Annotated in this window: 55 protein-coding genes and 1 pseudogene (1 of these 56 running past the window's edge); 37 read left to right on the top strand and 19 right to left on the bottom strand. The window is 49.1% G+C overall.

What is annotated here, in order from left to right; genetic code table 11:
• From AC14M5_RS19235 to AC14M5_RS19160, 16 genes are all read right to left on the bottom strand, one after another.
• Positions 1–723, bottom strand: the 5' end (the start) of a protein-coding gene (locus AC14M5_RS19235; protein ID WP_484031329.1) for a cation:proton antiporter domain-containing protein. It extends 1,248 nt beyond the left edge of the window; 723 of the gene's 1,971 nt are visible here — the first part of the coding sequence; the start codon lies at positions 721–723; its stop codon lies beyond the left edge, outside the window.
• Between the two features lie 177 nt (positions 724–900).
• The gene (locus AC14M5_RS19230; protein WP_484031328.1) at positions 901–1,809 is read right to left on the bottom strand and encodes a homocysteine S-methyltransferase family protein; all 909 of its coding nucleotides are present in this window, start codon (positions 1,807–1,809) and stop codon (positions 901–903) included.
• Complete coding sequence (locus tag AC14M5_RS19225) at positions 1,796–2,221, bottom strand: GNAT family N-acetyltransferase (protein WP_484031327.1); 426 nt, start codon at positions 2,219–2,221, stop codon at positions 1,796–1,798. Before AC14M5_RS19225 ends, AC14M5_RS19230 begins: the two co-directional genes overlap by 14 nt.
• A complete protein-coding gene (locus AC14M5_RS19220) occupies positions 2,202–3,818 on the bottom strand; it encodes a sensor histidine kinase (RefSeq protein ID WP_484031326.1) in 1,617 nt (538 codons plus the stop codon). Before AC14M5_RS19220 ends, AC14M5_RS19225 begins: the two co-directional genes overlap by 20 nt.
• A gap of 60 nt (positions 3,819–3,878) precedes the next feature.
• Positions 3,879–4,472 carry a hypothetical protein gene (locus tag AC14M5_RS19215; RefSeq protein ID WP_484031325.1) on the bottom strand — a complete coding sequence of 198 codons (594 nt, stop codon included), beginning with the start codon at positions 4,470–4,472 and terminating at the stop codon, positions 3,879–3,881.
• A gap of 162 nt (positions 4,473–4,634) precedes the next feature.
• Positions 4,635–5,927: an ABC transporter permease gene (locus tag AC14M5_RS19210; RefSeq protein WP_484031324.1), complete on the bottom strand. Its 1,293-nt coding sequence runs from the start codon at positions 5,925–5,927 to the stop codon at positions 4,635–4,637.
• Positions 5,914–6,618 (bottom strand): ABC transporter ATP-binding protein, encoded by a 705-nt coding sequence (locus AC14M5_RS19205; RefSeq protein ID WP_484031323.1) that lies wholly within the window; start codon positions 6,616–6,618, stop codon positions 5,914–5,916. Before AC14M5_RS19205 ends, AC14M5_RS19210 begins: the two co-directional genes overlap by 14 nt.
• A 106-nt stretch (positions 6,619–6,724) precedes the next feature.
• Entirely contained in the window at positions 6,725–7,909 is a 1,185-nt protein-coding gene (locus tag AC14M5_RS19200; RefSeq protein WP_484031322.1) for an efflux RND transporter periplasmic adaptor subunit, read from the bottom strand.
• Positions 7,910–8,140: 231 nt separating this feature from the next.
• Positions 8,141–8,836: a response regulator transcription factor gene (locus tag AC14M5_RS19195; RefSeq protein ID WP_484031321.1), complete on the bottom strand. Its 696-nt coding sequence runs from the start codon at positions 8,834–8,836 to the stop codon at positions 8,141–8,143.
• The gene (locus AC14M5_RS19190; RefSeq protein ID WP_484031320.1) at positions 8,837–10,129 is read right to left on the bottom strand and encodes a molybdopterin-binding protein; all 1,293 of its coding nucleotides are present in this window, start codon (positions 10,127–10,129) and stop codon (positions 8,837–8,839) included.
• A gap of 1 nt (position 10,130) precedes the next feature.
• A complete protein-coding gene (locus AC14M5_RS19185; RefSeq protein WP_484031319.1) occupies positions 10,131–10,994 on the bottom strand; it encodes a UbiA prenyltransferase family protein in 864 nt (287 codons plus the stop codon).
• Positions 10,995–11,063: 69 nt separating this feature from the next.
• Positions 11,064–11,468, bottom strand: a complete 405-nt coding sequence (locus AC14M5_RS19180) for a hypothetical protein (protein ID WP_484031318.1) — start codon at positions 11,466–11,468, stop codon at positions 11,064–11,066.
• 72 nt (positions 11,469–11,540) lie between these two features.
• Positions 11,541–12,647 (bottom strand): aminotransferase class I/II-fold pyridoxal phosphate-dependent enzyme, encoded by a 1,107-nt coding sequence (locus AC14M5_RS19175; protein WP_484031317.1) that lies wholly within the window; start codon positions 12,645–12,647, stop codon positions 11,541–11,543.
• A gap of 108 nt (positions 12,648–12,755) precedes the next feature.
• Positions 12,756–13,229 carry a DinB family protein gene (locus AC14M5_RS19170; RefSeq protein ID WP_484031316.1) on the bottom strand — a complete coding sequence of 158 codons (474 nt, stop codon included), beginning with the start codon at positions 13,227–13,229 and terminating at the stop codon, positions 12,756–12,758.
• A 99-nt stretch (positions 13,230–13,328) separates the two neighbouring features.
• The gene (locus tag AC14M5_RS19165; RefSeq protein ID WP_484031315.1) at positions 13,329–14,960 is read right to left on the bottom strand and encodes a hypothetical protein; all 1,632 of its coding nucleotides are present in this window, start codon (positions 14,958–14,960) and stop codon (positions 13,329–13,331) included.
• Between the two features lie 194 nt (positions 14,961–15,154).
• Entirely contained in the window at positions 15,155–15,874 is a 720-nt protein-coding gene (locus AC14M5_RS19160) for an SDR family oxidoreductase (RefSeq protein WP_484031314.1), read from the bottom strand.
• Between the two features lie 134 nt (positions 15,875–16,008).
• Here AC14M5_RS19160 and AC14M5_RS19155 point away from each other — a divergent pair, with 134 nt between their 5' ends.
• Together AC14M5_RS19155 and AC14M5_RS19150 are read left to right on the top strand one after the other, a co-directional pair.
• Positions 16,009–16,794, top strand: coding sequence for a hypothetical protein (locus AC14M5_RS19155; RefSeq protein ID WP_484031313.1), 786 nt, complete (start codon positions 16,009–16,011; stop codon positions 16,792–16,794).
• A complete protein-coding gene (locus AC14M5_RS19150) occupies positions 16,794–17,105 on the top strand; it encodes a hypothetical protein (RefSeq protein WP_484031312.1) in 312 nt (103 codons plus the stop codon). Before AC14M5_RS19155 ends, AC14M5_RS19150 begins: the two co-directional genes overlap by 1 nt.
• 54 nt (positions 17,106–17,159) lie before the next feature.
• Here AC14M5_RS19150 and AC14M5_RS19145 read toward each other — a convergent pair whose 3' ends face one another.
• Entirely contained in the window at positions 17,160–18,119 is a 960-nt protein-coding gene (locus tag AC14M5_RS19145; protein WP_484031311.1) for a proline dehydrogenase family protein, read from the bottom strand.
• Positions 18,120–18,233: 114 nt separating this feature from the next.
• On the opposite strand from AC14M5_RS19145, the gene AC14M5_RS19140 reads away from it, so the two are divergent.
• The 16 genes from AC14M5_RS19140 (at position 18,234) to AC14M5_RS19065 (ending at position 33,996) form a co-directional block, all read left to right on the top strand.
• A complete protein-coding gene (locus tag AC14M5_RS19140; RefSeq protein WP_484031310.1) occupies positions 18,234–19,724 on the top strand; it encodes a serine hydrolase in 1,491 nt (496 codons plus the stop codon).
• Positions 19,725–19,794: 70 nt separating this feature from the next.
• Positions 19,795–20,496 carry a zinc ribbon domain-containing protein gene (locus tag AC14M5_RS19135; RefSeq protein WP_484031309.1) on the top strand — a complete coding sequence of 234 codons (702 nt, stop codon included), beginning with the start codon at positions 19,795–19,797 and terminating at the stop codon, positions 20,494–20,496.
• A 9-nt stretch (positions 20,497–20,505) separates the two neighbouring features.
• A complete protein-coding gene (locus AC14M5_RS19130) occupies positions 20,506–23,040 on the top strand; it encodes an NACHT domain-containing protein (protein ID WP_484031308.1) in 2,535 nt (844 codons plus the stop codon).
• Between the two features lie 2 nt (positions 23,041–23,042).
• Entirely contained in the window at positions 23,043–24,395 is a 1,353-nt protein-coding gene (ssnA, locus tag AC14M5_RS19125) for a putative aminohydrolase SsnA (protein WP_484031307.1), read from the top strand.
• Between the two features lie 23 nt (positions 24,396–24,418).
• Positions 24,419–25,099 (top strand): NADPH-dependent F420 reductase, encoded by a 681-nt coding sequence (gene npdG / locus AC14M5_RS19120; protein ID WP_484031306.1) that lies wholly within the window; start codon positions 24,419–24,421, stop codon positions 25,097–25,099.
• A gap of 50 nt (positions 25,100–25,149) precedes the next feature.
• Entirely contained in the window at positions 25,150–25,917 is a 768-nt protein-coding gene (gene cofE, locus AC14M5_RS19115; protein ID WP_484031305.1) for a coenzyme F420-0:L-glutamate ligase, read from the top strand.
• A 226-nt stretch (positions 25,918–26,143) separates the two neighbouring features.
• The gene (locus AC14M5_RS19110) at positions 26,144–26,542 is read left to right on the top strand and encodes a PPOX class F420-dependent oxidoreductase (protein WP_484031304.1); all 399 of its coding nucleotides are present in this window, start codon (positions 26,144–26,146) and stop codon (positions 26,540–26,542) included.
• 2 nt (positions 26,543–26,544) lie between these two features.
• Positions 26,545–27,147 carry a nitroreductase family protein gene (locus AC14M5_RS19105; protein WP_484031303.1) on the top strand — a complete coding sequence of 201 codons (603 nt, stop codon included), beginning with the start codon at positions 26,545–26,547 and terminating at the stop codon, positions 27,145–27,147.
• A gap of 15 nt (positions 27,148–27,162) precedes the next feature.
• Positions 27,163–27,513 carry a hypothetical protein gene (locus tag AC14M5_RS19100; protein WP_484031302.1) on the top strand — a complete coding sequence of 117 codons (351 nt, stop codon included), beginning with the start codon at positions 27,163–27,165 and terminating at the stop codon, positions 27,511–27,513.
• A 6-nt stretch (positions 27,514–27,519) separates the two neighbouring features.
• Complete coding sequence (gene cofD, locus AC14M5_RS19095) at positions 27,520–28,473, top strand: 2-phospho-L-lactate transferase (RefSeq protein ID WP_484031301.1); 954 nt, start codon at positions 27,520–27,522, stop codon at positions 28,471–28,473.
• Between the two features lie 2 nt (positions 28,474–28,475).
• The gene (gene cofC / locus AC14M5_RS19090; protein WP_484031300.1) at positions 28,476–29,084 is read left to right on the top strand and encodes a 2-phospho-L-lactate guanylyltransferase; all 609 of its coding nucleotides are present in this window, start codon (positions 28,476–28,478) and stop codon (positions 29,082–29,084) included.
• Between the two features lie 205 nt (positions 29,085–29,289).
• A complete protein-coding gene (locus AC14M5_RS19085; RefSeq protein WP_484031299.1) occupies positions 29,290–30,291 on the top strand; it encodes an LLM class flavin-dependent oxidoreductase in 1,002 nt (333 codons plus the stop codon).
• A gap of 266 nt (positions 30,292–30,557) precedes the next feature.
• Positions 30,558–31,187: a TetR/AcrR family transcriptional regulator gene (locus AC14M5_RS19080; protein ID WP_484031298.1), complete on the top strand. Its 630-nt coding sequence runs from the start codon at positions 30,558–30,560 to the stop codon at positions 31,185–31,187.
• Between the two features lie 100 nt (positions 31,188–31,287).
• Positions 31,288–32,304, top strand: coding sequence for an ABC transporter substrate-binding protein (locus AC14M5_RS19075; protein WP_484031297.1), 1,017 nt, complete (start codon positions 31,288–31,290; stop codon positions 32,302–32,304).
• A gap of 117 nt (positions 32,305–32,421) precedes the next feature.
• A complete protein-coding gene (locus tag AC14M5_RS19070) occupies positions 32,422–33,189 on the top strand; it encodes an ABC transporter ATP-binding protein (RefSeq protein WP_484031296.1) in 768 nt (255 codons plus the stop codon).
• 66 nt (positions 33,190–33,255) lie between these two features.
• Positions 33,256–33,996, top strand: coding sequence for an ABC transporter permease (locus tag AC14M5_RS19065; protein ID WP_484031295.1), 741 nt, complete (start codon positions 33,256–33,258; stop codon positions 33,994–33,996).
• 146 nt (positions 33,997–34,142) lie between these two features.
• On the opposite strand, the gene AC14M5_RS19060 is transcribed toward AC14M5_RS19065, so the two are convergent.
• Entirely contained in the window at positions 34,143–35,036 is an 894-nt protein-coding gene (locus AC14M5_RS19060; protein WP_484031294.1) for a 1,4-dihydroxy-2-naphthoate polyprenyltransferase, read from the bottom strand.
• 114 nt (positions 35,037–35,150) lie between these two features.
• Between AC14M5_RS19060 and AC14M5_RS19055 the strand changes: the two genes are divergently transcribed.
• Positions 35,151–35,843, top strand: coding sequence for a ubiquinone/menaquinone biosynthesis methyltransferase (locus AC14M5_RS19055; RefSeq protein WP_484031293.1), 693 nt, complete (start codon positions 35,151–35,153; stop codon positions 35,841–35,843).
• 90 nt (positions 35,844–35,933) lie between these two features.
• On the opposite strand, the gene AC14M5_RS19050 is transcribed toward AC14M5_RS19055, so the two are convergent.
• Positions 35,934–36,902, bottom strand: coding sequence for a 2-hydroxyacid dehydrogenase (locus AC14M5_RS19050; RefSeq protein ID WP_484031292.1), 969 nt, complete (start codon positions 36,900–36,902; stop codon positions 35,934–35,936).
• A gap of 21 nt (positions 36,903–36,923) precedes the next feature.
• Here AC14M5_RS19050 and AC14M5_RS19045 point away from each other — a divergent pair, with 21 nt between their 5' ends.
• From AC14M5_RS19045 to AC14M5_RS18960, 18 genes and pseudogenes are all read left to right on the top strand, one after another.
• The gene (locus AC14M5_RS19045) at positions 36,924–37,400 is read left to right on the top strand and encodes a PaaI family thioesterase (protein ID WP_484031291.1); all 477 of its coding nucleotides are present in this window, start codon (positions 36,924–36,926) and stop codon (positions 37,398–37,400) included.
• A gap of 7 nt (positions 37,401–37,407) precedes the next feature.
• Positions 37,408–37,878, top strand: coding sequence for a hypothetical protein (locus AC14M5_RS19040; RefSeq protein WP_484031290.1), 471 nt, complete (start codon positions 37,408–37,410; stop codon positions 37,876–37,878).
• 262 nt (positions 37,879–38,140) lie between these two features.
• Positions 38,141–38,743, top strand: coding sequence for a trimeric intracellular cation channel family protein (locus tag AC14M5_RS19035; RefSeq protein ID WP_484031289.1), 603 nt, complete (start codon positions 38,141–38,143; stop codon positions 38,741–38,743).
• Between the two features lie 28 nt (positions 38,744–38,771).
• A complete protein-coding gene (locus tag AC14M5_RS19030; protein WP_484031288.1) occupies positions 38,772–39,527 on the top strand; it encodes an FAD binding domain-containing protein in 756 nt (251 codons plus the stop codon).
• An 11-nt stretch (positions 39,528–39,538) separates the two neighbouring features.
• Entirely contained in the window at positions 39,539–39,805 is a 267-nt protein-coding gene (locus AC14M5_RS19025; RefSeq protein ID WP_484031287.1) for a hypothetical protein, read from the top strand.
• 110 nt (positions 39,806–39,915) lie between these two features.
• Positions 39,916–40,273: pseudogene (locus AC14M5_RS19020) on the top strand (DNA-methyltransferase); the annotation flags it as partial.
• A gap of 395 nt (positions 40,274–40,668) precedes the next feature.
• Positions 40,669–41,958 (top strand): DNA methyltransferase, encoded by a 1,290-nt coding sequence (locus AC14M5_RS19015; protein ID WP_484031332.1) that lies wholly within the window; start codon positions 40,669–40,671, stop codon positions 41,956–41,958.
• 56 nt (positions 41,959–42,014) lie between these two features.
• Positions 42,015–44,927, top strand: a complete 2,913-nt coding sequence (locus AC14M5_RS19010; RefSeq protein WP_484031286.1) for an insulinase family protein — start codon at positions 42,015–42,017, stop codon at positions 44,925–44,927.
• The gene (locus tag AC14M5_RS19005) at positions 44,924–45,457 is read left to right on the top strand and encodes a hypothetical protein (protein ID WP_484031285.1); all 534 of its coding nucleotides are present in this window, start codon (positions 44,924–44,926) and stop codon (positions 45,455–45,457) included. The genes AC14M5_RS19010 and AC14M5_RS19005 overlap by 4 nt, the downstream gene beginning before the upstream one ends.
• A 5-nt stretch (positions 45,458–45,462) precedes the next feature.
• The gene (locus tag AC14M5_RS19000; RefSeq protein WP_484031331.1) at positions 45,463–45,975 is read left to right on the top strand and encodes a DUF6036 family nucleotidyltransferase; all 513 of its coding nucleotides are present in this window, start codon (positions 45,463–45,465) and stop codon (positions 45,973–45,975) included.
• A 24-nt stretch (positions 45,976–45,999) separates the two neighbouring features.
• Positions 46,000–49,038, top strand: a complete 3,039-nt coding sequence (locus AC14M5_RS18995) for a molybdopterin-dependent oxidoreductase (RefSeq protein ID WP_484031284.1) — start codon at positions 46,000–46,002, stop codon at positions 49,036–49,038.
• Between the two features lie 171 nt (positions 49,039–49,209).
• Positions 49,210–51,366, top strand: a complete 2,157-nt coding sequence (locus tag AC14M5_RS18990; RefSeq protein WP_484031283.1) for a histidine kinase N-terminal 7TM domain-containing protein — start codon at positions 49,210–49,212, stop codon at positions 51,364–51,366.
• Positions 51,367–51,396: 30 nt separating this feature from the next.
• Positions 51,397–53,067 carry a histidine kinase N-terminal 7TM domain-containing protein gene (locus AC14M5_RS18985; protein WP_484031282.1) on the top strand — a complete coding sequence of 557 codons (1,671 nt, stop codon included), beginning with the start codon at positions 51,397–51,399 and terminating at the stop codon, positions 53,065–53,067.
• 49 nt (positions 53,068–53,116) lie between these two features.
• Complete coding sequence (locus AC14M5_RS18980) at positions 53,117–54,460, top strand: DHHA2 domain-containing protein (RefSeq protein ID WP_484031281.1); 1,344 nt, start codon at positions 53,117–53,119, stop codon at positions 54,458–54,460.
• Positions 54,461–54,466: 6 nt separating this feature from the next.
• Positions 54,467–54,784: a MazG nucleotide pyrophosphohydrolase domain-containing protein gene (locus AC14M5_RS18975; protein WP_484031280.1), complete on the top strand. Its 318-nt coding sequence runs from the start codon at positions 54,467–54,469 to the stop codon at positions 54,782–54,784.
• A gap of 1 nt (position 54,785) precedes the next feature.
• The gene (locus tag AC14M5_RS18970; RefSeq protein WP_484031279.1) at positions 54,786–55,598 is read left to right on the top strand and encodes an XdhC family protein; all 813 of its coding nucleotides are present in this window, start codon (positions 54,786–54,788) and stop codon (positions 55,596–55,598) included.
• Positions 55,599–55,759: 161 nt separating this feature from the next.
• The gene (locus tag AC14M5_RS18965) at positions 55,760–56,797 is read left to right on the top strand and encodes an SPFH domain-containing protein (RefSeq protein ID WP_484031278.1); all 1,038 of its coding nucleotides are present in this window, start codon (positions 55,760–55,762) and stop codon (positions 56,795–56,797) included.
• Positions 56,798–57,099: 302 nt separating this feature from the next.
• Positions 57,100–57,525, top strand: a complete 426-nt coding sequence (locus AC14M5_RS18960) for a DUF4332 domain-containing protein (RefSeq protein WP_484031277.1) — start codon at positions 57,100–57,102, stop codon at positions 57,523–57,525.
• Positions 57,526–57,671: the final 146 nt, after the last annotated feature.

The following is a 57,671-nucleotide window of genomic DNA, read 5'->3' as shown; positions in this document are numbered from 1 at the left end:
CACTTCGTGCACACCGATCAACTCAGCGACGAATGCTGCAATAAAAAGTGCGACGATGACGAATTGAAATTCAACTGCGCGGCCTGTGAGTTTTTGAAAAATTATTTTCCCAAGACGGGGCAGGCCAAAGATAATGACAGCCGTGAAAATCGTTAACATGACGAGCAACTGCACAAAATAACTTATTGTAAAACCGCCGCCTGATTTTGCTCCAAGCACAACCGCGAGCACAATGAATGCACCGATGTCAGTTAGCACAGTGGCGCCAATGGTGACCGCTATGGCTTCGTTACGTGTGACGCCAAATTTCGTAAGAATGGGGAATGCAATGAGTGTATGAGATGCAAAGGCGGAGCCAAGCAGGATCATGCCAAGTATATCGAGGCCGAGGATGTAGCCAAGCCCCATGCCCATGAGCTGCGGACAAATAAATGTAATGAGACCAAAAACAAGCGCGCGAGTGCGGACGCGCATGAATTGGTTAATATCCACCTCGAGGCCTGCGCTGAACATGAGATAGACCAGGCCGATGGTGGCGAGGAATTCAATGCGGTCACCCTCTGCCATGAGTCCGAACCCATGCGGGCCGATCAACATGCCGCCGATAATGATGCCGATAATGCCTGGCAATCGCAGCCGCTCGGATAATAGCGGTGTGATGAGGATGATCGCCATCGCGAGCAGAAAGAAGCCAACAGGTTTGTTGAAGAGTTCGAGAATCATGATACCTACTATAAATATGGAGTGTGAATGACGACGATATCTTTGCTTCTTGAGCTGCTTTTAATCAAGATTCTTAACGCAAAGTCGCCAGGGCGCAAAGATTCTATTGTTTTTTTGCGACTCTGCGTCTTTGCGTTAAAACTTACGAAAATTCCGCAAGGCAGCAACTTGGAGCAATTACTTGATGACGGATTTTAGCAGAGCAATATGATCGGGAGTAGTGCCGCAGCATCCCCCAATTATCTTAGCAGGCCAATGCGAGGCATGTTCGCAATAGGCTTTGGGGTTTTCAGAATCGGTATTGACCCAACCAACTTTCTCATCTGCATAGCCGATGTTGCCATAAGCGATCAATGGAAAGTCTTTGCCGCAGGCGGCTTGCAATTCAGCGAGCGACTTGGCAAGATTGGGCGTTGGCCCGCAGTTCACTCCGATGGCTGAAATGCCAAGCGGGAGTAATTGATTTGCGGCTTCAGTGAGTGTTTCACCCGAAAGCAATTTTCCCTCGCGGTCACAAACGAAACTAACAACCACGGGTGTGCCTGTAATTGTAGCAAGCTTCGCCATGATGAAAGCTTCACGAATTGTGTTGATGGTTTCGATGAGGATCAAATCCACGCCGCATTCGATAAGGTGGTGAACGCGTTCGGAATGCTCAGCGCGGAGTTCATCGTCAGGAGGGACGAGATCGGGGCGATAGCAATCTTCGAGTGTGGAGATTGAGCCAGCTACGAAGCGCACCTTATCGGAAGGAACCTTAGCAATTGCGGCGCGCGCAATATCCACGGCACGGCGAGTGAATTCAAGGGCACAATCTGCATTTCCGCTGGGAGCCAGCGCACGGCGATGAGTGCGGAATGTATTCGTCGTAATAATGTCTGCGCCAGCACGCAGATAATCTTCATGGATTTGCTGAAGGATATTTGCATCGTGATCATTCATCAAGGCGTTGGCAGACCAGAGCGGCAGACCAGTATCCACACCACGACGATTGAGTTCGGTGCCTGTGGCGCCATCGAGGATGAGGTGATGAGGTTGGTTAAGTGCAGATAGAAAGGTCATGAGTGATTGGTTATTGCGAGGCATCAAATTTTTCCATCCAGCGAGGAGGGTCGGAGAGTTCGGTGAAACCGAATTGTTTGTAAAGGCTGTGAGCATCGCGAGTGAGCAAGCACCAACGCTTTAATCCCCGCAATTCAGGGTGAGACATCACACATTCCATCATCCATTTGCCAAGGGATTGTCCGCGATACTCCTCGTGAATGAAGACATCACAAAGATATGCAAAAATAGAAAAGTCTGTCACTATGCGAGCAAACCCCACTTGTCTTTCCCCATCGTAGACTCCGAAATTCAATGAATGCCGAATTGATTTCTCGATCACATGGCGCGGACGTTTGTCTGCCCAGTACGCGCGCGAAAGAAAATCACAGATCACATTTACATCAAGGCGCGAGGCGTCATCGGAAATAGTAAATTTATCTTTTGTCCATTCCATGCACAGCATTATACCCATCATGGGCACTTTGTAAACGAGCGGGCAGGCTCACAGTAAATTCACTCCCCTCATAAGCACCCGTGCTCGAAACATGCACCTCACCCCCATGCCCTTCCACAATCGCTTTGACAATCGCGAGGCCAAGCCCGTTGCCTGCAAACTCCGAAACATTTCGGCCGCGATGAAAACGCCTGAACATATTTGGCAGATCGTCCGCAGGAATGCCGATGCCAGTATCCGAAATTTTGATTTCGATTTTTTCTTCAGATAATTCCGCAGATACAAAAATCGAATCATCGGGCTGTGTGAATTTGATGGCATTCTCTAATAAATTCACAAACACCTGGCGCAATTGCATTTCATTTCCGAAGGCCTCAAGGTTTTCATCCGTCATTTCCAAACGAAAGCTGCGATTGGATTGTTCGGCGCGCGAGGCGAATTGTTCTGATACTTCACGCAGGATGCTGGATATATCTACAGGTTCAAAATTGGATTTCAAATCTGCTGATTCGATGCGCGATAGATCGAGCAGGTTTTTCACAAGCGCTTCCAGCCGCTGACCCTGTTCCTGGGCACGCGACAGATAGAGGGTCAGGTCTGATGCGTTTTGCTTCTCATCCTGTGCCAATTCCAGATTGGTCTGCAATGCCGTGATGGGAGTATGCAATTCGTGGGCCGCATCCGCAACAAAGGCGCGTAACGTGGAGACGGTCTGCTCCACCTGTTCAGCCATTCCGTTGAAGGAATTCGCAAGCGACACAAACTCCTGCTGTTTTTCATTTTGCAGATCAACGCGCACAGAAAGATCACCCTGTTCCATTTGCTGCGTTGCGCGTTCAAGCGCAAGCACGGGGTGTGTTACGCGCTGGCTCATGAACCAACCTGTCAGTGCGGCAAGGGCCATCGCGAACAAACTGGCAACCAACCATGCCAGCATTACAGATTCGATCACATCTGTGCCATAACTAGGGCCATTGGAGAATTCAAGTACGCCTAACAGGCTTCCATCCTCCGAGATAAGCGGGACACTTACAGCTTGCGATGACCTGTGTGTCGGGTCGAAGTCTGATCTCGAAGTAAATCCATAACCATATGGCGATGCATTTACGGATACGATGATCTCTGCGGTTTGACCTGCTGGCACTTCTTTTTCAAACGGAATGAGTGGTGGAAAAACATCCCCTTCATCGTGATATATCAAAGCTGGCGGCTGACCTGACGAAGGATTGGCCGGCACACTAAACATTACATTGCCAGACACTGGCATTCGTGAAACAGCAATGACTTGCTTTGAATCAGGCGCACCAGAATCTGCGATCACGTTCCTGTTTGAATCAAGCAATTGAATTTGAGTTTGGGAGAGAAAGGCAAGCCCATTGATTTGATCTTGAAGGAAGTCCGGGGGCAAATCAGATTGCATCACCTGCTCAAGGACTGGTTTTAACGTAATGGCATTTCCAAACAGATACTCGCGTTCCTGGCGCGTGTAATAGCTGCGTAAGACAAGCAGCATCACCGAACCAAGTGACAACGCCGCGAGCAGGGCGATCACCGCGTAACTTGCAGGCAGCCTCCAGCGAATGGAATTTCGATTCATGGTTTCACCTTTCAGACTTCGGAAGTCTACCAGACTTCCGAAGTCTCTGTAATTTACGATCTAAGGAGCCTCCCTCTTGAACATGACTGGCTGACTGTACATGATCATATCCGCAATGATCCGATCACCGTTTTTGCGCCCCCAGACCATGACCATGCTGTTGCTTGTTAGATCATCAAGTGCACCTTCCTCCACCACCTGTTGTACGACCATGGATTCACTCGCCTCAGATGGAGGCGGCATCTCAGTGGCATCGCGATAGATAATGGTTTTGCTAGTGATAACAACTTCCACTTTGGGGCCATTACTGTCTCCGGGGCCGCCGCTGGTGACAGGACCGCTCTCGTCGCCGGGCCCTGCTTGCACAACAACACCGCCGCCGCCCTGGCCCATTTCCATTGAAAACTCCTGGATGACGATGGTATTGTCTTTGCGTTCGACGAACGTACCCCTTGTTTCAGGTTCGGTTTTCGGCAGTTCGGGGGCGGGAGTCATGTCGATTTTTATTGAGACCGTCCCGGGACCACCTCCCATCATTGGGAATAAACCTAATGGGCCGACTCCGCCGTTGAGCAGTTGACCGCCAACGAAGGCCGCAACGGCTACGACGATCAATACAGCAGCCATGATGAAATAAACTTTTTTGTTTTGCATGATTTACTCCTTTGATTTCATAAATGTTCTGTTGGTTGAGTAGGCGGTGTTTGTCCGCCGTATCGAAACCAACGAGTTCGATACCAACTTTTTGTTTTCAGGTTACATGGTGGTTTCGATACGCCCCTCCAAGAACATTCGGGGCTACTCAACCACCGAGTATTATTCATACCGCAACGCATCAATCGGATCGAGCCGCGAGGCGCGCAAGGCGGGATATAACCCAAACACGACTCCGATCAACAGCGCGACGACGAATGCCAGCGGGATACTGCCTGGGTATAACAATGCCACGCCTTGGTTGAGCGCCGCCGCAAGCGGAATGGCGAGGATGCCCAATACGATTCCCGCCAGCCCGCCGCTGGCGCTGATCAGGATGGATTCGAGCAGGAACTGACTCACGATGTCTCTTTGTTTCGCACCAATCGCCAGACGCACACCGATCTCTCGCGTCCGCTCGGTGACGCTGACCAGCATGACATTCATGATCCCGATTCCGCCGACGAGCAGCGAGACAGTTGCCATCGCCGCCAGCAGGATGGAAAAAGTCTGCGCGGCTTCCTGCTGTTGACCGAGAATGTCATCGCGCGTGGTCATATCGAAATCGTCGAGATAATTCCCTTCGGCATCCTGTTCGATCTGGTGTTTTTCGCGCAGATATTCAGTGATCTGCTTCTTGGCTTCCTCGATGCGATTCGCATCCGTGACGTGCGCCGTCATGTACACGGAAGGTTCTTCATCATATAGTTCCTGGATCATCGTGCTGATCGGCATGGCCAGGAACTCGTTCGGGTTGGATCGATAACGCTCCTGCACATCAGTGCTTTCTAATTCCACAGCCACACCGATGACAGTGCAACGCGTGCGCTCGATCCAAATCGTTTCGCCGATGGGGTTATCACCGGAGAATAGATCAAGCGCGGTTTGATATCCCAGCACACAGACGGGCGCGGCAGCGTACACTTCGTCAGTGGAGAAAAAGCGTCCCTCGCCGATCAGGTCGGCGGCGGTGAAGGCGGCGTCGGCTGTCCATCCCACAGGTTGAACGTTACCGCTGGCAACGAATCCCTCAAGCGCATCCACGGTTGTTCCTATCGCGCCGATTTCAATGGATGCACGTCCAAAGCGCGCTTTGAGCGTTTTACTCACCGACATTTCCACGCGCTCCACCAGCGGGACTGTATCCAACATTTCGAGGCCCTCCTGATATGTCAGCTTTTTCCCGCTCGCCACAAACTCACGATCCTGCATTTCAAAACGTTGACCAATCTGAATTTGATTTGCACCGAGATCTTGAAAGGTAGCCTCCACCGCAGCACGTGCGCCGTTGCCGAGCGCAAGCATCGCGATCACCGAGGCGACACCGATCACAACTCCGAGCATCGTGAGCGCTGCACGAAGTTTGTTTGCCGAAACACTTCTCAGTGCAGTTCGCAAAAGATCAGTGAGCGACATAGTCAAACTCACTTTCTTTCAGCACACCGTCACGCATCTGATAGATGCGGTTGGCATTGCGCGCAACATTCATATCATGCGTCACCACGATGATGGTGCGGCCCTCTTCATTCAACTCTTTTAGCAAACGCATGATCTCGATGCCCGTATTGCTATCAAGATTTCCCGTCGGCTCATCGGCCAGGATGACAGCAGGCTGCGTGACCAACGCCCGCGCAATCGCCACACGCTGACGTTCACCACCCGACAACTCCATGGGATTATGTTCGACTCGATGTTCCAACTGGACACGAGACAACGCCTCTCGCGCACGGGACAGTTGATCCTGCTGCCCAAACTGACCCTGGCGATAAGCCAGCGGCAGGGCAACGTTTTCCCATGCAGACAGCCGCGCAAGCAGATTGAAATTTTGAAAAATGAACCCGATCCTTCTGCCGCGTAAATCAGCCAGTTCATCGCGGCTCAAGGAAGAGACAGGTATACCTTCGAGAAAATATTCACCCGCTGATGCACGGTCCAACAAACCGAGCAGATTCAACAAGGTTGACTTCCCACTTCCAGAAGCGCCCATCAACGCGATGAATTCACCACCATGCACAGTTAAGTCTGCGTCACGCAAAGCCGTGACAACAGCTTCACCCATCAAATATCTGCGTGTGATCTTTTCGGTACGGATAACAGGCTCGTTCATCGCGTGACCACCTGCAGAACTGCTCCTTGCGCCGTCCTCGGCGCAAGACTTACCTTGCAAACAGCGCCGCCGGGGACTGCGGCTAGAGCTTGGAGGAAACAGTCGTTCATCTTGTCACCACCTGCTCGCCCTCCTCAAGACCCGAAACGATCTCCACATACGTATCGCCGCGCAAACCGACTGTGATCTCTCTTTCCGCCTCCTGCACACCATCCCAAACTTTGACGATGGTCGTATCGCCGCCAGAGGCACGTACAACTGCACGTGGCAGGCACAACACACCCTCGCTCTTCGCAATCGTGATGGCAGTATCTGCGGTCATCCCATCTGCCAATCCATCCGGGACCTCATCCAGCGTAATGTAAATGTCGTAAAGCGGACTGCTCTCGCCTGCGATTCGTTGTGGAATGATACGGGACAGCCTGCCTTGAATTGTGAGTTCAGGACGGGCATCGAAGAATATTTCCACTTCCTGCCCCACCGAAACGATTGGAAAATCCTCTTCGGTGATATTGGCCTGCACTTCCAAATCCTTTGGGTCGCCCACTTTAAATAAAGTTGTTTCTGCATTAATGGTCACGCCAGTTTGCGCTGTGGATTCCAAAACGACACCATTAAAAGGCGAAATAATCGAAAGGCTTTCAAGTACCACCTTTGCCGCCTCGTACTTTGCTTTGGCAAGCGAAAGTTCCGAATCCGCGGTAGCCAGGTCGGCCTCGCTGGGATGCCCCAGATACCATTTCAAATTATTTTCCATGGCACTCAATTCTGTCTGAGCATTTGAAAGCTGTGTCAGCGCGCTGGCCTTGGACTCGGGCCCAATTGCATTCTCATACATCGAGGCAAGCTGGCCCACCAGGTTCTTTTGCAATTTGATCTTCGCCTTATATTCTTTTATAAATGAATCCGAAGCACGCGGATAATCCATTGAAGCGCGCTTCGTTTGCGCGGCATCGAATTCCTCCTGGGCTTCGATCACGGCCAACTGCGCCTCAGATTTTGCCACTGCGTCCAAATCTGCAAGCACCTGCCCTTTCCTGACCACATCCCCGGTGCGGACATACACCTCCGACAGCTTTCCTGTCGTTGGCATGTTTATATTTTCCAAGCCCACGTTGACCAGGTTGCCTGGCGCGGTGACAGTTTGATCCACATCACAGCGGTCTACGGTCACAGTCTGAGGAGTAGGGGTTGGCTCAGGCTCCTGGGTGGTCGAAAAACCAAAATAACCAGCCGCGGAAATGACCAAAATCCCGACCAGCACAAAAACAATCACGATGCGTTTATCCACAAAGAAGCTCCGTTTTGTGTCACCCTGATGAAGTGTTCTCCGATGTTAGAGAGCTACACTTCGTTCAGCATGACAGAATAAAAAAATACAGACAAGGGTTTGTCCTGTCTGTAAGTTTATTTCCTCGTGGTTTCAATTAGATTGTGATGTGATTAAGGTTTCGTAATCTGACCCCCTCCGCCCTTCGGGCACATCCCCCAAATCGAAAGGCACGATTTGGGGGAGGAAGTTCTAGCCGACTAAACGATAGCCAATACCGGGGACAGTCAAAATGATGGCGGGTTCTTCGGGTTTTAATTCTATTTTTTCGCGCAGGCGGCGGATGTGGACGTTGACAGACTTTTCACTTTCCAAATCAGGAGCATAGCCCCAGACCGCTTCCACAATCTGCGCGCGCGACAATGCCTGTCCGCGATGCCTCGCCATATGACTCAGCAAACGGAATTCGATGGGCGTCAACGCGATGACGAAATCGCCGCGTCTTACCTGACCTGTAGTTTGGTCCAGCACAAGGTCAGCCACCGCCACTGATGCAGGATCATTTGAAGCATAATCACCATAGGCGCGACGCAAATGAGCGCGCGCACGCGAAACCAATTCCCGCAGACTAAACGGCTTGGTGACGTAATCATCCGCGCCCATTTCAAGGCCAAGGACTTTATCCATTTCATCGTGTTGGGCGGTGAGCATGATGATGGGTTGCTTGATTCCAGCTTGCCGCATCTGACGGCAAAAATCAAACCCTGACCCATCAGGTAAGCGGATATCCAGGACGATCAAATGCGGAGAATTTTTTCTTGCAAATTCCAAACCGCTCCCACCCGTATTGCACAAATGCGGTTCAAAGCCATGCGTACGAAATCCATCCAACAGGCTTTGTCCAATGGCGGGGTCGTCTTCGATCAACAAAATTCGCTGCAGAGTCATTTAGATCAACACCACTTCCACCAACTCGCCTGCGCTCAATCCTGTTGCATCAGGGTGAATCCGTAAGAGTCCGTCCGCTGCGGCGAGGGTGAAGATGAGGTTTGATTTGCCGAAGATGGGATCAGCCTCGTAATTGACGATTGACGATTGACGATTGACGATTAGCTTCACAGGCCACCAATCTTCTCTGCCTGCTTGCGATGGTAAATTCACAGTAAGTTTTGCTTGCACGGTTGCTTTGGGCTTGGGCAATGCGCCCAATAATCTTTCGATGACTGGCACAACGAATAAATATCCATTCACCAGTGCGCTGACGGGGTTGCCTGGTAAACCGATCACAGCTTTGCCATTGCACACTCCCAAGATCGTCGGCTTGCCTGGCCTTGTGTTAATGCCGTGCACTAATACGCCCGGCTCGCCCAATGTGCGGATGACATCGGCGGTCATATCTCTGGTGGATGCGGATGAACCTGCCGTGATGATGACCACGTCACATTCAGATAGCGCCTTCGCTGCCGCTTCTTTCAGCACCTGAAACTGGTCGCTAAAAATCCCATACCTTTTTGCAATGCCTCCGCTTTTTTCAATGAGCGCACCAAGTGTATATGAGTTGATATCACGGACTTGGCCGGGGCGAGGCGTTTGGCTTGGGTCAATGACTTCATCACCCGTGGAAATCAAGCCAACACGCGGTTTCTTCGCTACATCAATGGATGTGAATCCCAGCGCCATCAGTCCACCAATTTCTGCGGGGCGGATCTGTGTCCCTTTGGGGATGACCAGTTGATTTTGCGCAACATCCTCGCCAATGCGGATGACGTTCTCGCCATCGGCAACGGATTTGAAGATTTCGATTTCTCCATCTCTGCTCTCTTCGGGGCTCAGCCCCGAAAAAGCAATGGTCTGTGTGTATTCGATCATCACAACTGCATCTGCGCCATTGGGGAGCATTCCGCCGGTGTGGATCAATGCACATTGACCTGGGCCCAATTCAAAAGACGGAGTGTCACCCATTGGCACTTCGCCAACGAGATTGAGATATGCAGGTAATGAGTCGCTTGCGCCGTACGTATCTTTTGCGCGGACAGCATAACCGTCCACAGTGGTGCGGAGAAAATCAGGCAATGGGTGCGGCGCGAATACGCCAGACGCGGTGAAGCGGCCAAGGGATTGGACAACGTCTATAGATTCAGAGTCAATTGTCCCCAAGGGGGATGCGATCAGCGGGGAAAGATGCGAGAGTAATTTGTCGCGTGCTTCATCGGGTGGAAGGAGAGTCAAAAATTCAGGCATGTCATCGAAGCCAGAAAGTCAGAGTCAAGAAGTAGGTGGTCAATCCAAAGACAGCAAGAGCTGTGGATGTGAGAAGCCGCCAATTGGGCGGGTTGCCGAGGGCAATGGCGCGGAGTTGGATGATCTGAAAAATCGCGAAGGGCAGGGTGAGGAAGGCGGGCCAAATGAGGTTGAATGAAAAACCAAGCGACGGCGCGAGGGAAAACATTGCGTAAGCAAATGAGATCAGGCTGTGATGAAATGGGACAGCGCGCTCCCAGGTAAGCAGGCGGAGGAGAGTTGCGCGTTGATATTTTTCGTCAGCGGTGAATGTTGTGAAGTTGACGATCAAAAAATAAGCGAGGGCCAATGCAGTGAGCGGAATGATCAACACAGTCAGCAATAGATGATTTTCACCAGCTTGAAGCAAAAACGCGATGGACGGAACGACATAAGCGATGTGCGCGGCAAGAGTCAATTCACCGAAGCCGCGATTGATCAGCCGAACAGGGGGCACAGCATAAGCGAGGATGATTAAGACAGAAGAAAGCAAAAAGAAAAAAGCAGGATGTGTTAAAGTGTGGTTGAGATAAATAATAAAGACGATTAATGCATAGGTTGCAAAAAGCCCAATTGAGATATAAAGCATGTTATTGCGGAGAGTCTCTTTTTGTTGCGGAGTCTCACCCTCCACAAGCGGCTCGTTGTACGGGCGGAAGACTTCGCCCAGCAAGGCCATACTCAATTGTGCGATGAGAATGCCCACAAGACCAAGCCAAAAAGTTACAGCCTGAAGTGAAATGCCGAGGTAGGCAGGGATGCTCGCACCAAGGAGGTAGGTCAATGAGGCGAGGAGGAGGTTAAGAGGGCGGGAGAGTTTTAGCAATTTACGATTTCCGATTTTGGATTGACGATTTTTAATTGTAACAAGAGATAAAGAGACTCAGTTTTTGGCTTATCGGAAAAACAATAAGTATATAAAGTTTTGACCAAGCAAGCCATCTCGAATCAATATATCAACTCCCATCTTAACCACATAAAGCCCAAGGGCGATAAAAAGAAATGTGACAAGCGAGTGAAATATATTGACCAACAAAGTATACGATGGGAGGACTGTTGACGTATCAGGGTCAGGAAAAACCAAATCGAAAGTTTTCGCAAGCCATTTACGAGCAGGAGTCCAATAAATGAATATCCTTCTAAATGAGATTTGAATGCCAAAAACTATAAGGAATACTGCTATTCCTAACAATAGAGCAACCAAGTGAAGTCCTGTTAGAACTAACCACAGGCGAAACCAACCCTTTCTATTTTGATAGAGTTTTTCTAAAAATGTGCTTTGAGGTTTAGATTCATCCATGTTTTTTTATATAAACAAAACTGTGTCCAATCTATACTTCCAACAGGCATCAGGAATACCTAAACGTTGAGGTTATTTGCCAATATATTCTTCCAACCTCTCCACAGCTTGTGGAAGGTTCTTTCTACCAAGCCCCAATCGAAAATGGTTATAAGGGTCATTATAGGCTGAGCCTGGCAGAAGAAGGACGCCTGCTTTTTTCACGAGGTCATCACAGAATTCGTCAACATTTCCCTTTAGCAATTTTGGGAATCCCATAGAACCTGCTTGCGGGCGGTTCCAAGAGAAGAGTGAAGCGTGGCGAGTGAAAAGGTCGTCAATGATGGTGAGATTATGTTTGATGATTCCGAGATTTCTTTCCGCAAGTTTCGTGCGGTGACGCATGGCAACTTCGGCCAGGAATTCGCTGGGTGCGGAATTACAAATGGTTGTGTAATCCTTATGCGAGGCCATGTTTTGATAAATCTTTTTATTCTTTGTGGCGACCCAGCCAATGCGCAGACCAGCAAGGCCATAAGTTTTAGAGGTGACACCCAATGAAACGGCGTGGCTGCCATAATCACAAGCGGCAGGGAGCTTTTGCAAAGAGTCATATTCCGATTCGCGATAGACCTCATCCGAGAACAGGATCAAATTGTTTTCCTGGGCAAATTTATTCAATGCATCGAAATCCGCACGGGACATTAGATAGCCAGTTGGGTTATGTGGGGTATTGATAACAATTCCTTTGGTGTTCGAGCGCATGAGGTGGCCTAGCTCATCCAAATCCAGCGCCCAGCCGTTGTCTTCTCGCGCCATCCACGGGCTGACGTCACAGCCGACAGCACGTGCCACCTCCGCAAGGGATTGGTAACCAGGCGAGTGCACGATGACATGGTCGCCTTCCTTGAAGGCGGCGTACATGAAAAGATAGATGGCTTCTCCTGCGCCTGTATGAACCAAAATATCTTCGGGTTGAATCGTGGTGTACAGATTGAAAATCTCTTTTCGTAAAGCGGGGCTGCCCTGCGATTCAGTATAGCCAAGCCATGTATTTTGGAATTTCTCTGCTGCACCTGGTTCAAAAGCAAGCAAATCCGCAATGGACATGGCTTCACAGTCTGAGGAGCAGAGCAGGAATTCAGTATTGAATTCGTATTTGGCAAAGTAACGTTCGAGTTTGAATGGAGGAAGATTCATAGAATGCCTTTTAAACACGAAGGGCATAAAGGTAACGAAGGTTTGTTGACTGGCTCAATGAAAGGCGTCTTTTCAGATTTTTCTTTGTGCACTTCGTGTCCTTTGTGCTTAATTCTTTAGCGCTCGCTTGATATCACGATAATGCATTTGATTATGCAGGTATAACATTTTAATCATTTCTCTGATAACAGTCTCGCCTAAAAATGGATGGCGGCCCTTAATTTCCAAGTCTTCGTCTTTCAAGCCAGAAACCCATGCGATGGAATTGGCACGCACTTGTTTATATTGTTCAAGTAACTCGGCAGAGGGCAGCTCTTTTGTCTTTTCTTGCTGTGCGGCGTTGTAACGGTCTATCGAAAAATCTTCGGCTGAACCTTCGCCCGTTGTGCGGATGCGCTCGAACAGTTTTACCAATCCGCGCTCGGATGTGACGAAATGCGCAAGCACATTGCGGATGCTCCAGGTTGTGCCTTCGGTATACACCTCCTGCGTCCATTGGTCATCGGTCAACTCGGAAAAGAATTGCACAAAGCGTTCACCTTCGGTTTTGAGTTTTTCAGCAAGTTCGGTAGTTTCGGGCATAGCCATCTCCTAAATATCTATTAACCGCAAAGAGCGCAAAGGTCGCGAAGTTCTAAATTTTTTTTCTTAGCGTTCTTAGCGTGCTTGGCGGTTAAAAAATCATGGTTCGGGGAAACTCGCATAATTGATCGAACGCTTTCCTGTTGTCGGATAATAATAATTCGTCATCTCGGAAATTTTCTCGATCAACTTTTCACTGTCTTCAAAATCCGTGCGCACATAGTAGTAATGTGTGTCATACGGGCTATCACCGAAGACCGCCGCGAGAACATATCCATTCGCCTCGGCATAATCCTTCATTGTGATCGTCATGCTGAACCAACGCTGCGCAAGATTCGGCTCGGTCAATTTTGGCGGGACAAGCGGCGAGTAATAATCATGAAACATGATAATCTCGGGTTTGTATTGGTCAAGATATTCCGCGGTCAGGCCGCCATTATGCGCGATCCACTGATCATTCAGGCCCCAGGTATCAATCGCATCCCAGCCCGAATAATACGGGATCAGGCCCGCCTCCGTCGTCGCAATCATATAGCCTTTGCCGCGATAGTCCGCCAGCATCTTCGCGATTTCCAAACGGCCATCTCGTTCATAAGGTCGGTCACAAGCTTGTTGATACAATGCCAGGAAACAATTCTGGAACCAGGAATAATAGATGAGACTCACCGCCAGGCCAATCAACGCGACGAGATACACGCTTCTTTGCCGCGCAGACAATTGACTCAACCAATTGAAGTTGATACCAGCTAAAAGCTGAGTCCACGACATGAGCGCAATCGGCACAATAGCATATTGGAATCGCGCCCCGTAATTCATTTCATCGGAGATCATGCCAAATGCAATCGCAAATCCAACAATGGGAATGAGGTAGGCTATGGTAGTCTTCATCGTCTCTTTCGAGCGGAAGCCAATGATAAATGCGAAGACCACAGGTAGGCACAGGCGCAGCGCGTTCAACATGGAATGTTGGAAGGAGTCCCATTTCCAGCCTTCATCACCCTTTTTATAAAATGGATTTGGGAGCGGGTAACCGAAATAATCCCACCTCCACAGAAAATATGCGCCACCTAGTGCGAGGAAAACTACGCCGAAAATTATGATGATGGATATGGACTTCTTAAGTCCGCGCATGACGATGACAGACAGCAGCATCAGCGAAGCGAGGATAACTCCCTCAGGGCGAATCAACCCAGTGACCAGTCCGCTTAGGGCGAAGGCGAGAGAGAGCCAAAAGTTTGGATTCTCTTTTTTAATCAGGAGCAAGCCCAAAGTCCAGGTGGAAGCGGCGGCGAGGGCAAAGAAAGGCGTCCCGAAATAGGCGGATACATAGGAGAGTCCAGTGCCAACAGCGAGATAAAGTCCGCTTAGGAATGAAAGAGGAATGTTTGCATTGTTGATGCGGCGATTGGTCCAATAGACGATGAGGACGGTCAGGATATGTGATGCAAAACTAATGCCGCGCACAGCTTGCCCAACCGTAAGCCCAAGCTTGATGAACCCAGCCGAGGCGATCATAAAAAGAAAATCCGTTGCGCCATCTACAGGCTGACCACCAATGTTCCAGACTATACCGTATCCGCCCGCGAGATGCTGGGCATAGCGCATGAGCATGGCCGCATCTTCAAAAGGAGGGATATTGAAGTTGATGTAGTTGAAAGCGTAATAGACAGTGGAAAGTATTAAGAGAATAGAGAACAGTAGATCAGTGAGGAGGGGTTTTTTGGAAGTCATTGTTTTACTAATACCGACGGTGGTTGAGTAAGACGAGTGTTCTTCTCGTCTGTATCGAAACCACCAATTGTAGAAATATTTTTTATTCTATGCTTACTATTTATTAGTGGTTTCGACACCGCACTGCACAGAACACAGTGGGTGCAAGTGTACGGCACTCACTATCGCTCGTGGCTACTCAACCACCAGAGGTTTTATGTCAAAGAATAGCCGCCATCAACAACAATGGTCTGGCCGGTAATATACTCGTTTTTGATGAGAAATTCGAGAGCGGATGTGATCTCATCCAAAGTAGCGGCGCGTTTCAGAGGCAGTTTAGCAACAAGTTTATCCCATTGTTCAGGTGTGACCACGTCCGAAGGCAAGACCAGTCCTGGCGCAATAGCATTGACACGAATCTGCGGCGCGAGGGCACGTGCCAGAAGTTTGGTAAGCGATTCCAATGCAGCCTTGCTGACTGTATAAGATGGGTAGCGACTCCAGGCTTTCTGCGCGCCAATATCTGTGACGTTAACGATCAATCCGCCCTGCGCCATTCGTTGAGCGGCTTGTTGCGCAAGCAGAAAAGGGGCGCGCAGGTTGAGGTCGAGAGCAGAATCCCAATCCTTGATATCAAGATCACGTGGATTGCCTACAGGCATGATCGCTGCGGAATTAACCAATACTTTCAACGGTGAGCTGAATTGATCCACCAATGAAAATAAGAAATCGATCTTTGTGGGTACGGTTAAGTCAGCACGGATTTCAAAACAATCCACGCCCATGGCCTTGATCTCGCGCACCGTCTGCCTGGCTTCGGTTGCAGAGCCGCGATAATGTAGGGCAATCGAATATCCCATTTTGGCAAGGGAGAGGGCAAAGGCTTTACCGAGGCGATGTCCAGAACCGGTAACGAGAGCAAGAGGTTGGATCACACATAAATTGTAAACGCAAATGGAATATATGGCGGAGCTTTACACAAGTTAAGTAAAGACGTATATAATTTCCATATTCGGAACTCCACAATTCAGCTTGAGCAATTCTATTTGAAATTTTCAGGGAGCCATGTATGAATGTACTGGACGATCATGTAAAGCGCATCAAAGACTGGTTGGATAAGCAGGGTTATCCGTTAGAAATGGTAGTGGCCAGATCATTATTTGCGCAAGGCCTGGGATATGTACATGGATCAAACTATGAGGATCCAGACTCGGGTGACGCAAGAGAGATCGACATATTGACAAAGTCTATTGTCGAAAACAAGAATGTTCTATTACTTCAAGCAATTATTGAGTGTAAATATTCTGAACAGCCCATCGTGGCTTTCACATACAACGATGTATTAAAATCCCCCGTGGAATTCTGGGTACCTTGTAATATTCTTGGACTCAAGATTCTAAATATCGTTAAACAAAGAAGGCTCGGTAATGATATACCTGTTTTCTCTCAGCAATATCCAACTGCCTATGCATTAAAGCAAATTCACAAGGATGACAAAAAAAGGGATGCAGCTTTTGAAGCAATAATGTCAGTCGTCAAAGCATCATATTACTTTTCAAAGCTATATACCGACAAAGTAACAACCTTTTTATCACCTAATGGAACAGAAACAAAGCCGCTGGCCTATATTGGGATGCCTACTATCATATTTCGAGCGCCACTATATATTTGTTATTTAGACCAAAGTGGCAATATTGCACTAGAACCACGGAGCAGCCTTCTTTTGGAATGGACTTATCCCAAAGTAGGAACTATGATGATAAGAGTCATACAAGAAAAAGAAGTGGCGGCTTTGGGGCAAAGCGTTACACGATCGGTAGAAATATTTTATGACCAATTGAAGGAACACATTTGATGCTTGAAAATTGGTTTCATAAAGCCATCGGTGACGGCATGATGGCAAATGAACCCTCCGAAGAAATCCGCGAGGCATTTCTGCCACTTTTTAAATCAGCAGGAAAGCCCGCGGATATGGCTGTGTTTACTCGGCATGAATCAGAAGGCCGCCTGCATTGCGAAGTGATCGCTTATTTTTCACCTAGTGCATCAGAGATAGCAAATACCTTCGACGCAGAGCCATGTGAAAAACCGTCAAGGAGTGGATTGGGATTACTGGCTGGGGATGATAGGTGTTGGTTGGTGCTTTTTTCTGAGAGTGATGCCTGAATTTCTAAATAAAAAGAACTCGGAAGTCTGCTAGACTTCCGAGTTCTCGACCTTTTATCCCCTAAAGAAATTTGTAATAAAGAACCAAATATTTGCAGGTCGCTCGGCGAGACGCCTCATAAAGTAGGGATACCAATGTGTGCCAAAGGGGACATAAACGCGCACAGGATAACCTTGTTTAGCAAGCTGCTCCTGCAAATCGCGGCGGATGCCATAGAGCATTTGGAACTCAAGTCCGTTTTGAGGCAGGCCAGCTTTATCCGCATAGGACTTGGCGAAAGCAATCCGCTTCTCATCATGAGATGCAATCGCGGGGATGGGAGGCACGCGGCCATCGTCAGATAATTTCGAGTGATTTTCAAGGGAGGCATCGATCAAAATTTTTGCAAGCAGATCATAGTTCGCATCCACATCCACTTTTTTAGGGAAAGCTTTGTCGGGTGGTTCTTTGTAAGCGCCCTTCACCAAGCGCACCCGTGTGCCATCCATCGCCATGCGGCGTGTATCCGCTTCAGCACGGAATAGATAGGACTGCACAGCCATGCCTACGTTTTCATATCCCTTTTCGCGCATGGCGTAATATATGTTTATGGTTTTATCTGTATAGGGAGTGTCTTCAATATCAATGCGGACGAAGGTGTTGTTCTGTTTTGCGCGAGCGAGGATGCGTTCAAGATTTTGGGCGCACAGGCTTTCGTCCAGGCCGAGGCCGATCTGAGTCAGCTTGATGGAGACGTTGCCCCTCGCAGCAGAGTCAACTCCCAGCGCGTCCAGAGTCGCGAAAATGTCATCTGTGGCTTGCTGGGCTTCTTCGGGAGTATTCGTATGTTCACCGAGGTGGTCTAGAGTCGCATTGATCCCTTTTGCATTCAATTCACGCACGACGCGCATGGCGTCTTCAAGTTTTGTCCCCGCTACAAATCTGGATGCAGTGCGCCAGGCAAATCCCCAACTCGTTACAAGTTTTTGTGCCCAGGCGGCTTTGGAGAGGTAGATGAGAAAAGAGCGCAGCATATCCATCCTTAGGAGTGAGGTGATATCTCTTATGTTCAACTTATTCTAGCACAGGCACTCAATTTTGGTGTGTTATACTTTTTATGTGATTTTCGTCATTATTTTGGAGGCCGTGTGAGAAATCGCAATACCAACACCATCCTTCGGGGTGTTTCCATTTTATTCCTGACAGCCGCGCTCGTACTTACAATCACTTCCCTAATCAGTTACAGCCGTCAAAGAAATAGTTACCCGCCCGGCATGACGATTGCCGGTGTGTCTGTCGGTGGGCTGAACCCGGCGCAGGCATCTCAAAGACTGCTTGAAGTTTATACATCGCCCATTGAAGCCGTTTATGACGAAGCAGTCATCCATATTGATCCAAACGCAGTTGGGTTTGAGGTGGATATTGAAACCATGCTCGCCGCCGCTGATTTGAGCCGCACAGGCGGTTTTTTCTGGGGCGGATTTTGGGATTACATCTGGAACCGCACTCCGCCTGAGACGCAAATTCCATTAAGTTCTTCGATCTCGGAAGACCGCTTGCGGGAATATCTGCAAAACGAAATTGCCGCGCGCTACGATCAGCCGCCTGGCCCCGCACAACCGGTTCCGGGCGGGACCTCCTTTCTGCCCGGCGCACCCGGGCAGACTCTTGACCTTGACCGCGCTGTTCTGCTCATTACCGATTCATTAAAGTCGCCAACCAACCGCTCGATAGCGCTTTCTTTTACACGTAGTTCTGCCGCAAGACCTACAATTGAAAACCTCGAGATCCTGCTTAAACAAATCGTGACCGTATCCAATTTCGACGGCCTGATCGGCTTCTTCATGATGGATCTGCAATCCGGGCAGGAAATCCATTTTGCAATAGACAACAAACAGGAAATTTCAACCGAGCCGGATATTGCCTTCACAGCCTCCAGCACCATCAAGGTTCCGATCATTGCATCTTACTTGATCAACCGCGGAAGCCAACTCGATGCCACTACAACAGATATTATCTCGCGCGTGCTTGGCAGGTCTGATAACTCAGCAACTGACCTTGTGCTCGAACGAATCGACGAAAATAACGGCCCCATCATTGTGACCCAGGATATGCAATCAATCGGCCTGGATAGCACATATCTCGGAGGCATGTTCTTCCTTGGCGCGCCGAACTTATTACCCAATCACTTAACCCCCGGTAACCAAAGAGACGATGTATTTACCGACCCAGACCCTTATTCACAAACAACACCATCTGAAATGGGCATTCTGCTCGCGGATATTTATCAATGTGCGCAAAACGGAGGCGGAGCACTCGTGGCAGCCTTCCCGGATAAAATGAGCCCGGATACCTGCCAACTCCTGATCGATTTCATGGCGCAGGATAAACTTGGCTCGCTCATTCAGGGTGGCGTTCCAGATGGAACGCTCGTGCCGCACAAGCATGGTTACGTCCTTTCGAGGGACGGCATCATGCACGATACAAGTGATGTCGGCATTGTATACTCCCCGGGCGGAAACTTTGTGCTTTCGATATACACTTATCATCCTGTCCAAAACATCTGGGATATCACCAATCCCCTAATCGTGAACCTGACACAAGCCGTATACAATTATTTCAACATTACAACTCAATGATAAGACCACCTGTTTTCCGTCACAGGCGCGAAAACGGGTTATTTTTTGATACTTCGTATATAATTCAAATATGAGTGCATCATTGGGACTTTACCGCCTGCAGCAAGTGGACCGTCAGATTGACCGCGCCCGCGCGCAATTGGACACAATTCAAAAAACACTTGAAAATGACATTGAGCTAAAAGAAGCCTTAAACCGAGTGGAAACCGCTCAAACCAATAATCATCGCGTCCAGAATGAAATGAAAAATGCCGAAGCCGAAGTGGATGCACAAAAGATAAAGATAGAACAAGCCGAATCCAGCTTATACGGCGGCGGTGTTAAAAATCCCAAAGAATTACAAGACCTGCAAAAAGATGTAGCCTCTTTAAAAAAACATCTTGCCACGCTCGAAGAACGTCAGCTTGAAGCCATGATGAAAGCGGAAACTGCCGAAGGTGAGTTGCAAGCTGCTAGAACCGAACTTGAAAAAATAAAAGCAAGACTCGGCAGTGAACATGGAAAATTGATCGAGGAACAATCGGCTCTTATGATGCAGATCGAAAGGCTCACAGAAGAACGTGAGGCCGCGCTCGCCCCCATTGAAATCCATTTGCTTGAAATTTACGAAGGACTCCGCCAGCAAAAACGTGGCGTGGCTGTGGCGGAGATCAACGACAATGCCTGTGTCTCCTGTGGCACAATATTGAACGCATCCATTCAACAAAATGCGCGCTCACAGAAACAATTGGTAAATTGCCCCTCCTGCGGACGTATCCTATTCGCGAACTAAAGACCGGTCATGTTTCAGACTCTTATCGATCCCTTTTCATTCTTCCTCGGCTTCATTGCTGCATCCATTTTCTGGCTGCTGGTTTCGCGTGCACGCCCCATTTGGACTGAGATACGAACTAGCCTGGCAGAACAACGCGAAGCTGCCCAGACACGCAAAACAAGCTCTGTTGAAGAAAACCATCGCCGCATCACATTGCGCCGCGCACAGGGGATGCACCTGGCCGCTCAACTCTTCGCCTTAGATGAAATCATCCAGGAACCTCTGGTCATTGCCCCTCCACCTAGAGTGGAACCTGGCATCCCACCACAATTTGAAGATATTATTTCTCAAACCCTGCCTTACCTCCCTACCTGGCCCGAAATCGCCGCCACCTATCACACCCCTACTTTAACCCTTTCACAGGCTTTATCAGGCAATGCAAACATTGTCATCATCGGTCAGCCCGGCGTCGGCAAGACAGTGGCACTCGCGCACCTCGCATCTCTGGCCGCGAATCGAAGCGAGAAGCTGGAAGCGTTAAAGGACGTGGTTCCATTCCTCGTCCACGTGGCTGATCTTAAACTTCCCATCGTAGATCCAAAAGATGCGCTAACTCCCCTCATCGAAGCGGCTTCTGAACATGCACCCATGTTCGATCTCGGCAAGCTGCCTGATTTTTTCAAGAACACATTCAAGAACGGAAATGCCCTCCTGCTCGTGGATGGTTTTGATGAAATTCCTCCCGAAAGCCAGCAGGTCATTACAGAATACTTCAAGATCATCGCGCAGAATTATCCCAGGACCCGCATCGTTACCACCGGCGCCCCAGAATATTTGGATGGATTGATCTCTTTTGGTTTTGCAACATTGGCGCTTAGCACTTGGTCTACACAACAAAATGAAAAATTCATCGAACAATGGGGTCAATTGTGGTCTCAAACTGTTGCGATGGAAGCCTTTGCCCAAACTGGCCCCGAGCAAGTGGACTCGCTCTTACTTAACGTTTGGCTGAGTGCCGACAATTCAAATTTATCTCCCCTGGAGTTGACCCTCAAAGCCTGGGGCGCATACGCCGGTGACAGCCTGGGGCCGCATGTGCTTGAGGCCATCGCAACTCATATCCGCAGAATTGCACCTGCCAATACACCACTGGCTGCGTTGGAAACACTTGCCATGCAGGTGGTATTAAGCTCACAACCCGTCTTTGATCCTCGCAAGGCGCGCGAATGGGTCAAGTCTTTTGAAGTTGCTGAAGAAAAACCTGAGGACGAATCATCTGAACCTTCCTCCGATGAAGCAAAAGAAGAGGCAAAACCCAAAAGGGCAAAAAAGATCGAAAAAGTTGTTGCCACGCCCACCTCGGGCTTGCTCGGCAAAATGGCTTCCAGCGGATTACTGGTCACATACCCCAATAATAAAATGCGTTTTATACATCCAGTCTTCGCCGGGTATCTGGCAGGTCATGCGCTCACAAATTACAACGCCGAAGAGACCATTCTCAACCAGCCAGATTGGTCAGGTAAATATCTCGCCATGCGTTATTTTGCGGCTCATGGAGATGCCAGCAAATTGGTTCAGTCCATGATGGAATTTTCGCGCCTGCCAATGCATCGTCCGCTTTTTGCAGCAGCACGCTGGCTGAGAGATGCACCCCGCAACGCCCCCTGGCGCGGGAAACTATTTGGAACCTTAGCGGCCATCATGCAAACCGAAGATATTCCTCTCGGCCTGCGCGGACAAGCCATGGCAGCATTCGTTTTCAGCAATGATCCCAGTGCAGCAACATTATTCCGTCAATTTGGAACTTCACTTTCATTTGAGCTTGTTCAGCTTGCCGTATTAGGCTCAGGCGCGATGCACGATGCTAAGGCAGTCAAGGTACTTGAAAATGCAATGGATGCCCCCAGCCTGTCGGTTCGACGGGCTGCCTGTATGGCGCTGGTAGCAGTTGGTACGAACGAGGCTCTCGAATCCGTTGCGCATACTCTGCTTAATGGAGACGAAGATATTCGCCGCGCCGCTGGTGAAGCGCTGGCCAATGATCCAAAAGAAGGTTACGCCATGCTTCGTGACGGCGTTACATTAAACGACATCCTTTTGCGCCGCGCAGTCATGTATGGGCTTGGCCGCATCAACGAACCCTGGGCAGTTGAGATCCTGCAAAAAATGCAAGTGGACGATGATCAATGGGTGGTACGCAACGCCGCTACTGAAGTATTGGATGCAAGAGCAAGCGCAACTTCACGCGCACCGCGTAAACTCAAAGCTCCATCTGAATCCCCATGGCTGATCGAGTTTGCCGGCAAGCAAGGCATGGGAGTTTCCCCCGGCGTGCCAGCCACAGACATCCTCCTGTTGGCGCTCAAAAGCGATGAAGAGGAATATCGTCTCGCGGCCCTACCCTACTTGAAATACACACCAAACGAAGGCGTGATAACACAGTTATATAACGCCATGTATAGAGATGATCCTGAACTGCGCGAAGCCGCATTCAATACCCTCTGGGAAATCGGCGCTTCTGGAGCAAAGCTCCCCCATCCCAGTCAATACGGATTTGGTTAACCATGCTAATCACAAATGCAAACATCATTACCTGGGAATCTCCGAATCGCGTGCTGCAAAATCACGCGATCTATATTGAAGGCGGTCATATCAAGGAGATCGGCACGACCAAGTCGCTGACTACAAAATATCCCAAAGCTAAACCAACCGACGCAAACGGGCAGTATGTGATGCCCGGCAATATCTGCGCACACACTCACTTTTATGGCGCGTTCGCGCGGGGCATGGCGATTCCTGGCCCGGCGCCAAAAGATTTCCCTGAGATCCTTCAAAAGTTGTGGTGGCCGCTTGACCGTTCGCTGGATGCGGAAGCTGTCCGCTATTCTGCGCTGGTTTGCCTCGTGGATGCGATCAAGCATGGAACCACAACGCTGATAGATCATCACGCCTCCCCAAATTTTATTGACGGCTCACTGGACGTGATCGCCGATGCAGTTGATAAAAGCGGGTTGCGAGCCGTGCTTTGCTATGAAGTCACTGACCGCGATGGAAGTGAAAAAGCCAATGCGGGGATTAACGAAAACGTACGCTTCTTAAGAAAGCTTGCATCTGAACCACATCCGCGTCTGGCCGGGACCTTTGGCCTGCACGCCAGTCTGACGCTTTCCGGCGCCACCCTGCAAGCTTGCCGCGCTGCCGTACCGGAGGGAATTGGCTTCCACATCCACACTGCCGAACATGAAGAAGATGAATACAACAGCCTTGCAAAAAGCAATATGCGGGTGATAGATCGTTTGCAAAAGCACAATATTCTCGGCTCAAAAACCATTACCGCGCATGGAGTCCATTTTGACGCACGTGAAATGGAAATCTTGAAGGAGACTGGCACATGGCTTACCCACCAGCCGCGTTCGAATATGAACAACGGTGTGGGCGTGGCCGAGATCGAATCCATGATGAGGATGGGCATCAACGTTTGTTTGGGAAATGACGGCTTCTCGAACGCCATGTGGGAGGAGTGGAAGACGGCTTACCTCCTGCATAAAGTCCATCACCGTGACCCGCGTCGAATGGGTGGATATGATGTAACGCAAATGGCAGTTTACAACAACGCCGCGCTTGCCAATTTATTCTTCCCATCCGCACCCATCGGACAGCTTGTTCCCGGCGCAGTGGCCGATTTGATCTTTGTAGATTACCAACCCTTCACTCCGTTGACGGATGGCAACCTGCCCTGGCACATCATCTTTGGTTTTCAGCAAAGCATGATCACAACAACCATCGTGGCAGGCAAGGTTTTGATGAAAGACCGCAAACTGCTCACTTTGGATGAAGGTGAAATTGCCGCACGTGCCAGAGAGATCGCACCGCGTGTCTGGCAAAAGTATATAGAAGAAGTATCAAAAGTTTTATAAAGCCATTTAATTCGGGAGAGTTCATGAACGATACGCAGTTATTGTTATCCATTGCAGTGTTGGGTGGGACGGGTAAAGAGGGCAAAGGGCTTGCCTATCGCTGGGCACGCGCGGGCTATCGTGTGTTTATTGGCTCACGCACTGCTGAAAAAGCCGTCGCTGCTGCAAATGAGATCAGAGAAATGCTTGGGGATGGAGTCTTCGTCACCGGGTTGAGCAACGTTGAGGCGGCGAAGGAAGCGAATATCGCCGTGCTCACAGTACCTTATTCTGCGCATCATGATACGCTTGAATCGGTCAAATCTGAGTTGCAGGGAAAGATTCTTATCGATGTGACCGTGCCGCTCAAACCCCCGAAGGTTTCTACTGTGCAAATGCCTGCAGCTGGTTCCGCCGCACAGGAAGCGAAGGAGATCGTTGGCGAAGGTGTGCAAGTTTGCTCGGCCTTTCAAAATATTTCGCACGAACACCTGATGGACAGCGCAGATGTGGATTGCGACGTGCTTGTAACTGGCACAAGCAAGGAAGCCCGCGCCGAGACAATCAAACTCGTGGAAGCCGCAGGTCTCAAAGGCTGGGATGCTGGCCCTCTTGAAAATTCCGTGGTCGTTGAAGGCCTGACCAGTGTGTTGATCGGTATTAATAAAAAATATGGCTCAACCCATGCCGGCATCAAGATCACAGGCGCAAAGAATAAATCGTAATACGTAATGCGTAAAATATTTTATGCATTACGTATTACGCATCACGCATTATGTCCCTAATACTCACTCCACTCAATAACATTCCGTTGATCCGCCGAGATGACAACTTGGCGGATATTGTTCTTAACGCGTTACATAATACAGGCCTGGAATTGCAGGATAACGATATCCTCGTCTTTGCCCAAAAGATCGTCAGCAAAGCAGAAGGACGCAAGGTAAATCTTGCAACAGTCACGCCGACCGCTCGCGCCATTGAACTTGCACAGCAAACTGAAAAAGACCCACGGGTCGTTGAACTCATGTTACAGGAAAGCAATGAGGTCTTGCGCACTCGTGTCGGCACGATCATTGTTGAGCATAAGCTTGGCTTTATTTGTGCCAATGCGGGCATAGATCATTCCAACGTGGCAGGGAGTGGGGATTCGGCTGAGGAGTGGGTACTGCTTCTTCCTGAAGACCCAGATCGCTCTTGCGCATTGATCCGCAGGGAAATTGAATCCAAAACTGGAAAACACGTCGGCGTTGTGATCATCGATTCGCATGGACGCGCCTGGCGTAATGGCACTGTGGGCGTGGCGATTGGCATGTCTGGCGTCCCTGGCCTGGTGGATAAGCGTGGCGACAAGGATTTGTTTGGGTACACCTTGCGCGTCACAATCATTGGCGCAGCAGATGAACTCGCAGCCGCTGCTTCGCTGGTGATGGGGCAGGCTTCCGAGGGAAGGCCAGTTGTGCATGTGCGCGGATTTCCATATGATTTGAAGGAAGGCTCGATCAAAGAATTGATTAGACCCAAAGAACAGGATCTCTTTCGATGACAGATATCGAAAACACAACCGCCAGCGACGGCGGCGGAATTGATGTTGGATCGGTTCACTTGAAAACAAAATACTAACAGGAATCTTATGCACGTTTGATACACTCAAACGCGATATGGAAATCAAAATTCTTTTGGGCTGCACCACACAAGACACGGACATCATCCTCAACTTCCACGGCCAAGCCATGAAAACGCTATACATCCAAAATCCCGAGGCTTAATACATGCTAAAAGTCCCAGAGACTTACAAAGACCTTCTTGCTGATGAAAAGAAGGCTTACGTTTATCTCGCCACCACCATGAAAGATGGCACGCCGCAAGTCACTCCCGTTTGGTTCAACACCGATGGCGAGCATATTCTCATCAATTCCGCCGCAGGCCGCATCAAGGATAAAAACATGCGTGCCCGTCCAAATGTTGCTTTGTGCATCGCCGATCCTGCCGACCCTTATCGCTACCTGCAAATTAAAGGCAAGGTCATTGACTACACCACAAAGGGCGCAGATGAGCATATTGATGCGCTCTCATTCAAATACAGAGGTACCGAAAAATATGATTCACGAAGACCGAATGAACAGCGGGTAACGTATAAAATTCAGCCATTAAAAATTGACGCCCATTAGACGTGGATAATCTCCAAACCTTCCTGCGGACTCGACGCTCAATCCGCCGCTTCAAAACGGATCCTGTACCTGATTCCGTTCTAAGAGAGATTCTCCACACTGCCACATTTGCCCCCTCCGCCCATAACCGACAGCCCTGGAGATTTGCCGTACTTACGGACTTATCTGTCAAAACAAAACTTGCAGATGCAATGGCAGAGGAATTTCAACACGACCTTGAAAGAGATCATCTTGCAGTTGAAGAAATTGCAAAGCGCGTAAACAAATCACGCGAAAGAATCACAGGCGCACCAGTTGTCATCATCCTATGTGTGGACATGAGCGAAATGGATGAGTACCCAGATACCCGCCGTAAAAAAGCGGAATACATCATTGCAACTCAATCCGTTGCGAATGCGGGCATGCAATTATTGCTCGCCGCACACGCCGAGGGATTGGGAAGTGTATGGGTATGTAGTCCGCTATTTGCGCCGAATGTAGTACAAAAAGCACTTAATTTACCCGATACCTGGGAACCCCAGGCTATGTATTTTATAGGGTATCCAATGGATAGGCCAGAAGTTAGGAAGAGAAAACCGTTGAACGGGATTATAAAGACGGTATAACCTATGGAAAGCAAAATGGATGAATGGAAAAAACAATATTACGCAAATCTCAGTATGAGAGAATTTTTCAGATTGGGCTGCGCAATCATTATTTGGCTAATTGCAGGAATTGGATTAACAATTACCTTTAGAAGTAGCCTTTTCTTCGATACATTTTTCATTATGATGTTTGTGTTTCCATTCCTCACGCGCTGGCAGCCCGCTTATTTACTCCTTCGAATAATACTAGGAAATAAGAATCTTCCGACTGAGCCGATGCCCCGCGATCTTATCAAGGCCCAACTGCAACCATGGTGGTCTTACTTGCCATCACTGTGGTGGTATTTGGTTTTACTCTTGCTCTTGTACGCCATTCTAAAAAGGTAAATCCAAATGAAAATCGTCGCTCTTGCGGGCGGAGTCGGTGGTGCGAAATTGGCACACGGACTCGCCCAAATCCTTGCACCCGAAGATTTGACCATCATCGTCAACACTGGCGATGACTTTGAGCATTTAGGTTTAACCATTTGTCCCGACCTCGATACTGTCTGTTATACGCTGGCGGGTTTGGCCAACCCTGAAACTGGTTGGGGACGAGCTGATGAAACGTGGAATACGATTGCAAATATCGAAAAGCTTGGCGGGCCTGCGTGGTTTCGCTTAGGTGATCAGGATATAGCCACACACCTTGAAAGAACAAGAAGATTAAAGGAGGGCCAATTGCTCTCTCAAATTACGCGAGACTTCTGCAAAGCCTGGGGAATCAAACACACAATTTTGCCTATGTCCGATTCGCCTGTGAGAACCATAGTCAACACAGATGAAGGTGAAATGGCATTTCAGGAATATTTCGTCCACAGACGCTGTGAGCCGAAGGTGAAAGGCTTTCGGTTTGACGGAGTCGAAGTTGCAGAGCCAGCTATCGGCGCGTACGAAGCGATTGATGAGGCGGATGCAGTGGTCATTTGCCCATCTAATCCCTGGGTGAGTATCGATCCGATTCTGAAAGTCACCCCCCTCACACCTACCCCTCTCCCAAGGGAAGAGAGACGAAGAGGTGAGGGTAAACCCATTGTGGCTGTTTCGCCGATCATCGGTGGAAAAACAGTGAAAGGACCTGCTGCAAAAATGTATACTGAATTAGGCAATGAGCCTTCGGCATTAGCGGTTGCGAGGCATTATCGCAACATCCTGACTGGTTTCGTGTTAGACAATACGGACTCATCCATGGAAAACGAGGTGAAAAATTTTAATGTAAAAACCCTGATAACAGATACACTTATGAATAACCTTACAGATCGCACTCGCCTGGCGATGGATGTGCTAAGCTTTATTGGGAGTTTATAAATATGACACTTTGGGCCATTGTGCCGGTCAAACCGCTGCGACGAGGGAAATCCCGTCTGGCGGGAGCGCTTACGGAAGATGAAAGAACAGTACTAAATCAGGAGTTATTGGAGCGAACGTTAAAGACGCTCTCATCCTTGAAGGAATTGGATCAGGTATTGGTGGTAAGCCGTGACCCTCACGCGCTGACCATCGCACGCAACCACGGTGCGAAGACGGTCCAGGAGGATGGTCAACCACATTTGAATACAGCATTGGCGCGTGCTACGGTGGTAGCACAGGTACATGCTACGCAGGGTGTTTTGATCCTGCCTGCTGACCTGCCTTTGCTCACTGCTGAAGATGTGCTTACCCTAATTGACCGCGCCGCCAAACCACCCGTGGTAGTTATTGCACCTGACAGGCATGGCAAAGGGACAAATGCACTACTGATGGTTCCTGCGGGCTTGATCGAATATGACTTTGGCGAAGGTTCCTTTCAACGTCATTGTGACCGCGTAACAAAAGCAGGAGCAAAATTGGAAATCGTTGAGCTTCCATCATTGGGCCTTGACCTGGACTTGCCCGAAGACCTGGAACTAATACGAAAGCTGGAAGCTGCAAAAGTATAGACATGCAGTTTGCCACAGAAACGGAAACCCTATGAAGTTTACGTTTTCTGTGGCAAAATTTTTTTATCCCAGCCTGCCAGATCCTAAAGGTCTTTCCCATAAAACATGATGCTGAATGGCGGGATATCCAAACCTAGTATGTGACTACAATAATCAAGGAGACCTTTAGGGTCTTCTGAATAATACTTCATCCAAGGAGAATGCTATGACGAGCGAACGCGTTGCACTTTATTTACAGGATTCTCATGACCTGCGCGATGGATTGGAATATGCCAGATACGCAGAAGAAAAAGGCTTTGAAGCCGTGTGGCAGGCGGAATCTCGATTGGTGCGCGATGCAATCGTGCCGATGGCTGCTTACGCCGCTGTGACGAACAGGATCAAGGTCGGTTCAGGTGTGATCAATAACTGGACGCGCAATATTGGCCTGCTTGCCGCCACATTCTTGACCCTGGATGATCTCGCTCCGAATCGCATTATCTGTGGAATTGGCGCATGGTGGGACCCGCTGGCGAAGAACGTTGGCATTGACCGAAGAAAACCCCTGCTTGCCATGCGCGAAACAGTTGAAGTGATGCGCCGCTTGTTAAATATGGAACGTGTCACCTTCCACGGTGAATTCCATCACGTGGATAATATTGAATTGGACGTAGTCCATGGTCGTCGCGAACCACGCAATATTCCGATCATGATCGGCGCGACTGGCGACCTGATGATGGAAATGACTGGCGAGATCGCAGATGGTTGTGTGCTGAATTACTGCGTCGCCCCTGAATATAATGATAAGGCGATGGAGTTACTAGAAAAAGGCGCCGAAAAAGCTGGGCGTAAAATCGAAGATATTGATCGCCCTCAGTTGATCGTCTGCTCAGTCGATGAAGATCACGACAAGGCGATTGAATACACCAAGGAATTGCTTTGCCAGTATCTTGCCCAACAGCCACACATTGCCAAGGCTTCGAATGTCTCGCAGGAAGTCATCTCCAATATTCAGGCAACATTGGGATGGCCTGCCACGAAGGAACAGATCAACAAGGCCAAGCATTTCGTCCCGGACGAGTTAGTCCATAAGATCACCGCTTCAGGCACACCCGCCGAAGCGCGCGCCAAAGTAGCGGAATATGTCAAACGCGGCTGTACTTGCCCCATTCTTTACCCCGTCGGCGGGAATTTCAAATTGCTGATCGATACGTTCGCGCAGAGTTAACTAAATCTGTTGTGTCATGCTAAGGGGCGCTCTTCCCTGCCCCCAAAGCATCTCTGACTCCATGAACGGAGACCCTTCAGTCGCGGAGAACACGCTCCCTCAGGGTGACACGGTTCTATCTATTTCAAGACAGCAACTTAGTATAAATAAGACAGTCACTTTTAAGAAGTGACTGTCATCTGGTTTTATATGAGCCACGTCACTTGACGTGGCTTTTTGCTTCCACTATCCTAACCTGCATAGACTGACCAGTCGGTTTATGACTTATGAAGCCCAACACCCCTGACCCAACCCACGAAACTCGCGAGCGGATTCTCGAAGCCGCCGTGGCTGTCTTTGCCAGCAAAGGCTACCACGACACCAAAGTGGACGATATCGTCAGCGAGTCCAATACATCCAAGGGATCGTTCTATTTCTACTTCCCCAGCAAGCAGGATATTTTCCTTGCTTTAGTGGATTCCTTTGCTAACCTGCTCGAGAAGCAACTGCACAATCGCCTCGCCTCCGAAACATCAGGCATGGCGCGGGTTGACTTGGCTCTTCGCGTCTGTTTGGAGACTTTCGGCCAATATCGCGGACTGGCAAAGATCGCGTTAGTGCAAGCTACGGGGCTGGGATTGACCTTCGAGGAAAAACGCCGCGCCGTCAATGACAGGTTCATCAAAATCATTAGAAAAAATCTTGATGAGGCCGTTACAGATGGAAGCATTCCTGCACTGGACACCGAAGTCGCTGCCTGCGCATGGATGGGTGCGCTCAACGAAATTGTCTTGCGCTGGGTGTACACGGGGCAGCCAGACCCTGTCCGCTCGCTACCTGTGCTGAGAAGATTGTTGCTTCAAAGTATTGGGGTCGGCGAGGAACGGATCAGAGAGTTTGAAGAAAAGACGAAATAATAAATGGAGTCCAATGCCTCCCGACGTTGGCTTTAACTTTTAGAGACATGTCCAAAGTCTGGAGACTTTGGACTCCAAAATAAACTATAGGAGACTTTGAATGAAATTACGCAACACCCTATCGCTTGTCCTTTTATTTGCCACACTGATTGCGGCTTGCGCGCCAGCGGTAACTGCTACACCTGAGGCAATGCCAGTAGAAACAGAAACAGGCTCACAGATCCAGACTGAAGCGCCCGTCAGTGAAATGGTCACACTTAAGATCGCTGTCCTCCCCATCATCGATACGCTTCCGATGTACATCGCGCAACAGGAAGGTTTGTTTGCAAAATTTGGAGTCAATGTTGAATTTGTTCCCGTCGCATCCGCGCCCGAACGTGACCAGCTTATCGCCGCGGGTCAAGCCGATGGCATGGTCAACGAGACCATCTCGACCATGCTCTTCAACAAAGAGCAGACCCAGGTTCAGGTGGTTCGATACGCACTGCGCCCCACTGCTGAGTCGGGTCACTTCTTTATTCTGGCATCTGCACAAAGCGGCATCACCGATGCGCAGGGTTTAAAGGGCGTTGAGATTGGCGTTTCGCAAGGCACTGTCATCGAATATGTAACCGAGCGTCTTTTGCAAGCCGAGGGTTTCACTGCTGATGATATCAAGACCATCGCCGTTCCGAAAATCCCTGATCGCATGGCGCTGCTAGCATCGGGCGAACTCAAAGCTGGCGTGCTTCCCGACCCGCTCGGCGCGCTGGCTGTTCAACAAGGCGCAGTGATCGTGCTCGATGATTCGCAGCACCCCGAATATGGTTTCAGCGTGATCTCCTTCCGCAAGGAAGTGATCGACGCCAATCCCGAAGCCGTGCGCGCTTTCCTTGCCGCCATCGAAGCCGCAACGGCCATGCTTAACAACGACCCTGCCAAATACACGAGCGTACTGAGTGACAATAATCTTGTCCCGCCGCCGCTGCTTGAATCGTACAAAGTTCCGCTCTTCCCCGCGGCTGGCATTCCCTCTGAAGAAGAATGGAGCGACGCCATGAACTGGACCAAAGAAAAAGGGATGTTAACTGCGGATGTTTCATACGCGGATTCGGTGAACGGCTCGCTTCTTCCTTAACGGGTAGTTGGTACCGGTATTATGACAGCGCTTTAAGCTGGAACAGATTGCCCACAATTACGAATTGCGTAATACGTATTACGCAATTCGTAATTCTCTTTCCATCCCAATTTATTCATGATCCAAATTAACTCGCTCACCTTCGCCTATCCTCACGCTTCTCCGCTCTTCGAGAATTTTTCACTTTCGATCACTCGCGGTGAGACGTGGTCTATTCTCGGCCCATCGGGCTGCGGCAAGACAACTTTGCTTTATCTGCTTGCAGGGTTGCGCCAGCCGACATCAGGTGAAATCAAAATTGACGGTGAAGCACTTTCTCGCCCACGCCCACGCAGTGGACTTATCCTTCAAGACTACGGCCTGCTTCCGTGGTCAACAATTCGTGAGAATGTAGAGTTGGGTTTACACGTCCGTAAATTTTACGGCGCGGATGGAAAACACACGCCAGAGAATTACCTGCCAAAAGATAATGTCGATCACTGGCTGGATAGATTGGGGTTGAGCGAAGTTGCCGAAAAATTCCCATCGCAAATCTCAGGCGGACAGCGCCAGCGCACTGCCATCGCCCGCACCCTCGCCCTCGAACCCGATCTGCTTTTGATGGACGAACCGTTTTCGTCCCTTGACGCCATCACCCGCGAAGATTTGCAAAACTTAACACTATCTCTTTGCGCCGAACAAAATTTGACCCTGGTGATTGTCACACACGCGATTGAAGAAGCGGTTGCGTTAGGGAAAAAGATACTCCTGCTTGGCGTTGCGCCGAATCAAAATGCAAAAGTTTTCGAGAATCCAAACGCAGATCGAAATGGACATCGAAGTAGTCAGGTATATCATGAGTTATGTGATTTGCTCTGGAAAGAAATGCAGCATGAAACCCTGTAATGTACCGCAAGATTCATCTTGCGCTTCAATTGGCAAGCGACATAAATGTCGCGGCACAGGGATGCAATGAAACGACGTGACGTAATACTCGCCACCTTGGGGTTGGTCATCATCTGGCAAATTGCCGCGCTGATCGTAAACCGTCCCATCCTGCCCGCGCCGTGGGACGTGCTTGTTGTCTTCGCTAAAGAATTAAGCAATGGACTATTAATTCATTTTGGTGTCAGCCTATGGCGCGTGACAGCAGGGATGTTGCTTTCAGTGTTAATCGCGGCCCCAGCAGGGTTGGCTATCGGCGCATCCAAAACCGCGAATCGACTGTTATCGCCCATTATTTATTTACTGTACCCGATTCCAAAAGTTGTATTCGTGCCCGTGGTCTTATTATTTCTTGGGATTGGCGATACGGCCAAGATCACGCTCATCTTTTTGATCCTGTTTTTTCAGATTGTCGTACTCGTTCGCGATCAGGCCGTGGGAATCCCACCTCAGTTGCTGCAAAGTTTACAAAGCCTCGGCGCAGGACGGCGCGCGCTATTTCGCTTCGTCTATTTACCAGCAAGTTTGCCCGCGATATTGACGGCACTGCGCCAGTCCATTGGGACGGCGGTGGCAGTTTTATATATCTCAGAATTGTTCGCAACAAAATATGGGCTTGGCTACTATATTTATTATCAAGGAAGTACCTTATTCAATTATCCCGCCATGTATGCGGGCGTGGTGGCAATGAGTCTATTGGGATTGGGGATGTATTTCGGTGTGGATTGGTTGGAGCGCAAGTGGTGCAGGTGGAAGTTTGTTAGTTGAGTAGTTCGTTAGTTGGGTAGTCTGGTGGTCGAGTAGCCCCGAGTGTTTTTCGAGGGGCGTATCGAGACCACCTATAGTATGTTTACTTGCCATTTGTGATCTCGATACGAGCGAGAAGAGCACTCGCCTACTCGACCACCGAGTTGTTATGAAAACACCAATCCCACCCAAAACAAAACGCTGAAAATTAATGCAACTTGACCCGTCCCTGCAAGTGCGGCATTAAGTGGAGTGCCCTTCTGTGTAAAAACTGTCCGCAAAGTTTTGATGGCAATTGGTAAAGATAACCACGCTAACAATGCGGTAACAGGCACAAGCTGCAAAAAGACCAGAACAGGCAAAATCAAATACGCAATCCCAACGCATAAGACATATTCGATCTTTGTTGCTTTTTCACCGAACATCACAGCAAGGGTATGCTTGCCAGCAATACGATCATTTTCCAGATCACGCAAATTATTGACCACCAAAATCGCAGTGACGATCAAGCCAACAGGAAGAGACATCCACCAGGCGGCGGCACTGACTGTGCCAACTTGCACATAATATGTTCCCGCCACGGCAGCGAGGCCAAAGAAAATAAAGACGAATACATCACCGAGTCCATAATAGCCAAGTGGAAATGGCCCGCCAGTATACGCAATAGCGGAGATAATGGCGACGACGCCGATCAGGATCACGGTCCAACCGCGAAGCGAGGCGAGGTATAAACCGCAAAGTGCAGCTAATCCAAAGATGATGTACATTCCACGTTTCACTTGCGCAGGCGAAAGCAATCCCGCCTGTGTCACACGCAATGGGCCCTGTCTCTCGGATGTATCCGCACCGCGCTCGAAATCAAAAACGTCATTGGCCACGTTACTACCAATTTGCAAAAGCAGCGCAACTAACAACGCTGCGAGGGCAGGGCCAAAGTGAAACGAATCGTCGTACCACGCAAGCGCACTTCCCATCACCACACCTGATGCAGCGGCAGGCAGTGTGCGCGGACGAATAGCCAGCCACCAGATTTGAATGATGTTTGGTTTTTCTTGTGACATCAATACTCCAATACGCGGAGACCAAATTCCAACATCGGGAGACGTTGGGCTCCAAGAGGCCGCAGTATAACATGTGGTTATAATATCGCTCACGAAATAATTTCAGGAGAATACATGACCCAGCTAACAAGGCAGGAACGCGCACAATATGTGCAATCCATGTTTACAAAGATCGCGCATCGTTATGATTTGATGAACAGGCTCATGACTGGCGGACAAGACGTCCGCTGGCGTAGAGAAGTGATTTACCGTGCAAGATTAATTCCCAACGCCTCTTTGCTGGACATGGGAACTGGCACTGGCGATTTAGCACGTGAAGCCCTGAGGCAGGAACCGAAAACCAAAGTGACCGCAGCGGATTTTACGATTGAGATGATGCGCGTTGGAAACAAAAACGGAAATTTAGAATGGTCTGCCGCGGATGCATTAAACCTGCCTTTCAAGAACGAAATATTCGATGCAGTAGTTTCTGGTTTTTTGATTCGCAATGTGACCGACATCCAACAGGCGTTGAAGGAACAGTATCGCATCCTCAAACCTGGCGGGCGGATCGTCATCCTTGACACCACACGCCCGAAGAAAAATATCCTTTCCCCGTTTATTTGGATTCATATGCACGTAATCATTCCCACAGTTGGAGGTTTGCTCTCTGGGATGCGCGATGCTTATAACTATCTCCCCGACACCACAGAAGGATTTCTCACTGCTGAACAACTCGCTTCACGCATGATCGTGGCAGGTTTTAAGAAGGTTGATTTCAAGAGGTTGATGTTCGGGACGATTGCAATTCATTGGGGAGAGAAGTAGCAGCCCGTCATTGCGAGCGTTCTTTGCGAAGCAATCTCGTACGCTATCGGAGATTGCTTCGTCGGGAAGAGCACCCTCCTCGCAATGACGTTATTTATACACTTCAGGATTCACACAATTCGGTAATCTCTCCCCCTTCAACCCTGCGATCAAGTTCTCTGCGGCAAGTAGTGACATCATGTCACGTGTTTTTCTGCTGGCACTGCCAAGGTGTGGGACGATGATGCAGTTCTCTAATTCAAGCAAGGGGCTATCCATCGGCAGGGGCTCGGGGTCGGTTACATCCAATGCAGCGGCAAAGATTTGGTTTGATTTCAAGGCGTTATATAGTGCTGTTTGATTGAGTACTCCACCGCGCGCAGTATTGACTAGAATCGCATTCGGTTTCATCTTCGCCAAAAATCCAGCGTTGACCAAATGCTTTGTGGTTGGCGTTAGCGGGACATGTAAAGAAACAAAATCCGATTCGCGCAAAAGCGTATCCAGATCAACAGGTTGTGCACCATATGTCGAGTCTGCGGTGGGGTCATGGAAAATCACGCGCATATCAAAACCCTGTGCTCGTTTTGCCACGGCCTGACCAATCCTCCCAAACCCGATAATTCCAAGTGTAGCCCCAGCAGTATCTGCCCCCAGCAAGAGGCTCGGACTCCAAGTCACCCATTTACCTGCCCGCAGATACCTCTCAGCTTCTGTGATGTGCCTTGCCGCAGCCAGCATCAAAGCAAAAGCTTGGTCTGCGGTGGCGTCGGTCAGAACTCCGGGCGTGTTGCCAACGGGGATTCCGCGCGCAGTGGCGGCGGCTACATCAACATGGTCTACACCAACAGACATACTGCTAATCACCTTAAGTTGTGATCCAGCCGCGTCCATCAATTCAGCATCCACTTTTTCAGTGAGCAGGCAAAGTAAACCGTCCACAGCGCGAACTTTTTCGAGCAACTGTTCCCTCGTTGGCGGCAGATCGTGGAACCAAACGTCAGGTTGAAAATGCTGGTTGATCAGATCCAACCCTCGGCTGGGGATGAGGCGGGTAATAAAAATTTTAGGCTGAGGCATGTCCAGAGTATAATCCGCCTCATGTCAAAAATAAAACAACCGAACTCACGTCACTGTTTCATTTGTGGAATGGAAAATCCTGTTGGTTTGCATTTGCATATTTATGAAGTGGAACCAGGTGTCGTTGAAACGCAATACATCGCACCCGATCATTTTCAAGGTTATCCCGGCGTGCTGCATGGCGGGATCGTCGCAGCACTCATCGATGAGATCAGTGGACGTGCCCACATGGGAAGCGACGCGAATAATCCGCGGTTCATGTTTACTGGAAAACTGGAAGTGAAATATCGTAAAAATGTACCGATCGGAAAAATGCTAAGGATCATCGGCAAGGTCGGAAAAAGTAAAGGGAAAGTTGCCAAAGCCTGGGCGGGTGTTTATAACGCGGAAACAGATGAATTGCTGGCCGAAGGCACGGGCATGCACATCAATGTGCCGCAGGATCAATTTGACATATCCCGCCTGGGTGAGCTGGGCTGGAAGGTTTATCCCGACTAGGTAAAAGATGAAATCAAAACATATTTTATTGGTGACTGCAGGCACGTTATTTGCTTTTATGCTTTTTCTCACTCCTCATGTTCCTGTGCATGCACAGGATGCTGGATGCGGCACCGATTCGGTTGGGAACCCCCTGCCATGCCCTCCCACCGAGGAAAACGAAGGCCACCCAAAAAGAACGCCTACTCCCCTTCCTCCCACATTCACCCGCACCCCAACAGAAACGCCAACACACACCCCAACCAACACCCCAACACTCACGCTGACACCTTCATTCACTCCCACGGCCACTGAAATTCCAGATACCGCAACTCCCACGCTCACACCCACAGCAACAACCACATCAACGCGTACACCTGTGCCAGTTGCACAAAGTGTATTGCCTGGTGTCGGGATTGGTGCGTTTATTTTGTTCCTCATTATAGGATTGCTTCTACCTGCCATTCAAAAGGCCAGAGTTTCAAAGCGGGGATATTAGACATTATCGGAAATAATCCGCAGATTGCGCTGATTAAAGAATTTCAAAGCAAAATCTGCGAAAATTCGTGCCATCTGCGGATAATGATCCTGTGGATAAAAAATCGCGGTATGCGCTATTATTGTTAGAGTCTATTAATTTCAGTGGTTCACTCTACAAATGAATCCGCCAATCTTCACAAATTTAAAAGATTAGTGAAGATTGGCGTAGATTAGCGGAAAAAGTTTTTCCCACGCAGTCCTAATGAAACTTATTTGATCCAATGGATAACATCCTCCTCATCCTCACTTATATCGCTGTCAGCGCATCTGCCATATCAGGCGCTCTCGAAGCGCGGAAGAACGAAATGGACATCGTCGGTGCGGTCACCATAGCCTTCGTTAACGCTTTTGGCGGCGGAACCATTCGCGACCTTCTGCTTGGGCGCACGCCTGTCTTCTGGGTTATCGATCCCTGGCTCACCATCGTCACATTTGCATTTGCCGCTTTCTCCTTCTACCGCCTCGATAAAATTTCAAATGTCTTTCTCCTCATTGCCGACGCCATCGGCCTCGGCTTGTTTAGCATCCTCGGTGCAACCTACGCACTTCAACTTGAACTCTCACCCATTGTCGCCGTGTTGATGGGAGTGGTCACGGGCATATTTGGCGGCGTGCTGCGCGACCTGCTCTGCAACCGCATTCCCAATGTTTTCCGTCAGAGCACAGAGCTATACGCCACCTGTTCCTTCATCGGCACGTGGGTCTTCATTTTCCTGATCTGGATACAAATAGATTCGCTTATCGCATCCGCTATCGGCGCGGGCGTAGTCTTCGCATTACGCCTCGCTGCCGTGCGCTTCAAAGTAACCCTCCCCGCACCATAACCCTGTATAATCAAGAGGGAGATTCGTTATGATCATTGCCTATCACAGACCTCAAACATTAGACGAAGCCCTTGCGCTTCTGACTCAACCAGATACTCTTCCCCTCGGAGGCGGCACGCTTCTCTCCCAGCCGACAACTGATCCTGTTTCCGTTGTAGACCTCCAACGCCTCGGCTTGGATTCGCTTCGCGTTAATGGAAATGAAGTGCAAATCGGCGCGACCTGCACTTTACAATCATTGCTTGAATCTGAACATTCCCCTCAAGCTTTGAAAACCGCCATCAAACTCGAAGCACCCATTAATATCCGCAACTCTGCAACTGCGGCGGGGACTCTCGTTGCCAGTGATGGCCGCTCCCCATTCGCCACGATGCTACTAGCAATGGATGCGAAGATCGACCATAGACCATTGACCGCAGACGGTGGTCAATCGTCCGTCGTTCATGGTCTGAGTGAATTCCTCCTCACCCGACCTCGTGGACTCATCACATCCATCACGATTTCGCTCAATCCAAAATTCGCCTTTGAATTTGTCTCCCGCACTCCAGCGGATAAACCCATCATCTGCGCCGCGTTGACTCAGTGGAACTCTGGCCGCACCCGTCTAACACTCGGCGGATATGGCAAGAGTCCTTTATTAGCGATGGATGGCACCGAAGCCAATGGCATCGAGATCGCCGCTAGCAACGCTTACCATGAAGCCAATGATGAATGGGCCTCCGCAGAATATAGAATGGATGTGGCGGCAGTATTGGCGAAGAGATGTTTGGAAAGTTTGAAATAGCCTGGAAAAATATGGATAAGATCAAACCCTTCGAAAAAATAGCTTCGCAATTTCAGATCTCGCAGGAAAGTGCCAAATATTTCCTGGGCCAAGTTCAAAAAAGTTTCAAGACAGAAAAACCGCCACATAAGTTAATTCTGGAATTTATCGAAGCGCAGAAACTTGAAGTTCTGCTCACCCCTTATGAAATCGCATCCATGATGAATGAAAACGGCGTTTGGGCTCACGAGCTGAATACTGCGCCCCCTATCATTGTGGATGATGAGGATGTGGAATAAGCCAAAAAATCTGTTCTTTTCCACGTAATCCGTGTACCAAGTCACGGTTTAAAAGACCTCTTACACACTGTCCATATCTTTTGGATTCTTCCAAAGGTATAATTCCCCGAGTGACCAACCTCCCCCTCAACCAAATTCTGCCTGGCAACTGTATTGAGATTCTTAATTCCATCCCTGAGAACTCGGTAGATTTGGTATTCGCTGATCCTCCGTATAACCTGCAACTACAAAATGATCTTTATCGTCCTGACAGGTCCAAGGTGGATGCGGTCAATAATGCTTGGGACAGATTTTCAAGTTTTGCCGAGTATGATGAATTTACTCATAAGTGGCTGCGCGCCACTCAACGGGTGTTAAAGGAAACCGGCACGATCTGGGTCATTGGGTCATATCACAACATTTTTCGCGTTGGAAAGGCAATGCAAGATTTAGGCTTTTGGATTTTAAATGATGTAATTTGGCTCAAGTGCCTTTCAGCCACAACATACTTATATGCAAGAACAGAACGCGGAGAAAGACCAACCACGATAAAGGATTTAGTAAGGCTTAACTCAGAAAACGTTAAATTGTGGAATGGACAGGAATGGGTGCGTGTGATTAGCTGGCAACATCAATCAATCAACGCAGAGTGTAAAGAGATCATTTTACGGAGCGGTGAAAGGATTCGTTGTACATCAGAACACAAATGGCCAACGAAACGAGGACTGCTTACTACCCAGGAACTGGAAATTGGAGATGTCATTGATACATGCATATTGCCAGAACCAGAATCAATTTCGACACCCGATAATTTAGAAGATGAAAATATTGGCTGGCTTATTGGTATATATCTAGCAGAGGGTTCACGCAGCGAAGATACAATTATGATTTCAAGTCATACCAAAGAAACTGAGCGTATTAAAAAACTAGACTGGATAGCACATTCGTATCACGGCACTTGCGCAGTTCATCAAACGAGTGACAATGGATGCACCATTAATTTAAATGGAAAAATTCTCAATGCGATTATTGATACGTACATTGCTGGAAACACCGCAAAGCATAAGCATTTAAATAAAAAATGCTGGGACAGGTCAAATCAATTTCTAGAGTCAGTATTAAACGGTTATCTTGAAGGAGATGGTCATTACGACGCAAATAATAATCGCTGGAGATTAGGCTTCACGCAAAACCTACTCCTTGAAAGCGACTTAAGGACGCTCTGCGCAAGAATCGGAGCGAGTGTGCGCATGCACCCCGGAAACATAAAACTACACGAAAAGAATTTTCAAGTCATTCGAGGGGAAGTCCGGTTTGAGCGAAGTAATCATCACAACACAAAACTTGACAGTGAAGTTGTTGCTATTGGAAGATCTTGGTCCAAAGATTTTTGGGATATTGCAGTAGAAGGTAAATCTCATCTTTTTTCATTAGCATCAGGGGTATTGACACATAATTCAAACCCCATGCCAAATTTCCGCGGCGTGCGCTTCACCAATGCGCATGAAACTATGATCTGGGCGCAAAAGAAAAAGGGTGTGAAGTACACCTTTAACCATCAAGCGATGAAAGCCCTGAATGACGATCTGCAAATGCGCAGTGACTGGGTTCTTCCGCTGGCAACTGGCAAGGAAAGAATCAAATGGAATGGCTTAAAGGCGCATCCCACTCAAAAACCTGAGGCATTGTTATATCGCGTCATACTGTCTTCCACGAATCAGGGCGATGTGATCCTCGATCCATTTTTTGGGAGCGGCACAACAGGTGCAGTTGCAAAGATGCTGGGACGTAATTTCATCGGTATCGAACGTGACAAGAAATATATCAATATCGCGCAGAAACGCATTGACGCAGCGACCCAGTCCCCTGCCGAGGCGTTGGGACTGCCTGAGAAGCGCAATCAGGTTCGGGTCCCGTTTGGAGCGCTGCTTGAGAGCGGACTGCTCAAAGCGGGCCAAACATTATATTTCGCGAAAGGCAAACGCGAAGCCGTCATTCTCTCCAATGGACATATTAAATGTGGAAAGGTTATGGGTTCGATCCATTCAGTGGCAAAGGAACTTTTGAAAACTCCCGCCAACGGCTGGGATTTGTGGTTTTATCAAGACAAGGGAAAATTGAAAGTAATTGATGAACTGCGAGAAAAAGTTAGAAAGTTGCAGGTAAAAGGTTGAAGGTTCTTAACTTGTGACTTTCCAACATGCAACCTGTAAACTACTTTAGGAGAATCATGTCCAAATCATTTACTCTTATTAAAGAACAAAACATTCCTGAGTTGAATTGCGATGCAAAATTGTACGAGCACAAGCGGACGGGTGCGCGATTGCTTTCCATCATCAACGAAGATGAAAACAAAGTGTTCTCCATCAACTTCCGCACCACGCCAAAGGATTCAACGGGTGTGGCACATATCCTTGAACATTCTGTCCTCGGCGGCTCGGAGAAATATCCCGTCAAGGAACCGTTTGTGGAATTACTCAAAGGCTCGCTTGCGACCTTTGTCAACGCATTCACATATCCCGATAAGACTTGTTACCCTGTAGCCAGCCAGAATGAAAAAGATTTTTACAATTTGATCGATGTTTACATGGATGCGGTTTTACATCCGCGCATTACCGAACAGACATTGATGCAGGAGGGCTGGCATTACGAGATCGGCAACGTGAAAGAGCCGCTGGCCTACAAAGGCGTGGTCTTCAACGAAATGAAGGGTGCCTATTCCTCTCCTGAGAATTTGCTCGCGAAAGTGATTCAGCAATCGCTGTTCCCCAAACATGTCTATGGTGTGGACTCGGGCGGCGACCCTGCAAACATACCCGATCTCACTTACGAAAACTTTAGAGGTTTTTGGGAAACTTATTATCACCCGTCCAATGCTTTTATTTTTTTCTACGGCAACGACGACCCCGACAAGCGCTTGAAATTAATGGAAGGTTATCTCAAGCCATACAAAAGGAAGAAAGTCAAATCCGATGTGCTGCTTATCAAGCCGTTCACGCGCGCGAAGAAGATTGAATACTCTTACGATGCTGGCACAGATGCGGATGACATTGAAAAGAAGCATTACCTCACGGTCAACTGGAAATTACCAGATACATCTGACCCCGTGTTGAATTTCAGTTTTCACATTTTGGAACATGCACTTATTGGCACGCCCGCTTCGCCGCTCCGCAAGGCATTGGTTGACTCTGGTCTTGGCGAAGACCTCGCGGGCCTCGGCCTCGAATCTGATTTGCGCGAGATGATCTTCTCGACTGGTCTCAAAGGCACGCGCGCCCGCCATGCAAAGAAGATCGAAAATCTCATTATCGAAACTTTGCAGAATCTCGTCCGCGATGGCATTGACACGGAGATGATCGCCGCTTCGATGAACACCCTTGAATTCCAATTGCGCGAATACAACACAGGCTCGTTCCCGCGCGGTATTGCCGTGATGCTGAGTGCACTCACCACCTGGATGCACGAAGGCGATCCGTTCAGCCTGCTGGCTTTTGAAGCACCGCTCAATGTGATCAAAACCAAATTAGCAAGTGACAGCCGCTACTTTGAAAAGATGATTCAGTTGCATTTGCTGGATAATGTTCACAAGACGGTTATCCGCTTCAAACCCGACCCTGAGCTTGGTCACCGTTTCGAGGAAGAGGAACAGGCCCGATTAAAGTCGGCACGTGAGGCGATGACTGAAAAGAAATTACATGAGTTGGTCAAGACCGCAAAACAACTCAAACTCATGCAGGAGACTCCTGACTCTGCTGAAGCGTTGGAAACACTTCCCGTATTGGATTTGAAGGACCTCGATAAACAAGTGCGGACAATTCCCATTGAAGAGATACAAGTTCAGGATGCGAAAGTTCTGTATCATGATATCTTCACCAACGGAATTGTGTATTTTGATCTTGGCTTTGACTTGCGAACCATGCCGCAGGAACTCCTGCCACTGACCGAGATATTCGCGCGTGCTTTGTTTGAACTGGGAACCGAGACCGAAGATTACGTCAAACTCTCGCAGCGGATCGGAAAAAGCACGGGTGGAATCCACGGCTCGTCGGTCAGCGTGACAACTCAAAAGTCCAGAGAGAGCGTGGCAATGCTGATGATCAGAGGCAAGTCAACGGTCGAAAAATCTACAGAGATGTTCAACATCCTGAGGGACATCCTGCTCACCACAAAATTCGACAACAAAGAACGACTCAAGCAAATGGTGCTTGAAGAAAAAGCTGGAATGGAATCTGGCCTTGCGTCCGGCGGGCACCGCTTTGCGAACATGCGTCTGCGCGCACAATTTGGCGGCGCGGGCTGGATCAACGACCAGACCAAAGGCATTGGTTATCTTTTTGCGCTGCGCGAACTGGCGAATGACATTGATAAGAAATGGCCGAAGGTTTTGAAGAAACTCGAAGACATGCGCGATGCATTGATCAACAGCAAGACCATGCTATGCAACGTGACGCTTGATTCGGCGAATTGGAAAACCGTGCAGCCCCATCTGGAGAATTTCATCTTTGCGATGCCCGTGAAGGATACAAACGTCAAAGTCTTCGAAGTTGAAACGAAAATCGAGAAGGAAGGTCTCGCCATTCCGGCACAGGTCAATTACGTGGGCAAAGGCGCGGACCTGTACCAACTTGGTTACGAGTTCGACGGTTCTGCCGAGGTGATCACAGGCTTCTTGCGCATGACTCATTTGTGGGAAAAGATCCGCGTGCTGGGCGGCGCATATGGCGCGTTCGTTCAATTCGATCACAGCACTGGCATATTGACCTTTCTTTCGTATCGCGATCCGAATATCACAGCAACGATCAAAAATTACGATGAAGCCGCCGCGTTCTTAAAAGGACTCGACGCTACGCGCCTATCAGATAATGAATTAAAGAAAGCCATCATTGCAGCCATCGGCGAACTGGATGCCTATCAACTCCCCGATGCAAAGGGATATACTTCCATGATGCGCTACCTCACGGGCCGTACCGATGAGATACGGCAGAAAATCCGTGACGAAGTATTATCGACCAACGGCGAAGATTTTATTGCTTTCGGCGAAGTACTTGAAAAGGCCGCGAAATCAAACGCGGTGGTTGTGGTCGGTTCGCAGGCTGCGATCGAAGGCGCGAAAGCTGGCTTGAAAGTGACGAAGGTTTTGTGAAAGTAGAAAGTGAAAACTGGATGAATGTTGAGATAATCTCTGAAGATCAACTAGTCTCCGAACTCTGGGCACGGGATGTGCGATTCTTGATGGGACGCCAGTTCAGTTCAACACCTTTGCTCGCGCCCGCAAAACTCATCTCATTGCTCGCGCAAAGTGAAAACGCTCGCGTGCGCCTGTCTTTGATTCCCTTATTCCTACGTCATCCTGAATTCTCTGCTGAAGCGCAAAAAGCGGATAGGTCTCTGTCTCCGCAATCAGGTCAAAATGTTCTTCGTTTTTACTTCACAGCCGCTGTTTTCCTCCAAATAAAGTATCAGGAACGATTACACAAAATTTTCGGCGGACAAAATCAATTACCAGACTTGTTTTCCAGTAAATTAGGTGTATTGCCAGAAAAAGATCCCAACCAGAATCTTTTGCAACTGGCAAAGCGCCATCAAATTATGAGCGAACATACAATTAATTGGCTTGGAACATACGAGCATGCCGCAGAACGCCTTATCAAACACATGGAAAAATTCAAGTGAAAAATATGAACAAAGGGATGATACAGGAGTTTCTCGCGAGATTGGGAAGCCGCTATCCCAAACAAGCAACCCTTTACCTGCTTGGAGGTAGCGCATTGATCCTTCTTGGGAGTTCGCGCGATACGCTTGATATTGATTATGTAGGCAACGATATGCAAAAAGACGACTTTCAAATCCTCATTGAGGAGATCGCTACCGAACTGGGGCTGGAAACTGAGCCTGTCCCCATTGAACGCTTCATCCCTTTACCAGAAGGAAACGAACAACGCAAAATCCACATCGGTCAATTTGGAAATGTGAATGCCTATATTGTCGACCCGTACAGCATTGCACTAAGCAAAGTAGATCGTGGATTTGAAACTGACTTGGAAGATATCATTTTTCTAATTCAACACAATCAAATAAATGTGGAAGAACTGGAACAAATCATAAAGGAATCATTATCTCACGCAGGAAAATTTGATTACCATCCTGAAATCCTTGCTCATTTTGAAGATTTGAAAAAACGATTGAAATAATTCTGTAGCACTACAGGAGACTTAATGAACATCACCCTTAAAGTTAATGGTATTGAACACGCGATAGACATAGCGCCATCCATGACCTTGCTCGGCGCGCTGCGCGGGCTTGGCTATCACGGGGTCAAATTCGGCGATGAGGGCGGGCTCTCTGGCGCAGATACAGTTTTGTTGGACGGCAAGCCTATCAACGCGGGGTCGATGCTTGCGGCACAAGCCGAGGGTCACAAAATCGCAACCATTGAAGCGCTGGGCGAACATCCCGAACAGGGCTGGAAGAAAACCGATGGCCTGCATCCGCTGCAAAAGGCTTTCGTTGAGTCGGGCGCCATCCAATGCGGATACTGCACACCCGCGCAAATTCTTGCAGCCAAGAGTCTGCTTGAGAAAAATCCGAACCCGTCCGAGGCGCAAGTCCGCGAGGCGATCTCTGGTGTCCTTTGTCGTTGCACAGGCTATCTCAAACCCGTCCAGGCGGTGTTGAAAGCGGCGGCTGAATTACGCGGTGACGAACCGATTGACATTTCATCCATCAACTCGGATTTCGGAACGCCCAAGCCTGATGCGCCTCAAGGAGACGCGCCCGCTTCTTCCTCTACCCGTGTGCTGGTTCGACCCAAGGTAGTTCTCACACCCGAAAGCCAGACTTGGCAAACGGTTGGCAAGCCTGAAATCAAAGTGGACGCGATCAAGCTCGTACAAGGGAAGCCCGCCTTCACAGGCGACTTTGAAAAACGCGGCCTGCTGCATGCCAAGGTTTTACATTCACCGCACGCGCACGCAAACATCAAAAAGATCGATGTAACAAAAGCCAGGGCGCTTGAGGGCGTTGCGGCCGTGCTGACATGGCAGGATATTCCGCGAGTCGTGTATTCCACCGCAGGGCAATCCGACCCGATCCCTGGGCCATTGGATACTTTTTCTTTAGATCATAAAGTTCGCTTTGTTGGAGATCGTGTTGCATTTGTCGCAGCGGAGACTCCTGAAATTGCAGAAAAGGCATTAAGCCTTATTGATGTTGAATACGAAGTTCTGCCTTTTATTTTGGACTCACGCGAATCGATGAAGCCAGAATCCGTTCGGATTCATGAAGAACCCGAATATGTCAACTTTGCAGATTCCAACCCTGAAAAGAATTTAGCTGCCGAAATTCGTATTGACATCGGCGATGTGGAAAAAGGTTTTCAGGAAGCTGATGAAATTTTCGAAGCTGAATACGAAGTACCAAAGGTTCAACAAGCATCTATTGAACCACATATTACTATCACTTATTGGGATGAAGATGATCGCCTCGTGATTCGCACATCCACGCAGGTTCCGTTTCATGTGAGAAGGATGCTCGCGCCCGTGTTGGGATTGCCTGTAAAAAGAATACGCGTGATCAAGCCGCGTATTGGCGGTGGCTTTGGCGGCAAACAGGAAGTCTTGATGGAGGATGTGCCCGCTCATCTCACCATTGCCACCAAGCGACCTGTTATTTACGAATACACCCGCGAAGAGGAGTTCATTGCCGCGCGTTCGCGACATCCCATGCGCGTGCGGATGAAGACCGGTGTAAAGAAAGATGGAACCATCACAGCCAACTCGATGTATGCGCTTTCAGACACTGGCGCATACGGCTGTCATGCATTGACCGTCACTGGCAATACAGGTCATAAAGCCATGGCTTTGTACGTTGGCGATGGCGAATATCGCAAAGCTCCCAACATCCGCTTTTATGCGGACGTGGTTTACACCAACACACCTCCCGCTGGCGCCTTCCGTGGATATGGCGTACCGCAAGGTTATTGGCCGCTCGACCGTCATATGGAAAAGATCGCCCGCGCCATGGGCTTTGACCCCATAGATTTCCGCTTGAAGAACGCCATTCACCCGGGCGAATATCATCCGTTCTCAACGGCATGGAATGAGGGCCGCGAACCACGCCCCGAGATCATTCACACCGTGGGCTTGGAGCAATGCGTTGCCCAGGGCCGCGCCGCCATCAACTGGGATGATAAGTATGGGAATGAAGAATGGCGAAATTCTTCGTCAAAAGTCGAAAGTCAAAAGTCTGGTATGACCTTCGACCTTCGACCTTCGACCAAAAGAAAAGGCATTGGCGTCGCGATGGTCATGCAAGGGACAGCCATTCCGTACCTTGATATGGGCGGTGCATCCATCAAGATGAATGACGACGGTTCTTTCAACCTTTTAGTCGGCGCAACCGATCTCGGCACCGGCTCGGACACTGTCCTGGCGCAAATGGCCGCAGAAGTATTGGGTGTACCTGTGGAAGACATGATCTGCTATTCATCGGATACAGATTTCACACCATTCGATAAGGGTGCATATGCTTCTTCAACCACGTATATTTCTGGCACAGCTGCTGTCAATGCAGCAAAAATTGTTGCGGAGAGAGTCAGAGTCCGCGCGGCGATGATGCTGAACAAAGAAGTAGACAAGGAAACAGGTAAACAAGTATACAAGTCGGAAGATTTTAGACTCGCCAATCGCATGGCAATTGCACCCGATGGAAGATCAGTTTCAATGGCTGAAATCGCTCTTGATTCATTGCACAAAAATAATCAGGAACAGATCATGGGCGTGGCAAGTTATGTCTCGCCTGTGTCGCCGCCTCCATTTGCCGCGCAATTCGCCGAAGTGACTGTGGACACCGAGACGGGTCAAGTCACTGTGGATAGGCTCGTCATGGCAGTAGATTCAGGCGTGATCGTGAATCCGCTCACTGCTTCGGGACAAATCGAAGGCGGCATGACACAAGCTCTCGGCTATGCCGTCACCGAGGAAATGCGTTACGACGAGAAGGGTAACGCCATCGAACGTGACTTTGACCGCTATCACCTCTTTCGCGCCGATGAGATGCCAGAACTGGAAACAATTTTCGTGGAGACGTTTGAACCGAGTCATCCATTCGGCGTGAAAGCCGTGGCAGAGATTCCCATGGATGGTGTCGCACCTGCTGTTGGAAACGCCATCCTGGATGCATTGGGAGTGAACGTGGATAACATACCTACTACACCGGAGAAAGTCTGGAGGGCAATCAAGAATTTGGCAAGGTGAGCAAATCAAGCTTTGGATTCAAAACTCGCAGGTGCAATGGTAAAAGGCAAAACGACTGCCAAGCCTTTCGTGCTTGGCTTGAAGATGCACGATATAATGATGTCTATACAAAATTCATGCAGCACTGTTAAATGCACCGATCCTGAATAGGTAGCTCCACAAAAACCATCAATGAACCGCGAAGAGTTCTTTTACCTATTTCCGTATTTTATTTCACTTGCGATTACACTGGGTGTATTTTTATATTCATGGAAGCATCGCCGCGTAAGAGGGGCCGAGACCTATCTCTGGTTTGTGGGCGGACAATCCCTTACGATATTCGCCTTCATCTTTGAGCTGGTCAGCCCCAATCTTGAAACCAAATTGATGTGGGATAAACTTCAGTGGCTGACGGATTCATTCCTTGTTATCCTTCCCTTCCTGATTTTCGCAGTTCGATTTTCAGGGAAGAAATTTCGACACCCGCGCATCACATGGGGATTTTGGCTTTTCTTTCCACTTACACTCAGTCTGCTCTTATTAACCGACAGCCTGCATCATTTAATTTACCCCAACCCACATCTCAGCGCCGCATATCCCTTCCCCGAACTTCTATATGATCTCACAATTGTCGTTTATATCTATGCCATATTTTATGTGTATGGTGCAAATTTTTACGGCATCAGCTTGCTGATCAGGCGCGCCTTCCAAACGAACCAAGTCTATCGGCTGCAATATCTAACAGTGGCATTCGGGTTTTTAATCCCGGTTATCTTGTCACTTTTTGCACTGGCAGGCATACAGATCACACTGCAGCGGGATCTGGCTCCGTTCTCATTCGCGATGGGCAACCTGATTGTTGCCTGGGGATTATTTCGCTATGGGCTCTTCGACATTACACCTATCGCACGCGAGCGTATTGTCGAAAACTTGAACAATGCGGTGATCGTACTGGATACAACGAATCGCATCGTGGATATTAATTCTGCGGCGCTAAACATGATCGAGGAAGAATATCAGGAAGTAGTTGGACGCCTGCCCCGTGACATATTAGACGACTGGCCTGATCTTCTTGAAATGCTTGAGAAGCCCCACGAAGAGAGAAGGGAAATTTCCGTCAAAACACAGGACGATACGCTTTTTTACGACATCAGCGTCTCGCCCATGATCAATAACAATCGCGAATTGATCGGCCACATCATTGTAGCTCACGACATTACGAGGACCAAGGCCTTGGAAGTCAGTTATCGCATCCTTTCATCCGAACTTGACCAGCGAGTTAAAGAAAGAACGGGTGAATTAAGAGAAAGCGAAGAGCGATATCGCGCTCTATTTGAAGACTCCCCCATTCCATTGTTGGAGGAGGATTTCTCGGTAGTTAAACAGCGCATCAACGAGTTGGAGCGCAGCGGAGTCCGCGATTTTCAAGTTTATTTCAAGGAACATCCGCAGGTAGCCAAGGAATTCCTGGAATCAGTTTATATCGTAGATGTCAACAAGGCAGCCATAAAATGGTATGCGGTGGAAAGTAAAAAGGCGCTGCAAGTCAGCGTTAGCGAATTGATGCATCCTGAATATCTCGCCGATTTTATTAGTGAGCTCCTTGCCCTTATCGCAAACCGCAGTCATTTTGAAGTCAATGTGAAACGGAAAGACCGCAGCGGGAATCCGCTTTACCTGATCGTCAATGGTAATATTTCGCCCGGCCATGAGGATTCCTGGAGTAGGGTGATGGTATCTATTTTGGATATCACCAAGCTAAAACAGGCCGAAGCAGACCTTGCAGTGGCATACGATACAACGCTGGAAGGCTGGGCCAAGGCGCTTGAACTGCGGGATAAAGAAACAGAAGGCCATTCGCGGCGCGTGATGGAAGCGACCCTGATCATCGCGCGGGCCATGGGCGTGAAAGAAGACGAACTGATGAATGTCCGTCGCGGATCGATCCTGCATGACATTGGCAAAATGGCGATCCCGGATGAGATCCTAAGAAAAGATGGGCCTCTCTCAAAAGAGGAGAGGGAAATTGTCAATCTTCATCCCCAGGTGGCATATGACCTGCTCTCCAGGATTCCATACCTGGAAAAGGCGCTGGAGATTCCTTATTGTCACCACGAAAAATGGGATGGCAGTGGATATCCGCGGGGGCTGAAAGGGAATGAAATCCCATTTACGGCGCGAATCTTCGCAGTGGCCGATGTATGGGACGCACTATCATCCGACCGCACCTATCGAAACGCATGGGACAAGGAAAAAGTAACCCAATATTTGCAGGATGAGTCGGGCAAACATTTTGACCCGAAGATTGTGAAAATCTTCATCGAACTTCTAAACCGAGGCGAGATATAATCCTAATCTCAGGATTTTTATTGTCTCATCATGACCCGCGCTGAAACCCTTTATTTAATCCCATATTTTGTTTCGTTATCACTATCCATCGCCATTCTGCTCTATTCATGGAGCAGACGCCACGCGCAGGGGGCAATTGCATATAGTTGGTATGTGTTCGGGCAATCCTTATGGATTGGCGGATTCATCATGGAGTTGGTCAGCCCGGACTTGGCCGGGAAAATCTTCTGGGACGGCTTTGAATGGCTGGCAAGTTTGCTGATAATTGTTGCACTGCCAGTTTTCGCCGTTCAATTCACAGACTACAAACTTCGCAAGCCAGGAACTTTACTCCTGACTTCACTCATTACTCCAGTGCTGTTCACACTTCTGCTTATCACAGATAATTGTCACCATTTGATATACAAAAATGCATACCTGGTGCCTGGCTCCCCATTCTCTGAATTATTTTACAAATTTACACCCGTAATTTTAGGGGATGTCTTCTATAGCTATACCCTTATGCTCTGGGGGCTGTATATATTACTCCGTCGTATTATTCACCCTCATGGCCTATACCGCGCCCAGATCGTTTTGATCATCCTGGGTTTCCTGATCCCTTTCATTGGTACCATCTTTTCCCTCTTAAATATAAGCATAGCGCCACAACGTGATGCCACCCCATTTACAGCCGCCCTTGGGAATTTGATCATCGCATGGGGTCTGTTCCGCTTTCGGATCTTCGAGATTGCTCCCATCGGGCGCGATCAGGCATTTGAAGCCATGGTGGACCCTGTTGTCATTTTGGACAACCAAAACCTTATTGTGGATATTAATTCCTCGATGCTGGTCTTACTTGAAAAAAAGGCAAATGAGGTTATCGGTGAACCTGCCAAAATAGTGTTTGATGATTTTCCCATCCCCATAAAAATGTACACACATGTTTCCTACGCACGCACAGAAGCGATCTTTAATATCGAAAAAAAACAGATCCATTACGAATTAACGGTCTGGCCGCTTTACAACTCGCAACGTGAAATGATGGGGCGCATCTATATCTCGCACGACATTACCGCGCTCAAAGAACTGGAACATGAGCTCCGAAATCTCAATACCAGGCTTGAAGATCGCGTCCGCGAACGCACACGGGAATTGGCAGATGCCTACGACACCATGCTCGAGGGACTCGCCCGCGCGTTGGAATTACGTGACAAGGAAACAGAGGGTCATTCCCGCCGTGTGACGGAAAACACCTTGAAGATCGCGAGAAAAATGGGAATAGAGGGTGAAGAACTTGAAGATATTCGCAGCGGCTCCATATTGCACGATATTGGAAAAATAAGCATTCCCGATGAGATCCTGCACAAGCCGGGGAAGCTCACACCCGAGGAACGACTGATCGTACAGCAACACCCTGAAACAGCTTACAAACTTCTATTGCCCATCACCTTTCTAAACAAGGCAACCGAGATTCCCTACTCGCATCATGAAAAATGGGACGGAACCGGATATCCACAAAAACTAAAAGGAGGGCAAATACCGATCTCTGCCCGCATCTTTGCCGTGGCGGATGTTTGGGATGCACTGAGTTATGATCGCCCCTACAATAAAGCCTGGCCTCACCAACAAAAAATACAATACTTCATCGATCAATCAGGGAAACATTTCGATCCCCAGGTTGTTAACATCTTTTTGGAGATGCTGGATAAAGGCGAGATATAATCAGAAAACCACCCATACTTTTCAGCATATATGAACAAGAAAGAATCAAATGTCTGACCAGATTTTCGTAGTAGGCCATATCAACCCCGATACTGACTCTATTGCCTCTGCCATGGGCTATGCCTGGCTCCTGCGCGAACGCGATAATACAAACGCTGTTGCCGCTCGCGCCGGCGCGCTGAATCCGCAAACGTCATGGGTATTAAAAACCCTCCGCCTCGATGCCCCCACACTCCTCACTGATGCCTCGCCTCGCTTTGGTTCTGTCATGCGTCGCCTCGACACCATCCGCCCGGATTCACAGCTTGGCGCAGCCTGGAGCCTGGCCAGCAAAACTGGTGGTATCGCTCCCGTGGTTAGCGAAGACGGAGTCCCTTACGGCATTATCAACGGCATGAGTCTCTTCAAATATTTTAGCGAAACCCTTGGCCCTCGCCCCGGTGATACCACAGTGCGCGAGATGATGGCAGAAAAATGCAAAGATGCGGCAGATACAGCCGTCCCGAAGTATGCGGCGAATGCCCACATCCGCGATTCACTCAATAAATTATTGCGCGATGAATACAATGATTACTGGGTGGTGGATGAACACGGCGTTTATATGGGCATTGCAACCCAGCGTGAAGTCCTGAATCCACCGCGGCTCAAGATCATTCTTGTCGATCACAACGAACCACGTCAGGCAATCGCCGCGCTCGAAGAGGCCGAACTGCTTGAGATCCTCGATCATCACAGGCTTGGCAACCCGTACACCCATCAACCCATCCGCTTCACGGTAGATATAGTTGGATCGACTTCGACACTGGTGACCGAGCTAACCGCCGAGGCTGGGCTCTCCATGCCGCCACCGCTGGCAGGCACGCTTCTGGCTGGACTGGTATCTGATACGCTCATCCTGACATCTCCCACCACCACACAGCGTGACAAAGACGCCGCCGAAAAACTGGCGCGCTGGGCATTCGTGGGCGGAAGTCCGCTGAAAGGTGAGACAATTGAATCTTATGGTAAGGCCGTGTTAAGCGCAGGCGCAGGGCTCTCCAATCGCGACCCGAAAGATGTGGTCAGTACTGATATCAAGCCTTTCGAAGGCGGCGGATTTAAATTCGCTGTTGCCCAAGCCGAAGTGACGGACATCCTGCAACTGACCGAACATCTTGAACCCCTACAAAATGCCTTGAACGACCTGCGTGATAAACGCGGACTCGACTTCGCCATGCTTTTAGTGACCGATATTGTGCGCGGCACCAGCCGCCTGCTGATCTCATCCAACGCGCCCGCCATCCTGAACGACCTACCCTACCCCCCTATGGCTGACGGCACACGCGACGCACAAGGTGTGGTTTCAAGGAAGAAACAATTGCTTCCCGCAGTGTTGGGATTGCTGGAAAGCTAAACAAAAATGGAATTTCAAACAATCATCAACAGAGCTCTAAAAATTCGCAAGCAATACGAGAAGAAAGAGAATCAGCTTTACGGCTCGTCATGGACGAATGAAGAAATAGCGCTTGGCTTTGTTGGCGATGTGGGTGATCTTGTAAAACTCATCGTTGCAGAAAACGGCAAACGTAACATTCCCAATAGCAAGGAAAAACTAGAGCATGAACTTTCCGATTGCCTATGGTCGATCATCGTCCTGGCACATGAGCACAACATAGATTTGGAAAAATCTTTTAACGAAACTATGAATGAGATCGAAAAGCAAATGACGGACAAATAAAGTGAATTTAATTTATCAAGCTCTCTCCGAAGTTGAAAAAGAAAATGGCTCTGCCGCCCTGTGCACAGTGACCAAGAGCGAAGGCTCCACGCCACGGCATGTAGGCAGCAAAATGCTGGTCTACCCGGATGGCAAATTCATCGGCACTGTGGGCGGCGGTGACCTTGAGCATCGCGTGCTCGACGAAGCGTGGATGGCGATCACAGATGGCGAGCCGCGTCTTTTACATTACAACATGGCCGACCCTTCACGCGGCGACCCCGGCGTGTGTGGCGGCCAAGTGGAGGTCTTTGTGGAACCAATCCTTCCTCCCCCGCTCCTGGTCGTCATTGGCGCAGGTCACGTGGGCAAGGCAGTCGTCCATTTGGCAAAGTGGCTGGGATTCCGCGTGGCGGTCTGTGATGATCGCCCCGAATTCTGTACGCCTGAAGTTGTGCCGGGCGCAGATGCCTATTACCCTGTAACTATGGATAAACTTAATGAACACACTAAGATTGACAAACGCACTATTCTGATCTTGACGACTCGCGGTTCAAACGTGGACTCAGCAGGCATAGCCCCGCTTCTGGACTCCGCCGCGGCCTATATCGGCGTCATTGGCTCTCGCCGCCGTTGGGCCACTACCGCCAAAGCCTTGAAAGATAAAGGCATCTCCAAGGAAAAGATCGCGCGAGTCCACTCGCCGATGGGTTTGGAGTTGCAGGCCGAAACGCCCGAAGAGATCGCGGTCAGCATTATGGCTGAGGTGATGATGATCAAAGCCAAAGGGACAGGAAAGCCAATGAAAGCGCGGCAGGTTGAAGGTCAGGAATGAGGCGTGCGAGTTATCAGTGATCAGTTTTCAGTTAGCAGTGATTGGTCAGGTTGTGAAACGAATCGGGAGTGAAATTCGTAGAAAAATAAGACAAACGGTTCTTGTTGCTAAAAGTTAGTTCGACTATAATAAAATCGTTAATCATTCAAAAGGAGTGAGATATGGCTAGAATTTTTGATGTCATTGAATACGCAGATGAAATGTCTGACGAGATCGTGCACCGCTTTCCAGAACAGGGCATTGGCGATTTCCGCGTCGGTTCACAGGTGATAGTGCGCGAAAGCCAGAGCGCGGTGTTCTTCCGCGACGGCAATGCGTTGGACGTGTTCAAACCTGGGCGGCACACTATCGCAACTGCCAACATCCCAATGTTGATCGATTTCGTCGGCAAGGCTTTCAATGATCGCACGCCGTTCCCTGCTGAAGTGTACTTCGTCGCGCGCAAGGAATTTGCAAATAAAAAATGGGGCACACCTCAGCCGATCATCGTCCGCAACCCAGGCATGGGGTTGGGCGTGGCTCTGTTGCAGGGATTTGGATCATACTCATTCCAGGTGAAGGACCCGCAGCAATTCGTGACGCAAATCGTGGGCGTACAACATGCCTACCGGACCTCCGACATTGAAGAGCGTTTACGCACCATGTTGTTATCCAAATTGCAGGATGCGCTCGGCGAAACCGCCGCGAAGAATTCCGTTCCTGAAATGATCGGTCTGACGGAAGAGATCGGGGCAGCAGTGCGCGCGAAGACCAAGGAAGACTTCGAGGCGATCGGCCTGACGCTTAAGACTTTCTACATTGGCAATCTCAAACCGTCCGAAAAATCTGCCCAGGAATTGCGCGATATGGGCATGCTCGATATGGCAACCTATACACAGTTGCAGGCCGCAGATGCAATGCGCGATGCGGCTCAGAACGAAGGCGGCGGCGCCGGTCTCACTGCTGGCATTGGCGCTGGTATGGGTATTGGCAATATCATGGGGCAAGCCTTACAAGGCGGCTATCAACAACCAGGTGGCGGTGGCAGCTCTGGCGGAAAGATGCCCGACATTATGACACCCGCTGAAGCCGCCCAGTTCATGAAGGTAACCGAGGATGATATCCTCGAAGCCATCAAAGACAAAAGCTTGAAAGCCAAGAAAGTCGGCAAGGCGTACAGGATCAGCAAGGACAACCTTGAAGCGTTCATGAATAGCTAGGCAGCTTTTAGCAAAAGCGACTCTCCGAAAGCGTGGAGGAAGCAACATGCCTCGCCGCACCTGAGATTGAAATAGAATAGTAGCCATAAAAAGTGCCCACTTCAATGGGTGCTTTTTATATTTTTCATTTTTAATTATGCTATACTTTTAACAATATTTTAAGCTTTTGCCGTCGATAGGGTGCTTATACAGCAAAATTGCTGTATAACACCCCAAATCGGGGGTTTATACAGCACACTGTATAAACCATAGTTGGGCCGCCCAGTTGTACCTCATTTCAAGGAGAGGAGAAGCGATTGAGTATGGCAGAAAAAAAACGTAATCCTTTCAAATTGAGAGACTTTCGCGGTGTTGATCCAGAATGCATCGCAAAGCTCGAAGCCATCGGCCTCAAGAATGCCGAACAGTTGTTGGCAGCAGGTAGCACGAAGAAACAGCGGTCTACCCTTGCAAAGGAGGCCAACGTTCCCAAGTCTATTCTGTTGGAGCTTGTGAAGTTGTCAGATTTAGCACGTCTGCCGGGCGTGAAGGGGATTCGCGCCAGGCTGTATTACGATGCCGGAGTAGATAGCGTTGCAAAAATGGCAACTTGGGAACCGGAAGCCTTGCGCAAAATGGTGACACGTTTCGCGGAACGAACAGGTTTTGACGGCATACCACCTTTGCCAAAAGAGGTCAGTTCCACCGTGGCGAATGCGAAAAAGTTACCAAAGATGATGGAAGATTGAGTCGGTATGCAATGGGGCGGCCCACCGATGAGTAGCAGTTGTCAAGAGGGAAAAAATCAAAGCTTTTTGTGCTGCACGAGGGATGGCGAAATCAAAAAAAGGCAACGCTCCGCCAGCCCGCCAGGACCTCCTGCCGCATTGGGCGC

Source organism: Candidatus Villigracilis sp. (assembly GCF_057083605.1).
This window is presented reverse-complemented; position numbering and strand designations above follow the sequence as displayed.

Bases quoted from the DNA above. Each gene is read 5' to 3' on its own strand.
- AC14M5_RS19225 (WP_484031327.1), bottom strand. From the start codon at position 2,221: ATGGAATGGACAAAAGATAAATTTACTATTTCCGATGACGCCTCGCGC.
- AC14M5_RS19065 (WP_484031295.1), top strand. From the start codon at position 33,256: ATGAAACGACGTGACGTAATACTCGCCACCTTGGGGTTGGTCATCATC.
- AC14M5_RS19130 (WP_484031308.1), top strand. From the start codon at position 20,506: ATGTTTCAGACTCTTATCGATCCCTTTTCATTCTTCCTCGGCTTCATT.
- AC14M5_RS19150 (WP_484031312.1), top strand. From the start codon at position 16,794: ATGCTTGAAAATTGGTTTCATAAAGCCATCGGTGACGGCATGATGGCA.
- AC14M5_RS19080 (WP_484031298.1), top strand. From the start codon at position 30,558: ATGAAGCCCAACACCCCTGACCCAACCCACGAAACTCGCGAGCGGATT.
- AC14M5_RS18960 (WP_484031277.1), top strand. From the start codon at position 57,100: ATGGCAGAAAAAAAACGTAATCCTTTCAAATTGAGAGACTTTCGCGGT.
- AC14M5_RS18965 (WP_484031278.1), top strand. From the start codon at position 55,760: ATGGCTAGAATTTTTGATGTCATTGAATACGCAGATGAAATGTCTGAC.
- AC14M5_RS19205 (WP_484031323.1), bottom strand. From the start codon at position 6,618: ATGAACGAGCCTGTTATCCGTACCGAAAAGATCACACGCAGATATTTG.
- AC14M5_RS19040 (WP_484031290.1), top strand. From the start codon at position 37,408: ATGAAATCAAAACATATTTTATTGGTGACTGCAGGCACGTTATTTGCT.
- AC14M5_RS18995 (WP_484031284.1), top strand. From the start codon at position 46,000: ATGAACATCACCCTTAAAGTTAATGGTATTGAACACGCGATAGACATA.
- AC14M5_RS19045 (WP_484031291.1), top strand. From the start codon at position 36,924: ATGTCAAAAATAAAACAACCGAACTCACGTCACTGTTTCATTTGTGGA.
- AC14M5_RS19055 (WP_484031293.1), top strand. From the start codon at position 35,151: ATGACCCAGCTAACAAGGCAGGAACGCGCACAATATGTGCAATCCATG.
- AC14M5_RS18975 (WP_484031280.1), top strand. From the start codon at position 54,467: ATGGAATTTCAAACAATCATCAACAGAGCTCTAAAAATTCGCAAGCAA.
- AC14M5_RS18985 (WP_484031282.1), top strand. From the start codon at position 51,397: ATGACCCGCGCTGAAACCCTTTATTTAATCCCATATTTTGTTTCGTTA.
- AC14M5_RS19110 (WP_484031304.1), top strand. From the start codon at position 26,144: ATGCTAAAAGTCCCAGAGACTTACAAAGACCTTCTTGCTGATGAAAAG.
- AC14M5_RS19010 (WP_484031286.1), top strand. From the start codon at position 42,015: ATGTCCAAATCATTTACTCTTATTAAAGAACAAAACATTCCTGAGTTG.
- AC14M5_RS19175 (WP_484031317.1), bottom strand. From the start codon at position 12,647: ATGAATCTTCCTCCATTCAAACTCGAACGTTACTTTGCCAAATACGAA.
- AC14M5_RS19210 (WP_484031324.1), bottom strand. From the start codon at position 5,927: ATGTCGCTCACTGATCTTTTGCGAACTGCACTGAGAAGTGTTTCGGCA.
- AC14M5_RS19135 (WP_484031309.1), top strand. From the start codon at position 19,795: ATGAGTGCATCATTGGGACTTTACCGCCTGCAGCAAGTGGACCGTCAG.
- AC14M5_RS19035 (WP_484031289.1), top strand. From the start codon at position 38,141: ATGGATAACATCCTCCTCATCCTCACTTATATCGCTGTCAGCGCATCT.
- cofD (WP_484031301.1), top strand. From the start codon at position 27,520: ATGAAAATCGTCGCTCTTGCGGGCGGAGTCGGTGGTGCGAAATTGGCA.
- AC14M5_RS19015 (WP_484031332.1), top strand. From the start codon at position 40,669: ATGATTTCAAGTCATACCAAAGAAACTGAGCGTATTAAAAAACTAGAC.
- AC14M5_RS19050 (WP_484031292.1), bottom strand. From the start codon at position 36,902: ATGCCTCAGCCTAAAATTTTTATTACCCGCCTCATCCCCAGCCGAGGG.
- AC14M5_RS19165 (WP_484031315.1), bottom strand. From the start codon at position 14,960: ATGACTTCCAAAAAACCCCTCCTCACTGATCTACTGTTCTCTATTCTC.
- AC14M5_RS18990 (WP_484031283.1), top strand. From the start codon at position 49,210: ATGAACCGCGAAGAGTTCTTTTACCTATTTCCGTATTTTATTTCACTT.
- AC14M5_RS19025 (WP_484031287.1), top strand. From the start codon at position 39,539: ATGGATAAGATCAAACCCTTCGAAAAAATAGCTTCGCAATTTCAGATC.
- AC14M5_RS19075 (WP_484031297.1), top strand. From the start codon at position 31,288: ATGAAATTACGCAACACCCTATCGCTTGTCCTTTTATTTGCCACACTG.
- AC14M5_RS19070 (WP_484031296.1), top strand. From the start codon at position 32,422: ATGATCCAAATTAACTCGCTCACCTTCGCCTATCCTCACGCTTCTCCG.
- npdG (WP_484031306.1), top strand. From the start codon at position 24,419: ATGAACGATACGCAGTTATTGTTATCCATTGCAGTGTTGGGTGGGACG.
- AC14M5_RS19100 (WP_484031302.1), top strand. From the start codon at position 27,163: ATGGATGAATGGAAAAAACAATATTACGCAAATCTCAGTATGAGAGAA.
- AC14M5_RS19155 (WP_484031313.1), top strand. From the start codon at position 16,009: ATGAATGTACTGGACGATCATGTAAAGCGCATCAAAGACTGGTTGGAT.
- AC14M5_RS19060 (WP_484031294.1), bottom strand. From the start codon at position 35,036: ATGTCACAAGAAAAACCAAACATCATTCAAATCTGGTGGCTGGCTATT.
- AC14M5_RS19030 (WP_484031288.1), top strand. From the start codon at position 38,772: ATGATCATTGCCTATCACAGACCTCAAACATTAGACGAAGCCCTTGCG.
- AC14M5_RS19000 (WP_484031331.1), top strand. From the start codon at position 45,463: ATGAACAAAGGGATGATACAGGAGTTTCTCGCGAGATTGGGAAGCCGC.
- AC14M5_RS19180 (WP_484031318.1), bottom strand. From the start codon at position 11,468: ATGGATGAATCTAAACCTCAAAGCACATTTTTAGAAAAACTCTATCAA.
- AC14M5_RS19215 (WP_484031325.1), bottom strand. From the start codon at position 4,472: ATGCAAAACAAAAAAGTTTATTTCATCATGGCTGCTGTATTGATCGTC.
- cofC (WP_484031300.1), top strand. From the start codon at position 28,476: ATGACACTTTGGGCCATTGTGCCGGTCAAACCGCTGCGACGAGGGAAA.
- ssnA (WP_484031307.1), top strand. From the start codon at position 23,043: ATGCTAATCACAAATGCAAACATCATTACCTGGGAATCTCCGAATCGC.
- AC14M5_RS19170 (WP_484031316.1), bottom strand. From the start codon at position 13,229: ATGCCCGAAACTACCGAACTTGCTGAAAAACTCAAAACCGAAGGTGAA.
- AC14M5_RS19190 (WP_484031320.1), bottom strand. From the start codon at position 10,129: ATGCCTGAATTTTTGACTCTCCTTCCACCCGATGAAGCACGCGACAAA.
- AC14M5_RS18980 (WP_484031281.1), top strand. From the start codon at position 53,117: ATGTCTGACCAGATTTTCGTAGTAGGCCATATCAACCCCGATACTGAC.
- AC14M5_RS19220 (WP_484031326.1), bottom strand. From the start codon at position 3,818: ATGAATCGAAATTCCATTCGCTGGAGGCTGCCTGCAAGTTACGCGGTG.
- AC14M5_RS19085 (WP_484031299.1), top strand. From the start codon at position 29,290: ATGACGAGCGAACGCGTTGCACTTTATTTACAGGATTCTCATGACCTG.
- AC14M5_RS19195 (WP_484031321.1), bottom strand. From the start codon at position 8,836: ATGACTCTGCAGCGAATTTTGTTGATCGAAGACGACCCCGCCATTGGA.
- AC14M5_RS19230 (WP_484031328.1), bottom strand. From the start codon at position 1,809: ATGCCTCGCAATAACCAATCACTCATGACCTTTCTATCTGCACTTAAC.
- cofE (WP_484031305.1), top strand. From the start codon at position 25,150: ATGTCCCTAATACTCACTCCACTCAATAACATTCCGTTGATCCGCCGA.
- AC14M5_RS19145 (WP_484031311.1), bottom strand. From the start codon at position 18,119: ATGCTGCGCTCTTTTCTCATCTACCTCTCCAAAGCCGCCTGGGCACAA.